Source organism: Burkholderia sp. Ax-1724, from assembly GCF_011752995.1.
Taxonomy (GTDB): domain Bacteria; phylum Pseudomonadota; class Gammaproteobacteria; order Burkholderiales; family Burkholderiaceae; genus Paraburkholderia.
The window spans coordinates 56,445-114,115 of the sequence record NZ_VWWL01000003.1 but is presented as its reverse complement, the minus strand read 5'-3'; the positions used below and the strand labels follow the sequence as shown (position 1 = coordinate 114,115).

General features: G+C 65.5%; 44 protein-coding genes and 2 pseudogenes (2 of these 46 cut by a window edge). 33 read left to right on the top strand and 13 right to left on the bottom strand.

What is annotated here, in order from left to right; genetic code table 11:
* Positions 1-20: the 5' end (the start) of a hypothetical protein gene (locus tag F3J19_RS04490; RefSeq protein ID WP_167038225.1), read on the bottom strand. The gene continues 286 nt to the left of window position 1, outside the view; the window shows 20 of its 306 coding nt (coding positions 1-20); its start codon is at positions 18-20; its stop codon lies beyond the left edge, outside the window.
* Between the two features lie 205 nt (positions 21-225).
* Here F3J19_RS04490 and mltG point away from each other — a divergent pair, with 205 nt between their 5' ends.
* The 10 genes and pseudogenes from mltG to F3J19_RS04440 all read left to right on the top strand — a co-directional run bounded on the left by mltG (position 226) and on the right by F3J19_RS04440 (position 10,392).
* A complete protein-coding gene (gene mltG / locus F3J19_RS04485; RefSeq protein WP_167038223.1) occupies positions 226-1,236 on the top strand; it encodes an endolytic transglycosylase MltG in 1,011 nt (336 codons plus the stop codon).
* Entirely contained in the window at positions 1,236-1,856 is a 621-nt protein-coding gene (tmk, locus tag F3J19_RS04480; protein ID WP_167038681.1) for a dTMP kinase, read from the top strand. Before mltG ends, tmk begins: the two co-directional genes overlap by 1 nt.
* A 107-nt stretch (positions 1,857-1,963) precedes the next feature.
* The gene (locus tag F3J19_RS04475; RefSeq protein WP_167038221.1) at positions 1,964-3,007 is read left to right on the top strand and encodes a DNA polymerase III subunit delta'; all 1,044 of its coding nucleotides are present in this window, start codon (positions 1,964-1,966) and stop codon (positions 3,005-3,007) included.
* Positions 3,008-3,071: 64 nt separating this feature from the next.
* On the top strand, positions 3,072-3,587 hold the full coding sequence (locus tag F3J19_RS04470) for a GNAT family N-acetyltransferase (RefSeq protein ID WP_167038219.1): 516 nt from the start codon (positions 3,072-3,074) through the stop codon (positions 3,585-3,587).
* Between the two features lie 142 nt (positions 3,588-3,729).
* Positions 3,730-4,521: a TatD family hydrolase gene (locus tag F3J19_RS04465; RefSeq protein WP_167038217.1), complete on the top strand. Its 792-nt coding sequence runs from the start codon at positions 3,730-3,732 to the stop codon at positions 4,519-4,521.
* Positions 4,522-4,572: 51 nt separating this feature from the next.
* Positions 4,573-5,328, top strand: coding sequence for an ankyrin repeat domain-containing protein (locus tag F3J19_RS04460; RefSeq protein WP_167038215.1), 756 nt, complete (start codon positions 4,573-4,575; stop codon positions 5,326-5,328).
* A 242-nt stretch (positions 5,329-5,570) separates the two neighbouring features.
* Positions 5,571-5,927 carry a Rap1a/Tai family immunity protein gene (locus F3J19_RS04455; protein ID WP_167038213.1) on the top strand — a complete coding sequence of 119 codons (357 nt, stop codon included), beginning with the start codon at positions 5,571-5,573 and terminating at the stop codon, positions 5,925-5,927.
* Between the two features lie 159 nt (positions 5,928-6,086).
* A pseudogene (locus F3J19_RS04450) lies at positions 6,087-7,328 on the top strand (mechanosensitive ion channel family protein).
* A 225-nt stretch (positions 7,329-7,553) separates the two neighbouring features.
* Positions 7,554-8,966 carry an alpha,alpha-trehalose-phosphate synthase (UDP-forming) gene (gene otsA, locus F3J19_RS04445; protein WP_167038211.1) on the top strand — a complete coding sequence of 471 codons (1,413 nt, stop codon included), beginning with the start codon at positions 7,554-7,556 and terminating at the stop codon, positions 8,964-8,966.
* 358 nt (positions 8,967-9,324) lie between these two features.
* Positions 9,325-10,392: a glycosyltransferase family 4 protein gene (locus F3J19_RS04440; RefSeq protein ID WP_167038209.1), complete on the top strand. Its 1,068-nt coding sequence runs from the start codon at positions 9,325-9,327 to the stop codon at positions 10,390-10,392.
* A 116-nt stretch (positions 10,393-10,508) separates the two neighbouring features.
* On the opposite strand, the gene F3J19_RS04435 is transcribed toward F3J19_RS04440, so the two are convergent.
* From F3J19_RS04435 to F3J19_RS04425, 3 genes are all read right to left on the bottom strand, one after another.
* Positions 10,509-11,096 carry a YSC84-related protein gene (locus F3J19_RS04435; RefSeq protein ID WP_167038207.1) on the bottom strand — a complete coding sequence of 196 codons (588 nt, stop codon included), beginning with the start codon at positions 11,094-11,096 and terminating at the stop codon, positions 10,509-10,511.
* A gap of 459 nt (positions 11,097-11,555) precedes the next feature.
* Positions 11,556-12,005 carry a hypothetical protein gene (locus tag F3J19_RS04430; RefSeq protein WP_167038205.1) on the bottom strand — a complete coding sequence of 150 codons (450 nt, stop codon included), beginning with the start codon at positions 12,003-12,005 and terminating at the stop codon, positions 11,556-11,558.
* A 295-nt stretch (positions 12,006-12,300) separates the two neighbouring features.
* Positions 12,301-12,606, bottom strand: a complete 306-nt coding sequence (locus tag F3J19_RS04425; protein ID WP_167038203.1) for a PsiF family protein — start codon at positions 12,604-12,606, stop codon at positions 12,301-12,303.
* Positions 12,607-13,173: 567 nt separating this feature from the next.
* On the opposite strand from F3J19_RS04425, the gene F3J19_RS04420 reads away from it, so the two are divergent.
* Genes F3J19_RS04420 through F3J19_RS04400 form a run of 5 tightly spaced genes read left to right on the top strand, consistent with a single transcriptional unit; the run spans position 13,174 to position 18,320 of the window.
* Entirely contained in the window at positions 13,174-15,579 is a 2,406-nt protein-coding gene (locus F3J19_RS04420) for an ATP-binding protein (protein WP_167038202.1), read from the top strand.
* Positions 15,580-15,611: 32 nt separating this feature from the next.
* Positions 15,612-16,343: a methyl-accepting chemotaxis protein gene (locus F3J19_RS04415; protein ID WP_167038200.1), complete on the top strand. Its 732-nt coding sequence runs from the start codon at positions 15,612-15,614 to the stop codon at positions 16,341-16,343.
* The gene (locus tag F3J19_RS04410) at positions 16,340-16,879 is read left to right on the top strand and encodes a hypothetical protein (protein WP_167038198.1); all 540 of its coding nucleotides are present in this window, start codon (positions 16,340-16,342) and stop codon (positions 16,877-16,879) included. Before F3J19_RS04415 ends, F3J19_RS04410 begins: the two co-directional genes overlap by 4 nt.
* 27 nt (positions 16,880-16,906) lie before the next feature.
* Complete coding sequence (locus tag F3J19_RS04405) at positions 16,907-17,923, top strand: chemotaxis protein CheX (RefSeq protein WP_167038196.1); 1,017 nt, start codon at positions 16,907-16,909, stop codon at positions 17,921-17,923.
* Positions 17,924-17,954: 31 nt separating this feature from the next.
* A complete protein-coding gene (locus tag F3J19_RS04400; protein WP_167038193.1) occupies positions 17,955-18,320 on the top strand; it encodes a response regulator in 366 nt (121 codons plus the stop codon).
* A gap of 155 nt (positions 18,321-18,475) precedes the next feature.
* On the opposite strand, the gene F3J19_RS04395 is transcribed toward F3J19_RS04400, so the two are convergent.
* The 5 genes from F3J19_RS04395 to F3J19_RS04375 form a co-directional block, all read right to left on the bottom strand.
* Positions 18,476-19,834, bottom strand: a complete 1,359-nt coding sequence (locus F3J19_RS04395) for an FAD-binding protein (protein ID WP_167038192.1) — start codon at positions 19,832-19,834, stop codon at positions 18,476-18,478.
* Positions 19,835-19,948: 114 nt separating this feature from the next.
* A complete protein-coding gene (locus F3J19_RS04390; protein WP_167038190.1) occupies positions 19,949-20,926 on the bottom strand; it encodes a cyclase family protein in 978 nt (325 codons plus the stop codon).
* A gap of 103 nt (positions 20,927-21,029) precedes the next feature.
* Complete coding sequence (locus F3J19_RS04385) at positions 21,030-21,914, bottom strand: AraC family transcriptional regulator (protein ID WP_167038188.1); 885 nt, start codon at positions 21,912-21,914, stop codon at positions 21,030-21,032.
* Positions 21,915-22,099: 185 nt separating this feature from the next.
* Positions 22,100-24,274 (bottom strand): malate synthase G, encoded by a 2,175-nt coding sequence (locus tag F3J19_RS04380; RefSeq protein ID WP_167038186.1) that lies wholly within the window; start codon positions 24,272-24,274, stop codon positions 22,100-22,102.
* A 91-nt stretch (positions 24,275-24,365) separates the two neighbouring features.
* Positions 24,366-24,770, bottom strand: a complete 405-nt coding sequence (locus F3J19_RS04375; protein WP_167038184.1) for a heme-binding protein — start codon at positions 24,768-24,770, stop codon at positions 24,366-24,368.
* A gap of 382 nt (positions 24,771-25,152) precedes the next feature.
* Here F3J19_RS04375 and F3J19_RS04370 point away from each other — a divergent pair, with 382 nt between their 5' ends.
* The 8 genes from F3J19_RS04370 (at position 25,153) to F3J19_RS04335 (ending at position 39,948) form a co-directional block, all read left to right on the top strand.
* The gene (locus F3J19_RS04370) at positions 25,153-26,034 is read left to right on the top strand and encodes an MOSC N-terminal beta barrel domain-containing protein (RefSeq protein ID WP_167038182.1); all 882 of its coding nucleotides are present in this window, start codon (positions 25,153-25,155) and stop codon (positions 26,032-26,034) included.
* Positions 26,035-26,516: 482 nt separating this feature from the next.
* Positions 26,517-29,066: a nitrite reductase large subunit NirB gene (gene nirB, locus F3J19_RS04365; RefSeq protein WP_167038180.1), complete on the top strand. Its 2,550-nt coding sequence runs from the start codon at positions 26,517-26,519 to the stop codon at positions 29,064-29,066.
* Positions 29,067-29,177: 111 nt separating this feature from the next.
* Positions 29,178-29,531 (top strand): nitrite reductase small subunit NirD, encoded by a 354-nt coding sequence (gene nirD, locus F3J19_RS04360; RefSeq protein WP_167038178.1) that lies wholly within the window; start codon positions 29,178-29,180, stop codon positions 29,529-29,531.
* A 14-nt stretch (positions 29,532-29,545) separates the two neighbouring features.
* Positions 29,546-33,778, top strand: a complete 4,233-nt coding sequence (locus tag F3J19_RS04355; protein WP_167038176.1) for a bifunctional nitrate reductase/sulfite reductase flavoprotein subunit alpha — start codon at positions 29,546-29,548, stop codon at positions 33,776-33,778.
* A gap of 161 nt (positions 33,779-33,939) precedes the next feature.
* Positions 33,940-35,307: an MFS transporter gene (locus tag F3J19_RS04350; protein WP_167038174.1), complete on the top strand. Its 1,368-nt coding sequence runs from the start codon at positions 33,940-33,942 to the stop codon at positions 35,305-35,307.
* 143 nt (positions 35,308-35,450) lie between these two features.
* Positions 35,451-35,912: an SRPBCC family protein gene (locus F3J19_RS04345; protein ID WP_167038172.1), complete on the top strand. Its 462-nt coding sequence runs from the start codon at positions 35,451-35,453 to the stop codon at positions 35,910-35,912.
* Complete coding sequence (locus F3J19_RS04340; protein WP_167038170.1) at positions 35,896-36,261, top strand: metalloregulator ArsR/SmtB family transcription factor; 366 nt, start codon at positions 35,896-35,898, stop codon at positions 36,259-36,261. The genes F3J19_RS04345 and F3J19_RS04340 overlap by 17 nt, the downstream gene beginning before the upstream one ends.
* Before the next feature lie 393 nt (positions 36,262-36,654).
* Entirely contained in the window at positions 36,655-39,948 is a 3,294-nt protein-coding gene (locus tag F3J19_RS04335; protein ID WP_167038168.1) for an autotransporter outer membrane beta-barrel domain-containing protein, read from the top strand.
* A 203-nt stretch (positions 39,949-40,151) separates the two neighbouring features.
* On the opposite strand, the gene F3J19_RS04330 is transcribed toward F3J19_RS04335, so the two are convergent.
* Positions 40,152-40,517, bottom strand: coding sequence for a hypothetical protein (locus tag F3J19_RS04330; protein ID WP_167038166.1), 366 nt, complete (start codon positions 40,515-40,517; stop codon positions 40,152-40,154).
* A gap of 305 nt (positions 40,518-40,822) precedes the next feature.
* On the bottom strand, positions 40,823-43,084 hold the full coding sequence (locus F3J19_RS04325) for a hypothetical protein (RefSeq protein ID WP_167038164.1): 2,262 nt from the start codon (positions 43,082-43,084) through the stop codon (positions 40,823-40,825).
* A gap of 254 nt (positions 43,085-43,338) precedes the next feature.
* Between F3J19_RS04325 and F3J19_RS04320 the strand changes: the two genes are divergently transcribed.
* A complete protein-coding gene (locus F3J19_RS04320; protein ID WP_167038162.1) occupies positions 43,339-43,962 on the top strand; it encodes a glutathione S-transferase in 624 nt (207 codons plus the stop codon).
* 213 nt (positions 43,963-44,175) lie between these two features.
* On the opposite strand, the gene fabV is transcribed toward F3J19_RS04320, so the two are convergent.
* A complete protein-coding gene (fabV, locus tag F3J19_RS04315) occupies positions 44,176-45,372 on the bottom strand; it encodes an enoyl-ACP reductase FabV (protein ID WP_167038161.1) in 1,197 nt (398 codons plus the stop codon).
* 1,026 nt (positions 45,373-46,398) lie between these two features.
* Between fabV and F3J19_RS04305 the strand changes: the two genes are divergently transcribed.
* The gene (locus tag F3J19_RS04305) at positions 46,399-48,945 is read left to right on the top strand and encodes a transglycosylase domain-containing protein (protein ID WP_167038159.1); all 2,547 of its coding nucleotides are present in this window, start codon (positions 46,399-46,401) and stop codon (positions 48,943-48,945) included.
* 139 nt (positions 48,946-49,084) lie between these two features.
* Positions 49,085-49,471, top strand: coding sequence for a hypothetical protein (locus F3J19_RS04300; protein WP_205192552.1), 387 nt, complete (start codon positions 49,085-49,087; stop codon positions 49,469-49,471).
* A 221-nt stretch (positions 49,472-49,692) separates the two neighbouring features.
* On the opposite strand, the gene F3J19_RS04295 is transcribed toward F3J19_RS04300, so the two are convergent.
* The gene (locus tag F3J19_RS04295; protein ID WP_240158739.1) at positions 49,693-50,901 is read right to left on the bottom strand and encodes a DNA-binding protein; all 1,209 of its coding nucleotides are present in this window, start codon (positions 50,899-50,901) and stop codon (positions 49,693-49,695) included.
* Between the two features lie 384 nt (positions 50,902-51,285).
* On the opposite strand from F3J19_RS04295, the gene F3J19_RS04290 reads away from it, so the two are divergent.
* The 7 genes and pseudogenes from F3J19_RS04290 to F3J19_RS04260 form a co-directional block, all read left to right on the top strand.
* The gene (locus tag F3J19_RS04290; protein ID WP_167038157.1) at positions 51,286-52,593 is read left to right on the top strand and encodes a hypothetical protein; all 1,308 of its coding nucleotides are present in this window, start codon (positions 51,286-51,288) and stop codon (positions 52,591-52,593) included.
* A gap of 69 nt (positions 52,594-52,662) precedes the next feature.
* Positions 52,663-52,803: pseudogene (locus F3J19_RS04285) on the top strand (DUF488 domain-containing protein); the annotation flags it as partial.
* A 57-nt stretch (positions 52,804-52,860) separates the two neighbouring features.
* Positions 52,861-53,463 carry a uracil-DNA glycosylase family protein gene (locus F3J19_RS04280; RefSeq protein ID WP_167038155.1) on the top strand — a complete coding sequence of 201 codons (603 nt, stop codon included), beginning with the start codon at positions 52,861-52,863 and terminating at the stop codon, positions 53,461-53,463.
* 50 nt (positions 53,464-53,513) lie between these two features.
* A complete protein-coding gene (locus tag F3J19_RS04275; protein ID WP_167038153.1) occupies positions 53,514-54,746 on the top strand; it encodes a tyrosine-type recombinase/integrase in 1,233 nt (410 codons plus the stop codon).
* 364 nt (positions 54,747-55,110) lie between these two features.
* A complete protein-coding gene (locus F3J19_RS04270) occupies positions 55,111-55,746 on the top strand; it encodes a DUF2760 domain-containing protein (RefSeq protein WP_167038151.1) in 636 nt (211 codons plus the stop codon).
* On the top strand, positions 55,743-57,614 hold the full coding sequence (locus tag F3J19_RS04265; protein WP_167038150.1) for an Hsp70 family protein: 1,872 nt from the start codon (positions 55,743-55,745) through the stop codon (positions 57,612-57,614). The genes F3J19_RS04270 and F3J19_RS04265 overlap by 4 nt, the downstream gene beginning before the upstream one ends.
* A gap of 25 nt (positions 57,615-57,639) precedes the next feature.
* Positions 57,640-57,671, top strand: the 5' end (the start) of a protein-coding gene (locus tag F3J19_RS04260; RefSeq protein ID WP_167038147.1) for an Hsp70 family protein. Its footprint extends 2,929 nt past the window's final position; 32 of the gene's 2,961 nt are visible here — the first part of the coding sequence; it begins with the start codon at positions 57,640-57,642; its stop codon lies beyond the right edge, outside the window.

The following is a 57,671-nucleotide window of genomic DNA, read 5'->3' as shown; positions in this document are numbered from 1 at the left end:
AGCTTGTCGATTCGGGTCACTTCGGGTCGCCCGGCGTCGAGGTGGTACAGTGACTCCGGGGCCGCGGCTGTGACTATCTCGTGTCCACCTCTATACAATACGGGCCAATACGGACCGAAAAAACCCGCAAGGGCCGCAAGACGGCGCAGTCTCCATGCCGATCGGCGCGAGGCTTTCCCGTTGAAAATCAGTTCGTTGCAATCTAAACGCTAATTCTGTCCTGACGTGTCCCTTCTGAAGAAATGCTTCATTGCCGGCGCAGTCGTCGTTGTGCTGGCCGCGGCGGCCGTCGCCGCTGGATATCACTGGGCCACGAGCCCGCTCGAACTGAACCCGGCGCAACTCGACGTCACCGTCAAACCGCATAGCAGCCTGCGCAGCGTCACGTTGCAACTCAAGCGCGGCGGCGTGCCGCTCGAACCCGAGCTGTTTATCGCGATGACGCGCGTGCTCGGCCTGCAAAGCGAACTGAAATCGGGCAACTACGAGTTCAAGAGCGGCGTCACGCCCTACGAGGTGCTGCAGAAAATCGCACGCGGCGACGTCAACGAATACGTGGCGACGATCATCGAGGGCTGGACCTTCAAGCGCATGCGCGCCGAGCTCGACGCGAATCCCGCGATCAGGCACGACACGGCCGGCATGAGCGACGCCGACCTGATGAGCGCGATCGGCGCGCCGGAGGCGTCGATCGGCAACGGCGAAGGGCTCTTTTTCCCCGACACCTATCTGTTCGACAAGAACACCAGCGACCTCGACATCTACCGCCGCGCGTACCGTCTGATGCACGTGCGTCTCGACGAGGCGTGGCTCGCGCGCGCGCCGAATCTGCCCTACAAGACGCCGTACGATGCGCTGACGATGGCCTCGATCATCGAAAAGGAAACCGGCAAGCCGGGCGACCGGCCGCTCGTCGCTGCGGTATTCGCGAACCGCCTGCGCGCGGGCATGCCGCTGCAGACCGACCCGAGCGTAATTTACGGAATGGGCGAGAGCTACACCGGCCACATCAGGAAAAAAGACCTGCAGACCGACACTCCCTACAATACCTACACCCGCATGGGCCTGCCGCCCACGCCGATTTCGCTGCCGGGCGTCGCGTCGCTGCAGGCGGCCCTGAATCCGGCGCAAAGCAACGCGCTGTACTTCGTATCGCGCGGCGACGGCAGCAGCATTTTTTCTGACACGCTCGGCGAGCACAACAAGGCCGTGGACAAATACATTCGAGGACAATGATGGCGCGCGGCAAATTCATTACGTTTGAAGGCATCGACGGTGCGGGCAAGACCACCCATCTGGGCTGGTTCCGCGAACGGCTCGAGGCCAGGATCGCGGCGACCGGCCGCTCGGTCGTCATGACGCGCGAGCCGGGCGGCACGCCGCTTGGCGAGCAGATTCGCGAGATCGTGCTGCATCAGAAGATGGACCTCGAAACCGAGGCGCTGCTGATGTTCGCGCTGCGCCGCCAGCATCTGGCCGAGGTGATCGAGCCGGCGCTCGCGCGCGGCGACTGGGTGCTGTCGGACCGTTTCACCGATGCGACCTTCGCCTACCAGGGCGGCGGCCGCGGCTTGCCGCGCGACAAGCTGGAAGCGCTCGAGCGCTGGGTGCAGGGCGGTTTTCAGCCCGACCTCACGGTGCTGTTCGACCTGCCGCCCGCCGTCGCGAACGAGCGGCGCAGCGCGGCGCGCAATCCGGATCGCTTCGAAAGCGAATCAGCGGCGTTTTTCGAGCGCACGCGCGCCGAATACATGCGCCGCGCGGAAGAGGCGCCGTACCGTTTCGCTATCATCGATTCGTCGCAAAGCATCGCGCGTATCCAGAAACAGCTTGAGGAATTGATTACAGTTCTTTGATTTTTAAAGAATATAATTTCAAGCTTATAACGTTGTGCGAGCGCGTACCGTATTTGAGGACAAATCTCGGGAAGCGCTGTCAACCCACTGATTCAAAAAGAGAAACGATGATCTATCCGTGGCAAGCCGATGACTGGAACCGCCTGCAGCAGCTGCGCGGCCACTGGCCGCACGCGTTGCTGCTGCATGGCCAGGCGGGCATCGGCAAGCTGCGTTTCGCGCAGCACCTCGCCCAGGGGCTGTTGTGCGAGGCGCAGCAGGCCAACGGCGAGCCGTGCGGCGCCTGTGTGGCCTGCAACTGGTTCGCGCAGGGCAATCATCCCGATTACCGCATCGTCGTGCCGGAAGCGCTTGCCGCCGAAGCCGGCCCGACCAACACCGCCAATGCCGCCGACGAGAAAGCCGACAAGGCCGACGCAGACGAAGGCAAGAAGACCCGCACGCCGAGCAAGGAAATCAAGATCGAGCAGATTCGCGGTCTGCTCGATTTCGTCGGGGTCGGTTCGCACCGCGGCGGCGCACGCGTCGTCGTGCTGTATCCGGCCGAAGCGCTCAACGTCGCGGCTGCCAATGCCTTGCTGAAGACGCTCGAGGAACCGCCCGCGGGGGTCGTATTCCTGATGGTGTCGGCGCGCATCGACCGGCTTTTGCCGACCATCATCAGCCGCTGCCGCCAATGGCCAATGAGCGTGCCCGCGCCCGAGGCGGCCACGCAGTGGCTCGCCGTGCAAGGCGTGGCCGATGCGCCGGCATTGCTCGCCGAAGCCGGCGGGGCGCCGCTCGCGGCGCTCGCGCTCGCCAGCGACGAAAACCGTCCGCTGCGCGACTGGACTTTGAAGCAACTGGCGGCCGGCGCCGGGTGCGACGCGTTCGCCTGCGGCGAGGCGCTGCAGAAGCTGCCGGTGCCGCTCGTGCTCGGCTGGCTGCAACGCTGGATGTACGATCTGCTCGCGCAGCGCACGGCCGGTGCGCCGCGTTATTTCCCGCAGGCGTCGGCGGCGCTTGCGCAGTGCGCGTCGCAGGCCGAGGCCAATGCGTTCGCGCGCTTTCTGCGCAGTGTGACGCGCCAGCGCGCGGTCGAAAACCATCCGCTGAATGCGCGCCTCGTGTTCGAGGAACTGTTTATCGGCTATCGCGCGCTGTTCGCATAACACCCTTTTTGCCTTTGTTGCCTCGTTTTCCCGTCTCCACGTCAACGTTTCAAGCCAACGCACCATGAGCCTTTCCTACCGCGACGCCACGCTCGACGATCTGCCCGCGATCGTCGCCATCTACAACTCGACCGTCGCGTCGCGGCAAGTCACCGCCGACCTCGAACCGGTCAGCGTCGAAAGCCGGCTCGCGTGGTTTCACGCGCATGGCCCGCAGAAACGTCCGCTGTGGGTCGTCGAAGATCCGCGCGCGCCGGGCCGCGTGATCGCGTGGCTGAGCTTTTCGGATTTCTACGGCCGCCCGGCCTACCAGCGCACCGCCGAGGTCAGCATCTATCTCGACGAAAGCGCGCGCGGCCAGGGGCTCGGCAAACAGTTGCTGGCCGCGTCGCTCGAAGCGGCGCCGGGCCTCGGCATCGACACGGTGCTCGGTTTCGTCTTCGGTCACAATGAGGCGAGCATGCGGCTTTTCCGCGGCTTTGGCTTCGACGTGTGGGGCTCGCTGCCGCGCGTCGCGGTGCTCGACGGCGTCGAGCGCGATCTGGTGATTCTCGGCAAGCGCCTCGCGCAGGCCGGCTAGGCAAAGCCAGCGGGACGGGCGAGCGAGGCGTGCAACCGGGCAAGGCTCCGCAGCCGGCCGCGGCCGCGCCATGTCCTGGCTACCTGATCGTCCGCCCGTCCGCCGGTCAGCTCACCAGCCCATTTTTTCGCAGGACCTCATCATGTTTGTCGACTCGCACTGCCACATCAACTTCGAAGGACTCGCGGACCGTCTGCCGCAAATCCTCGAAAACATGCGCAGCCATTCGGTCACGCACGCGCTGTGCGTGTCGGTGGACCTGGAAACGCTGCCGTCCGTGCTGGACATCGCCGCGCGCCACGACAACGTCTACGCGTCGGTCGGCGTGCATCCCGATCACGAGGACATGCGCGAGCCGAGCGTGGCCGAACTGGTCGAGCTGGCCGCGCATCCGAAAGTCGTGGCGATCGGCGAGACGGGGCTCGACTATTACCGCCTCGAAGGCCGCTCGATCGCCGACATGGAGTGGCAGCGCGAGCGCTTTCGCACGCACATCCGCGCCGCGCACGCGACGAAGAAGCCGCTGATTATCCACACGCGCTCGTCGTCGGAAGATACGCTGCGCATCATGGCCGAGGAGCGCGCGGGCGAGACGGGCGGCGTCATGCATTGCTTCACCGAGCCGTGGGCCATCGCCGAGCAGGCGCTCGCGCAGAATTTTTACATCTCGCTGTCGGGCATCGTCACGTTCAAGAACGCGACCGAGGTGCAGGACGTCGCGCGCCGCGTGCCGCTCGCGCGCCTGCTGATCGAAACCGACTCGCCGTATCTCGCGCCGGTGCCGTATCGCGGCAAACCCAATGAACCTGCGTACGTAAGTTATGTCGGACGCTTCATCGCGCAGCAACGCGAGATGTCGGACGAGGCGCTGGCCGCCGCGACCACGCAAAACTTCTTCAGGCTGTTCGGGATTCCGGCGCCGGTCGGCGCTTGAGTGTAAAGTCGAGTAACATCAAAGGGATAGGGAAGTCTCCTAAAGCAAAACATGAAAAATATTTCGATGTCGTCCGCTGCTTTCCAACCCGCTTCGGCACCGGCCGCGCGCCGTGGCGCGGGCCTTGCCGCGGCGTTCGCGCCGGTGCGGCGCGCGGCGTTTGCCGCGACGCTCGCCTGCGCGGCGCTGACCACGCTGGTCGCCGCGCCCGCGCAGGCCGCACCGATCGACTCGCTCATCAAGGCGGTCAAGTTCGACGACATCGATGGCGTCAACAAGCTGATCGCGAAGGGCATGGACCCGAACAGCGTCGACAACCAGGGCATCCCGCTGCTCGTGATCGCCGCGCGCGAAAAGTCGGACAAGGTGGGCGCGGCGCTCGTCGCGAATCCCAAAACCAATATCGAGATCGAGGACAAGTCGGGCGAAAACGCGCTGATGATGGCCTCGCTTGTCGGCGACATCAACTTCGTGAACCTGCTGCTCGCGAAAGACGCCGAGGTCAACAAGAAGGGCTGGGCGCCGCTGCACTACGCGGCCGCGAACGGTCATGACGACATCGTCAAACTGCTGCTCGATCACTCGGCCTACGTCGACGCGGGTTCGCCGAACGGCACCACGCCGCTGATGATGGCCGCGCGCGGCGGCCACATGTCGACGCTCAAGCTGCTGCTCGACAACGGCGCGGATATCGGCGTGAAGAACCAGATCGGCATGACCGCGCTCGATTTCGCGAAGCAGTACAAGGAGCCGGACGCCGTCGAAGGGCTGACGGCGCGCATGCAGCAGGCGCAGCAGCAGAAGTAACCGGCGGCGAGCCGGCACGGGCAGTGTGCGGCGCAAACTCGCCGTGGGTGAATCAGCCGATGAGTTCGCCAGTGAATTAGCCAGTGCGCCCGGTCGGTCGCCGCCATTTGCCGGTGCGTGATGGCGGCCTGCCTGCTGCCGTCGCGTAAAACAGTGCAGAATGACGATCTCGGCGCGCCACGCGGTGTGTCGTCTGGACGCGGCGAAAGACCGCGTGATAAACAAACCTGGAAAGGAACACCATGCTGCGGGCTTTGATTTTCGCCGGCGCGCTTGCTTTGCCGCTATCGGCAGCCGCGTTTACGGGAGGCGACCTCAACAAGCTGTGCACCAAGACCGACGTGGCTTCGCGCAGCGCATGCGCGGCCTATATCGAAGGCGCGGCTGACGGCATCTTCAACACGATCGATGCGATCGGCGGCACCACCGGTCCGCGCGTCGGCCAGTATTTCTGCCTGCCGGCGGACGCACGCTCGGCGCAATTGACCGACGCGGTGCGCCGGTACATCGCCGACAATCCGAACGCCGCCGGCTACAACGCGAGCACGGCGATTTCGCTCGGACTCGGCAAGGCGTTTCCCTGCCGAAGCGGCGGCTGATCCGCCGCGCCGGGCCTTCCGCCCGGCATCCCGGTAGCCCGGCAAACGCGCGCCGGGTGCCGCGGCGGTCGTTCTCCCTCATGCGGGAGCGGCCGCCCGGGAAGTGAGTAGTCCCGCAGGCGTGCCGCCGTCGCTCGAGCCCGGAGGAAGATGCCCGTTATGCCTACTTTCGACGACTTCAGCCGCGTGGCCGCCGCGCCGCTGCACTCATGGCTCGGCGCGCTGGTCGTCACGGCCATCGTGACGGTGGTGGCGATCGGCTTTCATCGCTTCGGCTCGCGCATCGTCATGCGCATCGCCGAGCCGCATACGCTCACGAGCGTGGTGCTGCGCTACATCGACAAGCCGACCCTGTTCGTCCTCGTGATCTTCGTCTTCGCGTGGGTCTGGTCCGAGGCGCCCGATTCCCTCCATTTCATCGAACCCGTACGCGACGTCACCTCGATCGCACTGATCGCCGCGCTCACGTGGCTGTCGGTGCGATCGGCGGCGGCGATCGGCGAGGCAATCATTCGCGCCCATCCGCTCGATACCGCCGATAACCTGCAGGCGCGCCGCATTCACACACAGGCGCGCGTGCTCGCGCGCTCGGTAATGATCGTGATCGTTATCGTCGGCATGGGCGGTGCGCTGATGACCTTGCCGGGTGTCCGGCAGATCGGTGCGAGTCTGCTCGCATCGGCCGGGGTGGCCGGTCTCGTCGCCGGTATCGCGGCGCGGCCGGTGCTCGGCAATCTGATCGCGGGCTTGCAGATCGCGCTTTCGTAACCGATCCGCCTCGACGACGTCGTCGTGATCCAGGGCGAGTGGGGGCGTATCGAGGAAATCACCGGCACGTACGTGGCGGTGCGTCTGTGGGACCAGCGCCGTCTGATCGTGCCGCTGCAATGGTTCATCGAAAACCCGTTTGCCAACTGGACGCGCAGCAGCTCGCAGATCATCGGCACGGTGTTTCTGTTCGTCGATTACCGGATGCCGCTCGCGCCGCTGCGCGAAGAGCTGGCGCGCATCGTCGAGCACGCGCCCGAGTGGGATCGCCGCGTGCAGGTGCTGCAGGTCACCGAGGGCACCGAGCGCGCGATGCAGTTGCGCGCGCTCGTCAGCGCGTCCGATTCCGGCCTCGCGTGGGATCTGCGCTGCCGCGTGCGCGAAGGGCTGCTCGATTTCATTCAGCGGCACTATCCCGAGTACCTGCCGCGCGCGCGGGCCGAGGTGTCGGCGGAACCGGAAAGCGGCGACGGCGCCCGTCTCGACCGGCTGCCGCGCGGCAGGCAGGCGCCGGCCGGCAGCACGGCCGCGCATACCGAAGCCGATCCGGTGGCGAGCCGCGTCGGCCGGCCGGAGGGCACAGCCGATGCCGCTGCTCTCGCTGCGGCGAGGAAGGCGCAGGAGCGGGCTTAGCCGCGCGCTGGTTCGGGTGGTGGCGTACGTTTGGGCGAAGCTTCGGCTGAGGGGACGGTCGGCAATGTGGCCCGTAGCCCGTAGCCGCTCACGCGGACCGGCTAGCGCAATCGGCCGGCGCAATTCGACCAGGCACACGGTTTGCTGTCCATGCGTGCGCCGCGTCCACAGCCGTGAACGAGCCGGACCGGCGCGCATCCCGGCAACCCAAGGAGGACATGCAAGATGGGCCGACTGATCGTCGTGTCGAATCGCGTCGCGACGCCGACGGAGACCAAAGGATCGGCGGGCGGGCTCGCCGTCGGCGTATTCGGCGCGCTGAAGGACGCGGGCGGCGTCTGGTTCGGCTGGAGCGGCGACGTAGTCAGCGAAACCGTCGCCAATGCGGGGCCGACGCTCGACCAGGACGGCGCCGTGACCTTCGCGACCGTCGGCCTCACGCGCAAGGACTACGACCAGTACTACCGCGGCTTTTCCAACGCGACGCTATGGCCCGTGTTCCACTACCGCAACGACCTCGCGCGCTACGAGCGCGAGGAGTATGCGGGCTACCGGCGCGTGAACGCATGGCTCGCGCACAAGCTCGTCAAGCTGCTCGAACCCGACGACATCATCTGGATTCACGACTACCATCTGATCCCGTTTGCCGAGGCGCTGCGCAACGAGGGCGTCGCGAACCGCATCGGCTTCTTCCTGCATATTCCGTTTCCCGCGCCGCAGATCCTGCTCAACATTCCGCCGCACGAGGAGCTCGTGAAGTCGATGTCGTGCTACGACCTGCTCGGCTTCCAGACCGCCACCGACCAGCAGGCGTTCCACGACTACGTGGCGCGCCATGCGCGCGGCACCGTGAGCGCCGATGGCGTCGTCGAGGCGTTCGGGCGCAAGCTGCGCACCGGCGTCTACCGGATCGGCGTGTTCCCCGACGAAATCGCCGCGCAGGCGAAGCGCTACGAGAGCCGCCAGCATGTGCTCGACCTCAAGCAGAGCCTCGAAGGGCGCAAGCTCATCATGAGCGTCGACCGGCTCGATTATTCGAAGGGGCTCGTCGAGCGTTTCCGCTCGTTCGAGCTACTGCTCGAACGCTCGCCCGAATGGCGCGGCAACGTCACGCTCGTGCAGATCGCGCCGCCGACGCGCTCGGACGTCGCGACCTATCAGAAGATTCGCCAGGACCTCGAATACGAAGCAGGGCGCATCAACGGCCGCTACTCGGGCCTCGACTACACGCCGATCCGCTACCTGAACCAGCAGTACGACCGCTGGAAGCTGATGTCGCTGTTCCGCGAATCGCAGATCGGCTTCGTCACGCCGCTGCACGACGGCATGAATCTCGTCGCGAAGGAGTACGTCGCCGCGCAGAATCCCGACGACCCCGGCGTGCTCGTGCTGTCGATTTTCGCGGGCGCGGCTGCGGAGCTCTCCGGTGCGCTGCTCGTCAATCCGCACGACTCCGTCGGCATGTGCGAGGCTCTGCAACGCGCCTTGCAGATGCCGCTCGACGCACGCCAGCGGCGCCACGAGATCAACATGGCGGCGCTGCGCAAGAACGACCTCGGCGTGTGGCGCGACACCTTTCTCGACGATTTGCGCCGAGTGCCGCTGCGCAAGCCGGGCGAGGGCGGCGGACATGGCTAGGCGCGGGCCGCCTGGCTCGCCCGACCTGTCGTCTTCGGCCGCCCGCTTGCGCGCCGCGTGCCGGGCGGGTTGCAGCCCCGCTTTGTCGTCCTGCCTGGTCGTCCCGCTTTGCCCCCCTCGCTACACTTCGCCGCGCCCGTCACCGGATGTAAGCCGGGTGTAACAGCACCGAGCAAATGCAAGACCGGCGGCTTTTCCCTGGACACCAGGAAATAATGAGCCTTGTCCGACGATGTGCGAACGACGCCCGCCTGCCTGGGCGAAGCGCGCATTGATCGCGGGTAACGGCGCTGTCATACTCGGCGTCGCCGGCGCGCACCGCCACGAGGCGCAAGCCGCCGGCTCATGGAGACAGACTATGAAGATTGCGCAGATCGCCCCGTTGACCGAATCCGTGCCGCCGAAACTCTATGGCGGCACCGAGCGCGTCGTGTCGTACATCACCGAGGCGCTGGTCGAGCAGGGCCACGACGTGACGCTGTTCGCGAGCGGCGACTCCGTCACGAGCGCGAAGCTCGAAGCGGTTTGGCCGCGCGCGCTGCGTCTCGACCCCGGCATTCGCGACCGCATCGCGCCGCATATGCTGCTGATGGAACTCGTGCGCCGCCAGGCCGAAGAGTTCGACGTGCTGCACTTCCACCTCGACTATTACTCGTTTTCGGTCTTCAAGCGGCAGGACACGCCGTTCGTCACGACGATGCACGGCCGGCTCGATCTGCCCGAACAGCAGCCCGTGTTCGACACCTTCAACACCGCGCCGGTGATTTCGATCTCGAATGCGCAGCGTCATCCGCTGCCCCAGGCGCGGTGGCTTACCACCGTCTATCACGGCTTGCCGGAGCAGCTGTACACGCCGCAGCCGGTCGAGCAGAAGTACCTCGCGTTTCTCGGCCGGATTTCGCCGGAAAAGCGCGTCGATACCGCGATTCGTATCGCGGGGCGCTGCGGCATGCCGATCCGCATCGCCGCGAAAGTCGATGCGGCCGACCGCGAATACTTCGAGCGCGAGATCCGGCCGTTGCTCGATCTGCCGTATGTCGAATACATCGGCGAGATTGCCGACGGCCAGAAGGCCGAGTTTCTGTCCGGGGCGCACGCGCTGCTGTTTCCGATCGACTGGCCGGAGCCGTTCGGCCTCGTGATGATCGAGGCGATGGCGTGCGGCACGCCGGTCATTGCATTCAATCGCGGCTCGGTGCCCGAAGTGCTCGAAGACGGCGTGACGGGCTTTATCGTCGAGGACGAGATCGGCGCGGTCGCAGCGGTGGCCCGGCTGCACAAGATGCCGCGCGCGGGTGTGCGGCGCCGCTTCGAGGAGCGCTTCACTTCGCACCGGATGGCGCGGCAATACGTGGAGGCGTATCAGTCGGTGATTCGCGCGCAGAAGCGCTCGCGCTTCAAGGTGATCGATACGTCGGGAAGCTGATCTTCGCCGGCGGCGAGGCTGACTGCGGAGCGGTGAAGGGGGAAAAGAAAAAGCGGCGGTGCATCGACAGACGCACCGCCGTTTTTATGGCCGCACTAGCGCATTCGGACCCGCGCTCAGATCTTCAGGCGCGTGACCTTCGTACCTTGCAGCGACACGTCGCCCATCAGGCCCGCGTTGGTCATGACGAAGACCTCCACCGGGGCCGTGGCCGTGTTCGTGTCGATCGCGCCATTCGCACCGACCTTCACGAGCGCGACCGATGCATCGGCGCCGGCCGACCAGCCGTCCGCGTTGCGGAATTTGTCGAGCGAGTCCTGCGTCATGAACATGAAGATGAGCGCCTTCGACTGCGCGCCGGCCTGCAGGCCGAACGAGCCCGACACCGTGCTGTAGTAGCCGACCGTGGCACCGCCCACGCGCAACGCGCCTTCGCCATACTGGCCGCCGACGATGAAGCCCGCCTGCAGCACCGAAGGGAACACGAGTACGCCGCGCGCCTTCGAGACCAGCTCACGCGAGCCCGGTACGGTGGTGAACAGCTTGGACATCGTGCCGTCGACGCTGGCGTCGATCGATTGACGCTTCGAGGCGTTCGTGGCGGCGGTGGGATTGCTGTTGCCCGTCGTCGTGCAGCCAGCGAGTGCAAGGCCTCCGACAGCGAGTGCGGCGGTCGTCTTCAACATGAAGTGTCGTCTTTGCATCGTTTTTCTCCATTTTCTTCATCATGGATCCGTGGCGCAACCGCGAATGGCTTCGCCCGGTCGCTTTTAAGTTATAACACAGGCGACGCATAAAGGCGTGTGGCATGCGCATGCGAAAGCCTTATGGGATGGGGCTTTGAGGCCGATGAAGACAGACCGGCGAGTAATTTTGACTGGCTTCGAAGGGCGCCTTGGAGGGCATGGAAAAACCTCCAAAGGTGCTGCGCGAGCGGGGCGTAGACGTATTGACGGCGAGATGCGCGCTGCGTGCCGCGATCCTGGCGATGCGCCGGCGAGGCATGGACGAAGCGACACGAAGGCCCGTTTTTACCGATTTTCTGTGCAAGGCACTACGCGATTGGCATCGCATTGAAATGGCCGCGCTCGTGCCGCCATTTCGCGAGGCAAGCCGCCCATGCCGCCCATGCCGCCCATGCCGCGCATGGCAAAGCGTGCCGCTTACCCGTGATTCGCCGGACTCTTGACCGGCGGCGGACGCCGCAGCGCGCGGCGCACCATGCCGATAATCACGCCGATCAGGAACAGGATCGCCGCCGGCACCACCCAGTAGCCGACGAACGCGTGCCACAGATAAGCCATTAGCGTCGAGCGTCGCACGCTGTATTCGTTGATCGCGTCCTGCTGGCGCGCCGCGTTGGCGGCCAGCACGTCGGCCGGGCAGCCGGCGGCTTTCGCTTCGTCGGGCTTGCCGTGGCAATGCGCGGGCGCACCGGCCGCGCGTTGCACGTCGGTGAAATTCCAGGTGGTCAGCGCGCGGTCGAGATCGACGGCGTTATACGACATTTCCTCGCGGATCTCGTTGACCGCAACGATCGCCACGGGCACGGCCCAGAATACGATGACCAGCAACCACCGCCTCAGCCAGCGGTTTTTATACTTCGATACCATCCTTGCCTCCGGTCGATGCTCAGCAGCACGAACGACAAGATGGCGGCCCGTTTGATCCGGTTGTGTCGGGTAGGTGAGGGTGGGCCGTCTCCGCAGCCATCATAGAAGAAAAACGGCGGGTTCGTGCGGGCGGACAGCGAAGGAAGACAAAGCGCGAGCCGTGCCGGCAAGCGCGCGGCCGGGCCGCGATGGGCGAGGCAGGCCCGATGCGCCGGCGCCCGCGTGCTCGACACAGGCGCCGGCGGGCGCCGGCAGATGCCGACGCCGTGGGAGACGGCGATTGCGTGCGGGCGTTCTAGTTGGCAGCCGCCGGCGCCGACGACGACAGGCAGGTCTTCATGAACGCCTTGCGGTCGTCGCCTTTCTTGCCGGTGGCCTGGGCGTTGCACGCCTTCATCTTGTCCTGCTGGCTCATCGGCGCGGCGGCGGCCGGCTTCGCGGACAGGCAGGTCTTCATGAACGCCTTGCGGTCGTCGCCCTTCTTGTCGCCGGCCTGCTTGTTGCAATCGGCCATTTTGGTCTGCTGGCTGTTCTGCGCGAACGCCGGTGACACGAGTACCGCGCCGAGCACCAGCGCAGCGATAGCGGATTGAATCTTCATGGGACACTCCATCGGTGGTGAAAACGTTTTTGGTCGTTCATGCGCGCGGGCGTCGATAACGGAGAGGCCCCGGCGCATCCATTATGGCGAATGCCGTCTGCGAGAACGTAGAAAAATGCCATCCGGTTGACAAGGGGTGCCGCTCGTTTTCCCTTAGGGGCCCGGTTCACGCGGCATGGTCATGTGCTGTCCATGCACTCTGCGGTGCTGTACGGCCCCGTACCCGAGTGCAAAAAGAGCGGCATGAGAAAGCCGTGAGTCCGCTCTTCCCAGGCTGTTATCGAAGCTCGAACCCGCGCTTTGACGATCAGCAGGCTTCATCCCGCCACAGGCCCAGGAGAAAACCATCGGGCATGAATAACGGCAGTTCTTTCCCGAACTTGAGCCCATATCGGCCTCTGAAAATTTTTTTTCGGCAAATCCTTAAATCGCACTCTTTCACGGGGATTTCGTCACGTCCTCGTCACACGCCCGCGACGATAATCCCCGCGCCCGCAAGTACAAAATCACACGGGCGACCCGCAAAAAGCGGGGGATTTTGCATTTCCAGATCTCGGGGATCTTCAGATGACCATCCGTCACCGCATCACGCTTCTCGTCGTTCTGATGCTCGTCGCGCTATCCGCCATTGGCGGCTACGCCGTGCTTCAGACCCGCAGCAGTGCCGTCAATGTGCGGCAGGTTACTCAAGGTGTCGTGCCGAGCGCGCTCGCGTCGGCGGACCTCGTCTCGCAGGTCAAAGACGTGCAGCTCGCGATGATGACGCTCGTCTATGCGCCCGACGCGAATATGGTTGCGCAGGCCCAGGCGCTTCTGAAGAGCAAGGAAGCCTCGTTGCAGGCCGCACTCGACGTGCAGGCCAGGGCCGCGCAAGGTCAGGCGCAAACGGGACTCGTGAGCCAGGCGCGCGAGAGCCTCGCGAATTATTTCAACGCGGTCAACGACACCGCGAAGATGAAGGCCGAAGGCAAGAACGAACTTGCGCAGGCCTATCTGTTCGCGAACGTCGCGGAGTATCGCGACGAACTCGAAGGTATCGTCGAGACGCTGCGCATCGAGAAGAATCGCCAGAAGGACGCCGCGATCGGGACGCTGAACGACGCGCTCGCCACCACCACGACCGCGATCGCCGCCGCGACCGGCGCGGCCATCGCCGTGCTGGTGCTGATCAGCGCGCTGCTGTATCGCCAGATCACGCGTCCGCTGAGCCGCATGCAGGTCGAGATGAGCGAGATCGCGGCGAGCCAGGACTTCACGCGGCGCGTGCCGGTCGGCCGCATGGACGAGATCGGTCATTCGATCGTCGCGTTCAACGGCATGATCGAAAAGATCCAGCAAAGCTCGCTGCAACTGAAGCAGAAGACCGCCGACATCCAGGCGATGCTGCAGAACATGCAGCAGGGCATTCTGACCGTGGTCGAAGGCGTGGTCGTGCATCCGGAGTACTCGGCCTATCTCGAAGCGATCTTCGAAACGCGCGAGATCGCGGGGCGTCCGCTGCTCGATCTCGTGTTCGGCGGCACCGGCATCGGCAGCGACAGGCTCGCGCAAATCGAGGCCGCGCTCGCAGCATGCATTGGCGAAGACAGCATGAACTTCGAGTTCAACCAGCATCTGCTCGTCAACGAAATCACCAAGCCGATGGCCGATGGTCGCGTGAAGACGCTCGATCTGAGCTGGTCGGCCATCACCGACGAAAACGACGTCGTATTGCGCCTGATGCTGTGCGTGCGCGACGTGACCGAGTTGCGCGCGCTCGCTGCCGAAGCCGGCGAACAGAAACGCCGCCTCGAAATGATCGGCGAAATTCTCGCGGTGAGTCAGGAGAAATTCCATCACTTCGTCGAAAGCGCAACGGGCTTTATCCACGAGAACGAGCGCATCATTCGTCAGCATCACGAACCGAGCCACGAGGCGGTGGCCGAACTGTTCCGCAACATGCATACGGTCAAGGGCAATGCGCGCACCTACAGCTTTGCGCATCTGACCGGCGTCGTGCATGAAACCGAGCAGCGCTATGACGCGTTGCGCCGAGAGAACAGCAGCGAAACGTGGGACCAGCAGTTGCTGATCGAAGACCTGCAACGCGTGAAGGTGGCGCTCGAAACCTATGCGACGATCAACGAGGTGAGCCTCGGCCGCAAGGGACCGGGCCAGCGCGGCGCGATGGAGCGCTATCTGATGGTCGATCGCGAATTGATCCAGAAGCAGTTGAACGTGCTCGACATGCTCGGCAGCGCCGACCCCGCCGATCAGCGCGAACTCGCGGCGTTGCGCGAATCGTTGCAGCGCGAGTTGCGTCTGCTCGGCACCGAATCGATCTACGAGGCACTCGCGGGCGTGATCGAATCGCTGCCGTCGCTGGCAGCCGAACTCGGTAAAGAAGCGCCCACGGTGCGTATCGACAGTAACGGCTATCGTGTGCGCAGCGAGGCGAGCAACACGCTGCGCAACGTGTTTACGCATCTGCTGCGCAATTCGGTCGATCACGGGATCGAGGCCGCCGTCGAGCGTCTTGCGAACGGCAAGCCGACGGCCGGCGTTATCGATCTGGAAGTCGGTGTCGATCATCACGCGCTGCAGATCACGATCAGCGACGACGGGCGCGGCCTCGCGCTCGCGAAGATTCGCGCGGCCGCCGTCGCACGCGGCTGGATCGAGGCCGATGCCGCGCTCAGCGACGAAGCGATTGCGGAGATGATTTTCCGTCCCGGCTTCTCGACCGCGCAAAGCGTGAGCGAGATTTCGGGGCGCGGGGTCGGCATGGATGCGGTGCGCGATTTCGTGCGGCGCGAGCAGGGCCGCATCGAATTGCGTTTTACCGACGAGCGGCGCGGCGCGGACTATCGCCGCTTCCAGACCGTCGTGTATTTCCCCGAAAACTGGGCCGTGGACAGTCTCGACAAATCCGCCGATGCAGCGCAATCGCACGAGCGTGACGCGGATGCTGCCGCGGGCCGGGTCGTGTGTTGAGCGTATGTTGAGTGTAGCGAGGGGAGCCGGTCGTGCTTGAACATTATCTTCTGGCCGCATGCGTGGGCGGCATCGTCGCGGCATTGGCCACGGGAATTTTTTATCGCCGCAAGCTCAAGGCAGGCGAACAGGTGCAGCGCCTCGCGCGCGAGCGCGTCGCGGCGCTCGAAGCGCAACTGGAAGCCGCGCACGGCCTCGCTGAAGAGGCCAGCCGCGAGCATGCCGCGCTCGAAGCGAGGCTTGCCGATCTGCGCGCCGAGGCACAGCAGGGCGCGCACGAGCGCGATGCCTTGCAGACCTCGCTCGACGCCGCGCGTGCCCACGGTGACGAATGGTTGCAGCATGCTACGCGAATCGCGCAGGAAGCGGCTCGTCTGAAGACGCTGTGCATCACGTTCGAGCGCTGGCACGAGCAGATGATTTCGCTGATGTCGCAGAACCGCGACATGCACAAGAAGAACCAGGAGCTGTCCTCGATCGTGCAGCACGTGCTGATCGTCTCGCTCAATGCGTCGATCGAAGCGGCGCGCGCCGGCACGGCCGGCCGCGGCTTCTCGATCGTCGCGGGCGAAGTGCGTTCGCTCGCGTCGCGTTCGCAGGACCTGTCGAAAAGCTATCGCGAGAGCCTGCATCGCAACGATCTGACGACGGCCGCGACGTTTCAGGATATTCAGGCGGGCGGCAAGATGATTACGGCCTCGCTCGGCGGCGTCGAGGCGCTGGCGACGCAGTTTCAATCCCGCCTCGAACAGGCCGCGGCGTGATTACCGATCAGGCGAAGCAAAGCATCGCGGACATCTTCTGCCACGCCGCGCGCGCGCGTTTGCCCGCGACGCCGGGCGATGCGTGCGAGATCGCCGCCGTGCCGAGGTGGAATCGCGATCGTCCGGCCGCGCCGTGCGCGACGGTCCTGACGATCTCGTCGATCGGCTTCCGGCTGCTGTTCGTGCTGCATTTCAGCAATGACGAAGCGACGCGCGCGTATTACGTCGGCGACGACACGACGCGCTCGCTGCCGGAAACGCTGATGGAACTCGGCAACCTCTGTTGCGGCTATATGAACCAGCAACTGGTGAACGTCTTCCCCGATCTCGGCATGTCGACGCCGTATGAACTGCATAGCGCATGCGTCGAGTATCTCGACGAATTGCGGCCCGATCAGGTGTGGACGTATGAGTTGACGATCGGCGGGGCGGTCCGGCTCGGCGTCACCTTATGTCTGTGCGCCCAGGCGCCGCTCGATTTCAGGGCCGAACTCGCCACGGCGGACGAGAGCGAAGGCGCACTCGAACTTTTCTAGCGACACTGCATTCGCACACTGAATACGATGAATCTCAGCAAGCCCGTCAGTAAGGTGCTCGTGCTCGACGACAGTCCTGCACACGCGGAAGCCCTGAAGCTCTTTTTCGATGAGCACAATCTCATTGCGCTGAAGGTGCGCGACAGCCGCCGCCTGAGCGCGGTATTGAGCACCAGCATCGACCTCGGCGGCGTGCTGCTCGCGGACGATTACGGCGGCTCGCTCGACGAGGCCGCTGCGGCTGCGGCGCGCATTCATACTTTGCGTCCCGAACTGCCGGTCATTCTGCGCTTGAGCGGCAACACGCCGCCCGAACAGTTGCCGCACGCATTGAAGAACGCGGCCTGCGCGAGCTTCGATGCCGCGAACATGAGCGCATTGTGCGCGGCTGTCGATCAATACATCTTCAGCCTCGACTTTCCGAATGCGCTCGTGCGCGGTATCGCGGAGATCACGGAAGCGCGGCTCGCGACGCTATTCGACGGCGTCACGGTGCGCCGCGACGCACCCAGCGTCGTGCGCGATCGCATTATCTTCGGCGAGGTGTTCAGCCTGATTCCGCTCGAAGGCACATGGTGCCGCGGCTACATGCTGATGCAGGCGCAGGAGGACCCGCTGCTCGCGATGATCGAACGCGACCGCGCGGCGCGCCGGAGCGGTGCAAATGGTGCAAGCGGTACAAGTGGTGTGAGCGGCCCGGGCGCGGCGGAAGCGGGCTTTCGCGATCTGAACAACCTGCTCGGCGAGTTGACCAATCTGATCTGGGGCGCCTTCAAGGACCGCTTCCTCGGTCCGCAGAGTGCGCGCGAAGCGAGTCAGGTGCAGGTGCCGCTGCTGGTCAATCACAAGCATCGCTACATCTCGTTCGGCTCGGACAATCCGCAACTGCGTTTCCAGTATCTGCTGCACGACGAGACGAGCGGCCAATCGGTCGCGATCGACCAGCGCTTCGTGTTCAACCTGAGCTGGTCACCCGAAGATTTCTCTGAAAACACGCTGGATATCGACGATCTCGTCGAATCGGGCGAGCTCGATCTGTTTTGATACAACGCGTCGGCGACGCAAGGACATTGGCATGGCAAAGATTCTGGTGGTAGACGATTCGAGCACCGTTCGCGATGAAGTCGCGGGCTTTCTGACCAAAAACGGTCTGGACGTCGCGACGGCCATCGACGGCAAGGATGGTCTCGCGAAGCTCAGGACGGATTCAAATATCCGGCTGATCGTGAGCGACGTGAACATGCCGAATATGGACGGCCTGACGATGGTCGAGAAAATTCGCGGCGAACTCGCGAACAAGACCGTCAACGTCATCATGCTCACGACCGAAAGCAGCCCGGCGATGAAGGAGCGCGGCAAGGCGGCCGGTGTGAAGGGCTGGATCGTCAAGCCGTTCAAGGGCGATGCGGTGCTCGAAACGTTCAGGAAGCTGGCGGGCTGAGCGGCGGCGGACCGCCGATCGCCGGCCTGTGGGACGTCAGGGCGGTGCGCGGCGGCCGCTCACCGATGCGACATCGGAACGTCTCGTGGTGCTCGTTGCGCACGAGGTTCGCCTGCCTCATCTCTTGCGGTCATTGATCGCGCTCATTGAGTCAGTCAGGCATGACGCGAAGGCTGATCGCCTGCGATCGTCGGCAACGGCAAGGCCGACCTGAACGCGTTGTCCGGATCGAACCGGCGCTTCAGCTCGACGATACGCGCGGCATTCGCGCCGAAGCTTGCCGCCGCACGTGCCGGATCCCCATTCGCCAGCAGATTGGCATAACACCCCGGCAACGCATGCGTGGCTAGTGCGCTCGACAGACGGGCAACCCAGTCGGCGTGGCGTGCCTCATCGTCGTCACTGCCGGCGTTCCAGCCGGCGACGATCTCGATCAACAGGTGGGGCTCGCGCATCGCGAACGCGGTCGCGTCGGTGGCGATGCGCGTGGCTTCACCGCGGAACTCGTGCGTAACGATCGCGCAGCCGCTGGATGGACGTCGCGCGAACGCATCGAGCAGGATCTCGATCACGGCAGGAGACAGGGCAGGCAGCGAACGGGTGTCCATCAGCACGCGCTGGCCGTTCACGATGTGTGCGTCGAAGAGGGTATTCGATGCACCGTAAGGCTGATGCGCGATCATCGACATGAGTGGATCGCCGGCCGCGAGGAGTGGCGCGACCTGCGCCTCGGCGTCGCCGGGCTTACCACTCCACGTCGGCGCGACGAGCAGCACCGGCGAACCGTCGGGCCCACTGAGCAGACCGAACTGGACTGTCAGCGCATCCGGCTGGTCCGAGGCGATGCTCGCGTAATTCGCCAGCACGGCAGGTGCGGCTTGAATCGGGTAGAAGAGCGGACCGCTGTAGACCGTTTCGAGTCGATGCAGCCGGTGCTCCATCGAAACGACGACACCAAAATTGCCGCCCCCGCCGCGCAACGCCCAGAATAGATCCGCGTGTTGCGTGTCGCTTGTGTGGACGACGGAACCATCGGCCAGCACAACCTCGGCAGACACCAGATTGTCGAGTGCGAGCCCGAAACGGCCAACCAGCGACCCGTAGCCGCCGCCGAGCGTCAGTCCGGCCATCCCGACGGCACCCGATGCGCCGGTTACGACAGCCATCCCTCGCGGATCAGTCGCCGCGAACACGTCGGACGCCAGCGCACCGCCGCCGATCTGGATCGTTCGACCATGGTCGTGGGGCTGCACGTTGCGCATCGAGGTCAGATCGATTACCAGCCCGTCGCACAGCGCGCGACGCGCCCAGTCGTGGCCTCCGCCTCGCACCGACACGGCAAGCCCGCAGTCGCGCGCGATACGCAATGCGGTCTGGACGTCGGCGGCCTGACGGCATACATAGACGCCGGCGGGCCGGCGGTCGCGGCCTCCCGCCCAGATATCGACGGCGTTCTCATAGGACGGATCGCCGGGTATGGCGATCGGCGCATCGGGAAAGGTTTGCCGAAACATACGGCTCGGGAACGGAGAAGCAGGGGGCATGGCTTGATCTCGCAAGGACAACGAACACGGGGAATGTGCGCAAGCGGCGCGAGCCGCTGGCCGCGCCGCTTTGCGTGGGATACGTCAACGGGAACGGGCCGCTGGCCGGGGCGTGCCGATCGCGACAGGACGCACGATCGAACCCGACGCGCCGCGCAACGCGAGCGGGACGACGATGGCCGCGAAGAGCCAGACGCGATCTCGCGCGAGGTCGTCGAGCTTCAGGTTCTGGATTTGCAGTACCCCGGCTTCGACGAGATTGAAGTGATGCGTACCGAACGGCGCATCGGTCCGCATGCCGGCAGGCGGCGCGCTCGCACCCTGGAGCTGCCCGTCGTTCACCGGGTCGGTGAACGGGTTGTCGAGCCCAACCACCACGGGTTCGGACGCAGCGAGGAATGCCGCGCCCGCGGCAGACAACCCCGGGCCGCTGGTGTAGTAGGCGCCGTATCGGGCGTCGCTCCAGCGTCGCCCCCAGCCGGTGTGGATGAACACGATATCGCCGGGAAGAATGCCGCGCTCGAGCAGGTCCTGACGCGCCAGCATCGCGGTGAGATCCTGCTCGGTGATTTCGAAACCTGGCGGCAGTTCGTCGACGCCGTGGTAGCCCGCTGCATCGAGCAGAATTCCCGTGCTCAGGAGCGGTGGCACCTCATCGATTCCCAATCTCGCGAGACGTCCGTGCGGATCGGGTTTGACGACCCGTTGCGGCAGGCCGCCGAAATAGCTCACCTCGTCGGCCGGGAGCGGGCCATGCCCGTCCCAGACGTCTTTCAACACGCCGAAATGACCGAGCGCGTCGATATGCGTGCCCTGCTGGCCGAGCGAGCCGGTGACTGTTTCGAGATTCCCCGCGTGAAGGGTTCCGGGTATCCCCTGTGTCGAGCCGAATTCGAACGACAGCGGTTGCGCGAACGGCGACGACGGTGCGGTGTCGTCGATCGGGTGCGCGAGGTCGTAGCAGCGGGCGCCGCCGGAAAGGAATGGCGCGCAACGTGTCCATGTATCGGGGCCGATGTAGCGCCAGTTGCCGCGGATATCGTCAGGATAAGAAGGGGGCATGTCATCTCCATAGAGACGACCGATATTGGATGTAACGCCAGATTCTGTATTGGACGGATGTGCTCAGGCCGCGACGGGGGCCTGCTTTTCAGTTCCCGCTTTTTCAATTCCCCCTTCTCAGTTCCCCCGGCGCCATGCCGTGGACCTGGCGCATCCATCGCGACAGATGGCTCTGATCGGTAAAGCCGGTCGCGGCGGCAACCTCGGAGAGAGGCTGCGCGCTGCCGCGCAGCAAGTCCACGGCATGCGTTACGCGCAGGCGCATCACGTAGCGATGCGGTGTCATGCCGGTCGCGTGCCGGAACAGCCGGGAAAAATGGAAGCGACTACAGCCCGCCACCGCGGCGAGTTCGGCCACTCCGATCGGTTCGCCGATATGCGCATGAACATAGTCGGACAACATGTTCAATGCCCGCCGACTCAACGCGCCGTGCACGGGGACGAGCGGCGCGGCGACGTGATGCGTGGCGACATGCCGGAAGATCTGGTCCGACACGCTGCTCCAGAACAGTGAGCCGTTCGGAAGCCCCGCTGCTGTTTCCGCGAGCAGCAGGCGCGCGAGGCGCAACAGAGGGTCGTCACGGCCGTGCAGGCGCTCGACCAGGCGCGGTTCGGCGATGTCCGCCCGTAGTGCCTCCATCGCGAAGCACTCGGACGACAGGACCAGCGATACGGCATCGATATCGTCCGGTGCTTCGACGCCACAATCCGCGTTGGCGGGGCAGATGGACAGCGAACCCGCTACCGCCCGATGTTCAAGGCGGCGCCCAGCGATTGCACACCGCAGCATCGACGGTGCCGACATATGGAAGCTGATCAGATGTTCGCCGCAGTGGCCGGCAAGATGCGCGCCGCCGGCAAAACGCAGTGCCGCGACTGCCACCCCGAGGTCGCCCGGCGAGCGCCCGTCGACGAGTACCGCAGGTGCCGCGCCGTCCGCCTGGATAGCGTGCAGGCCTTGTCCGTTCAGCGTTCGTTGTGCATCCAATCACCGCCTCCTGAATGAGCGAATCCGCCCGTGTCGATACACGAGCGCCGTGCATTCACATCCAAGAGCAGATTCGCAAACGCGTCGAATGTAACCTGGAAATGAAAAACGGGCGCTGCATCATGCAGCGCCCGTCGACGTTTCAGCCCTGCTTCTGCCGGAACCTCGTCCCGGCAGAAACGGCATCAACCCTGTTGCTTCACCTCGAGCCGGAACTTGTGCAGCAGCGGCTCCGTGTAGCCGCTCGGCTGCTGGCGTCCCTCGAACACGAGCGCCTGCGCGGCCTTGAACGCGATCGTGCCGTAGCCCGGCGCCATCGGCTGGTAAAGCGGGTCGCCCGCGTTCTGGCCGTCGACGACCTTCGCCATGCGCCGGAACGTCTCCTCGACGAGCTCGCGCTGGATCACGCCGTGATGCAGCCAGTTGGCGATGTGCTGGCTCGAAATACGCAGCGTCGCGCGGTCTTCCATGAGGCCGACGTCGTGAATGTCCGGCACCTTCGAGCAGCCGACGCCCTGGTCGATCCAGCGCACCACGTAGCCGAGAATGCCCTGGGCGTTGTTGTCGACCTCGGCGCGGATTTCCGCGTCGCTCCACTGCGCCTTTTCGACGACCGGAATCGTCAGCAGGCCGTCGAGCAGTTCGTCGCGCACGCTCGCATAGTCGGTGCGTTCGAGTTCCTGCTGAACCGCCTGCACGTCGACCTGGTGATAGTGCAGCGCATGCAGCGCGGCGGCGGTCGGCGAGGGCACCCATGCGGTGTTCGCGCCGGCCTTCGGATGCGCGATCTTCTGTTCGAGCATCGCGTGCATGAGGTCCGGCATCGCCCACATGCCCTTGCCGATCTGCGAGCGGCCGCGCAGGCCCGCGCTCAAACCGACCAGCACGTTGCTGCGCTCGTACGCGGCGATCCACTGGCTCGACTTCATGTCGCCCTTGCGCATCATCGGGCCCGCTTCCATCGCCGTGTGCATCTCGTCGCCGGTGCGATCGAGGAAGCCCGTATTGATGAACGCGACGCGCTCCGACGCTTCGGCGATACAGGCGAGCAGGTTCACGCTGGTGCGGCGCTCCTCGTCCATGATGCCCATCTTGATCGTGTTGCGCGGCAGCTTCAGCAGGTCTTCGACGCGCGCGAACAGCTCGCTCGCGAACGCGACTTCGGCCGGGCCGTGCATCTTCGGCTTGACGATATAGATCGAGCCGGTGCGCGAATTGAGCTTGTTGTTACGGTCGTGCAGCGCGCACAGCGTCGTGATGACCGCGTCGAGAATGCCTTCCGGAATTTCGCGGCCGTCTTTCGTGAGCACGGCCGGGTTGGTCATCAAATGGCCGACGTTGCGAATGAACAGCAGCGAGCGGCCATGCAGCACGACCGGCGCGGCGCCGTTCGCGGCGACGTACACGCGGTCTTCGTTCAGGCGGCGCGTGAAGGTCTTGCCGTTCTTCGTGACCTCTTCGGTCAGGTCGCCGTTCATGAGGCCGAGCCAGTTGCGATAGAGCTGGACCTTGTCGTCGGCATCGACGGCCGCGACCGAATCTTCGCAATCGATGATCGTGCTGACCGCGGCCTCGACCACGACGTCCTTCACGTGCGCGGCATCGGTCTTGCCGATCGCGTCGTTGGCGTCGATCTGGATGTCGAAGTGCAGGCCGTTGTGCTTGAGCAGCACCGACGACGGCGCGCTTGCCTCGCCCTGATAGCCGATGAACTGCCCGGGCGTCTTCAGCGCGCTCGTGCCGTTCTTCAGCGTGACGACAAGCTGGCCGCTCTCGACGCCATAACGCGTTGCATCGGCGTGCGAGCCGTTCGCGAGCGGCGCGGCTTCGTCGAGGAACTTGCGCGCATAGGCGATCACGGCCGCGCCGCGCACCGGGTTGAAGTCCTTGCGTTTTTCGGCGCCGTTCGTCTCGGGAATCGCGTCGGTGCCGTACAGCGCGTCGTAGAGGCTGCCCCAGCGCGCGTTCGCCGCGTTCAGCGCATAGCGCTGGTTCGACAGCGGCACGACGAGCTGCGGGCCGGCCTGTTCGGCGATTTCGCTATCGACGTGGTCGGTCGTCGCTTTGACCTGGGCGGGCACCGGCACGATATAGCCGATGCTTTCGAGAAACGCGCGATACGCGCGCAGATCGCGCACCGGGCCGGGATTGGCGCGATGCCAGTTGTCGAGTTCGGTTTGCAGGCGGTCGCGCTCGGCCAGCAGAGCGCGGTTTTTGGGCGCCAGCTCGTGCACGAGGGCGTCGAAACCCGACCAGAAAGCGGCGCTGTCGAGTCCGGTGCCGGGCAGGGCTTCGGTTTCGACGAACTGGTCGAGATTGGCGGCGACCTGCATTGCGCCGCGCGGGTTCATCTGGGTCATCGACTGCTCCATCAGTTTGAATGGGACCGGCGAGGGGGCACCGGTCCGGGCTTGACAAAATTGCACTACGGGATTGCTCTACGCACTCGCGTCAGACCGCGAGCGCCTGAATGCCGGCCTTCGCGATCTGCACGTCCTGCTCCGACTTGACGCCCGACACGCCGACCGAGCCGATCACCTGGCCGTCGACGACGATCGGCACGCCGCCTTCGAGCGTGCCGAGCAGCGGTGCGCTCAGAAACGCGGTGCGGCCGTTGTTGATCATGTCCTCATACACCTTGGTCTCGCGACGGCCGAGCGCCGCGGTGCGCGCTTTCTCGGTCGCGATGTAGGAGCTCGCCGGCGCGCAGCCGTCGAGACGCAGCAGCGCGAGCGGATGGCCGCCGTCGTCGGCGACCACGATGGCGACGGCCCAGCTGTTTTTCTCGGCTTCCGCGCGGGCGGCGTCGAGAATGCGGGTCGTGTCGGCCACGCTCAATACGGCTTTGCTCAGCATGATGATTGTCCTGTCTCGGTGAGGGTAGGGAAGCGTCTAACGGTTTCTTGTCCGGTGAGCGGCGCGGCGGCGGCGTTGCCGAGGCGCGCGATGAGGGCCGGGCGTGGGCCCTCGGGGGCCTCTCGGCGGCGTCGGGTCTCGATCCGGGCGCCTTCCGGCGGCCTTCCCGCGCGCGTGATGCCCGGGGATTTTACGTCCAAGCGCGCCGGGGCGATACGGCGGCTTCCCTGGGCGCGAGGCAAGCCGCCGGCGCCGCGCCCGACAACCCCGGCCTCCCGCACACGACGCACACCGGCTTCGGCGCTACTGGAAGCCCGCATGCGCGGCGTCTTACAATCGCCTCTCGACCTTAAAAACGCGCTTTTCACGCGCCGTACCGATCATGCCGACCATCCGCGAACTGTTTGTTTATCCGATCAAATCCTGCGCGGGCATTGCGCTCGACGCGGCGCGGCTGTTCGCGACGGGCCTCGAATACGACCGCGGCTGGATGGTCACCGACCCGCACGGCGCGATGCTCACGCAGCGCGCGTATCCGCGCATGGCGCTGATTCGCGTCGAGATCGGCGCGCAGGAACTGATTATTCGCACGCCCGGCATGAGCGAGTTGCGCACGCCGCTCGATGCCGCGCGGCTTGGCGCCGCGCCGAAGGTCGAGACCGTGGTGTGGCGCGATGCGGTCTACGGCCTCGACACCGGCGCGCAAACCGCCGCGTGGTTTACGGACTTTCTGGGGCAGCCCGCGCGGCTCCTGCGCTTCGATCCGGCGCGCGAGCGCAGCGTCGATGGCGGTTACACCGCGAGCGTCGGCGGCGCCACGACCTTGTTCGCCGATGGCTTTCCGCTGCTGGTGGTCGGCCAGGCCTCGCTCGACGACCTCAATGCGCGCCTGAACGGCAAGGGCGCGCCGTCGATCGGGATCGATCGTTTTCGGCCCAACATCGTGCTCGACGGACTCGACGCCTACGAGGAGGACTATGTGGAGACGCTAAGCGCCGAGGCGCAGGCGCACGGCGAAGCGGGCGTCGAGTTGCGGCTCGTCAAGCTATGCACGCGCTGCCCGATGCCGACCATCGATCAGGCGCGCGGCGCGCCCGATCCCGACTGGCCGAACGAGCCGACCGATACGATGCTCGGCTATCGCGGCAGCACGCGCTTCGACGGCGCGGTCACGTTCGGCAACAACGCGCTCGTCGCGAGCGGCAGCGGCGCATGGCTGCGGGTCGGGCAGCGGATCGAGGCGGAGTTGGGGTTTGGCGATTGAGCGGTGCGATCAGCGTTGCCCGGTTGAACCCGTGCGGGATGGCTGGGTGTTTCTAACTGCATGTGCATGTGCGGTCGCTGCCGCTGCCGCTGACTGCTGTTGACTGCATGAGCGTGGCGTCAATGCATGCCCCATCGAGCAGCCGGTAGGTCGCCCGCTACTTTTCCCCACTGCGTTACCGATCCGCATCACGACGAGATTGCCGGGCTGCCGAAGCCCATGCTCGCTCCCGGAACTCGCTCTTATTCTCCCTGCATGCAGGCTCGCAGCGCGCACGCGCACAGTGCTGCGTCGCACCATCGCTGTGCTTTGCCGCCTCGGAACGCGTCGCCTCAGCCCATTCTTCCGGACAGGTACGATCCGGCGCAAAGTCCCACCGCACGGTGCTCAAGCGCACCTTGAGCTCAACCCGAGCGCACCTTTCGCGCGATTGGCACAGCCCTTGCGTTAAGCCTCGCCAGCTACCCAAGGACATCGCGCTCATGAAAATCATCGTTATCGGTCACGGGATGGTCGGCCACAAGCTGGTCGAATGCCTCGCGCAGAACGGCGCGCACGGCCTCGACATCACGGTGCTCGGCGAGGAATCGCGGGCGGCCTACGATCGCGTGCATCTGTCCGAATTTTTCGCGGGCAAGACCGCCGACGATCTCTCGCTCGTCGAGCCCGGTTTCTTCGAGCGCCACGGCATCCGCCTGAAGCTCGACGCGCAAGTCGTCGCGGTCGATCGCACCGCGCGCACGGTGACGATCGCCGGTGGCGAAACGCTGCCCTACGACCGGCTCGTGTTCGCCACGGGCTCGTATCCGTTCGTGCCGCCGGTGCCGGGCCGCGAGCGCGCCGATTGCTTCGTCTACCGAACCATCGACGATCTCGAAGCGATGCGCGAATGCGGTGCGCGCGCAAAGACGGGCACCGTGATCGGCGGCGGCCTGCTCGGTCTCGAATGCGCGAAGGCGCTGCGCGACATGGGCCTGCAAACGCACGTGGTCGAATTCGCGCCGCGTCTGATGGCGGTGCAGGTGGACGACGGCGGCGGGCGCGTATTGCGCAGCCGGATCGAAGACCTCGGCGTGACCGTGCACACGCAGAAGAACACCACGGCGATCGTCGACGGCGAAGCGGGCACGCATCGCATGCAGTTCGCGGACGGCAGCCATCTCGACACCGACATGATCGTGTTTTCCGCGGGCATCCGTCCGCGCGACGATCTCGCGCGTGCCTGCGGGCTCGAACTCGGCGCGCGTGGCGGCATCGCGATCGACGATACCTGCCGCACGAGCGATCCGCACGTCTATGCGATCGGCGAATGCGCGCTGTGGAACGGCCAGGTGTTCGGGCTCGTCGCGCCCGGCTACGAGATGGCGCGCGTGGTCGCGAAGCAATTGCTCGGCACGGCCGCCGCTTTCGCGGGCGCCGATATGAGCACCAAACTGAAGCTGATGGGCGTCGACGTCGCGAGCATCGGCGACGCGCACGGCAATACGCCGGACAGCCGCACCTGGCAGTTCAGCGACGAACGCAAACAGATCTACAAGAAGCTCGTCGTGTCCGGTTGCGGCAAGCATCTGCTCGGCGCGGTGATGGTCGGCGACGCGAGCGAATACGGCACGCTCCTGCAGATGATGCTGAACCGTATCGAACTACCCGAAGCCCCCGAATTCCTGATCCTGCCGCAAGCGGACGGCAACGCGAAACCGGCGCTCGGTGTCGAGGCCTTGCCGGCTGCCGCGCAAATCTGCTCGTGCAACAACGTCTCGAAGGGCGCGTTGTGCGCGGCCGTTTGCGCGGGCGCGGCCGATATCGGCGCGTTGAAAAGCGCGACCGGCGCGGGCACGTCGTGCGGCGGCTGCGTGCCGCTCGTCACGCAGGTGATGAAAGCCGAGATGAAGAAGCAGGGGCTCGCGGTCAACAACCACCTCTGCGAACACTTTCCGTATTCGCGCCAGGAGCTCTATCACCTCGTGCGCGTCGAGGGTCTGCGCAGTTTCGGCGCGCTGCTTGCGAAGCACGGTCACGGGCTCGGCTGCGATATCTGCAAGCCGGTCGTCGCGAGCATTCTCGCGTCGTGCTGGAACGAATTCGTGCTGAAGAAGGAGCACGCGTCGCTACAGGACACCAACGACTACTACCTCGCCAACATCCAGCGCGACGGCACCTATTCGGTCGTGCCGCGCATGGCGGGCGGCGAAGTAACGCCTGACGGCCTGATCGCGGTCGCCCAGGTCGCGAAGAAATACGGCCTCTATACGAAGATCACCGGCGGCCAGCGCGTCGATCTGTTCGGCGCGCGCGTCGAGCAGTTGCCGTCGATCTGGGAAGAGCTGATCGCAGCCGGCTTCGAATCGGGCCATGCGTACGGCAAGTCGCTGCGCACCGTGAAGTCGTGCGTCGGTTCGACGTGGTGCCGCTATGGCGTCGGCGATTCGGTCGGCCTCGCGGTCGAACTCGAGAATCGCTACAAGGGACTGCGCGCGCCGCACAAGATCAAGTTCGGCGTCTCGGGCTGCACGCGCGAATGCGCGGAAGCGCAGGGCAAGGACGTCGGCGTGATCGCGACCGAGAAGGGCTGGAATCTCTACGTGTGCGGCAACGGCGGCATGAAACCGCGCCACGCGGAACTGCTCGCGGCGGACCTCGATCACGCGACGCTCGTGCGCTATATCGACCGCTTCCTGATGTTCTACGTGCGCACCGCCGACCGTCTGCAACGCACGAGCGTGTGGCGCGACAACCTCGAAGGCGGGCTCGACTATCTGATCGACGTAATCGTCAACGATCGCCTCGGTGTCGCCGCCGAACTCGAAGCGGAGATGCAGCACGTGATCGACACCTACGAGTGCGAATGGAAGAAGGCTGTCACCGATCCCGAGACGCGCAAGCGCTTTCGCCATTTCGTCAACAGCAGCGAAGCCGACGGCCATGTCGCGTTCGTCGAGCAACGCGGCCAGATCCGGCCGGCGACGCAAGCCGAGCGGCAGACGCGGCTCGGCGAGAGGCCGGTTATTCCGGTGGTTGCCGAGACGGTTTGACGGCGCCGCTGCTGCTGTTCCGTTGTTATTCCGCCGTTTGTCTACTGTTTGCCCGCTGTTCGCCCGTAGCTTTCCCGCTTGTTCGACGATCTTTCAACGAGGACCCGAGCCATGAAAAACGACTGCCTGCCGCGCCCCTGGACCGCGATCTGCCCACTCGACGACATCGTGCCGAACACCGGCGTCTGCGCCCTGGTGAACGGCGCCCAGGTCGCGGTTTTTCACGTGGACGACGGCGCGGACGACAGCACCGTCTACGCGATCGATAACTTCGATCCGGGTTCGCATGCGGCGGTGCTGTCGCGCGGGCTGGTCGGCAGTGTCGGCGAGCGCATCGTCGTGGCGTCGCCGATCTACAAGCACCACTTCGATCTGCGCACGGGCGAGTGCATCGAGACGCCGTCGTATTCGGTCAGCGCCTTCGCCGCGCGCGTCGAAAACGGCCAGGTGTGGGTCGCGGTTTGACGCGGAATTCGCGCATGTCCGCCACCAACGTAAAAACCGTGTGTCCGTATTGCGGCGTCGGCTGCGGCATGGTGCTGCACGTCGAGGACGGCCAGGTCGTGAAGATCTCCGGCGACCGCGAGCATCCGGCCAACTTCGGCCGCCTCTGTACGAAAGGGCAGTCGGCGCACATCGCGCTGCGTCAATCGGGCCGCCTCGAAGGCGCGTTCGTGCGCCGCGCGCGCGGCGAAGACCCGGTGCCGCTGCCGATGGCGCAGGCGCTTGGCAGCACCGCGGCGCGCTTGCGTCGCCTGCTCGACGAACACGGTCCCGATGCGTTGTCGTTTTACGTGTCGGGGCAGATGTCGCTCGAAGCGCAGTACCTCGTCAACAAGCTCGCGAAGGGCTTTGTCGGCACCAACAACATCGAGTCGAACTCGCGTTTGTGCATGGCGAGCGCGAGCAGCGGCTACAAGCTGTCGCTCGGCGCGGACGGGCCGCCCGGTTCGTACGACGATATCGACCACGCGGACCTGTTCTTCGTGAGCGGCGCGAATATGGCCGACTGTCACCCGATTCTGTTTCTGCGCATGATGGATCGCGTGAAGGCGGGCGCGAAGCTGATCGTCGTCGATCCGCGCCGCAATGCGACCGCCGAGAAAGCCGATCTGTTTCTGCGGATCAAGCCCGGCACCGATCTCGCGCTGCTCAACGGCCTGCTGCATCTGCTGCACGAAAACGGCGCGACCGATGCCGCGTTTATCGACGCCTTCACCGAAGGCTGGGACGCGATGCCCGCGTTTCTCGCCGACTACACGCCGGAGAACGTCGCGCGCATCACGGGCCTCGCGGCCGACGACATCCGCCGTGCGGCGCAGATGATCGGCGCGGCGCAAGAGTGGATGAGCTGCTGGACCATGGGCCTCAATCAGAGCACGCACGGCACCTGGCACACGAACGCGATCTGCAATCTGCATCTGGCGACCGGGCGCATCTGCCGGCGCGGCAGCGGACCGTTCTCGCTGACGGGGCAGCCGAATGCGATGGGCGGCCGCGAAATGGGCTACATGGGGCCCGGCTTGCCGGGGCAGCGCTCGGCGCTCGTCGCGCAGGACCGCGCGTTTGTCGAAGACCTCTGGGACATTGCGCCGGGCACGCTGAAACCCGACGCGGGCACGGGCACGATCGACCTGTTCGCGCGGATGGCGGCGGGAGAGATCAAGGCGTGCTGGATCATCTGCACGAATCCGGTGGCGAGTCTCGCGAACCGGCAGAACGCAATCGCCGGTCTGCGTGCGGCCGAACTCGTGATCGCGCAGGACGCGTTCCTCGACACCGAGACCAACCGTTACGCGGACGTGCTGCTGCCCGGCGCGCTGTGGGCCGAGGCCGAAGGCGTGATGATCAATTCCGAGCGCAATCTGACGCTGATGCAGAAGGCGCTCGAACCGCCGGGCGCGGCCTTGCCCGACTGGCAGATCATCGCGCGCGTCGCCTGCGAAATGGGCTTTGCCGATGCGTTCACCTATGCGAGCGCCGACGCAGTATTCGACGAGATCGCGCGCGCGTCGAATCCGGCAACCGGCTACGACCTGCGCGGCGCGAGCCATCGCCGCCTGAAGGACACGCCGCTGCAGTGGCCGCTGGCTTCCGCAGATTCGGACTCGCGCAATCCGGTTCGTTATCTGAACGACGGTGTGAGCCAAACGTTGCGGCTCGCCGCCGATGGCACCCGTCCACGTCTCGCGTTTCCGACCGCGAGCGGCAAGGCGAAGTTTTTCGCGCGGACCTATGCGCCCCCGGCCGAATTGCCGGACCACGCATTCCCGATCGTCCTCAACACGGGCCGCGTGCAGCATCAATGGCACACGCTGACGAAGACCGGCAAGGTGGCGATGCTCAACAAGCTGAACCCGGGTCCGTTCGTCGAGATTCATCCCGACGACGCGGCCGCGCTCGGCATTCGCGCGAAAGACCCGGTCGAGATCCGTTCGCGCCGGGGCCGCGCGGTCCTGCCGGCCGTCGTGACCGAGCGCGTCAGCGCGGGCCAGTGCTTTGCGCCGATGCACTGGAACGACGTATTCGGCGACGACCTCTGCATCAACGCGGTTACGAACGATGCGACCGACCCGATTTCTCAGCAACCCGAACTGAAATGCTGCGCGGTGGCGTTGAGTCCGGTGACGGTTCCGGTCAGCGCCGATGACGTTGCGGACGCATTCGAGCGCCGCGCCGAGGCCTTTGCTAAGACTTCTGCCGAAGCCTGTGCGGATGCACACACAGCAACGCCGACCGCCAGCGCCAAGGACCTACCCATGCCCCGTATCGAAGCCCTCACGAGCCTGCTGCAACTGCGGCCCGAGCCGGCGCCGTCGCTCAGCGAGGCCGAGCATGCGTATCTGGCCGGCTTCGTGAGCGGCTTGCGTTCGGCCGAAGCGCAGGGCATCGAGAGCGTGCCGGTGCTGCCGGGCAGCGCGCCGTTCGACAGCGCGAAGCGATGTTACGTCGACGGTTTGCTCGCCGGTCTTTATAGCCGCAGCATGACGAACACCGCTTCGTCCGCGGCATTGACCGGTAGCGCACCGGCGACGCAGGGCGCGGAACTGCGCGAAGCCGGCGCGTCCAATATACGGATCGTCCGCGCGCGTCCGAAGGTCACCTTGCTGTGGGCCTCGCAAACCGGCAACACCGAATCGCTGACCGAGCGCTACGCGACGCATCTGATGGAATCAGGCTTTGAAATCCGCACCGCGTGCATGGCGGACTATCCGTTCGCGACGCTCGCGAAGGCGCAATACGTGCTGCTGATGACAAGCACATTCGGCGACGGCGACGCGCCCGACAACGCCCAGGACTTCTGGACGCAGTTGCAGGCCGACACGGCTCCCAGGCTCGACGGCGTGCGCTTCGCGGTGCTCGCGCTTGGAGACCGCAACTACGACCCGTTCTGCGGCCACGGCCGCCGGCTCGACGAAAGGCTCGCCGCGCAGGGCGCGCTGCGTCTCGCCGCGCGCGTCGATTGCGATACCGACTACCAGGAGGTGGCCGATGCGTGGCTCGAACGCGTGATCGCGCGCATCAAGGAAGAAGACGCGGCGCTGCATGCGGTGCCGCCGGGCGGCATGATCAACGCGGTGGTGCCGGGCATCGTGCCGACGAAAGCGCGGCCGGCCGCCTCGCGCCTCGTCGGCAATCTGCGCCTGAACCGGCAGGGCGCCGCGAAGGACACGCGCTACGTGTCGTTGCATACCGCCGAGGCGAACCTCGAATACGAAGCCGGCGATGCGCTCGGCGTGTGGCCGAGCAACTGCCCCGAGCTCGTCGACGAACTGCTGACGCTGAGCGGCCTGCCGCGGGAAGCGCCGGTACAGGTCGCGGGGCTCGGCGAGATGCGGCTCGCCGATGCGCTCGCGAGGCACTACGAGATCGCGCGGCCGAGCCCGGAAGCGCTTGCGTTTGTCGCCGCACGCAGCCGCGACGGCGCGCTGCGCGATCTGCTCACGCCCGCGCGCAAGGCCGATCTCAAGCAATGGCTATGGGGACAGCAGCTTGCCGACGTGCTGCACGAGTTTCCGGTGAGCCTCACGGCAACCGAACTCACGAGCGTGCTCAAACGCCTGCAGCCGCGGCTCTATTCGATCGCGTCGAGTCCGAAAGCGCATCCGGGCGAAGTGCATCTGACCGTTTCGGCGGTGCGCTACAGCAATGGGCGGCGGCATCGCAAAGGCGTGTCGTCGACGTTTCTCGCGGACCGCGCCGACGAGACCGACGTGCCTGTTTTCGTGCAGACATCCGCGCATTTCCGGCCGCCTCGCGAGGCCGGCACGCCGGCGATCATGGTCGGCCCCGGCACCGGCATCGCACCGTTTCGCGGCTTTCTGCACGAGCGGCGCGCACGCGGCGACCGGGGGCGCAACTGGCTGTTTTTCGGCGAGCAGCATGCCGCAAGCGATTTCTACTATCGCGACGAACTCGAAGCGATGCGCGCGAGCGGTCTGCTGACGCAACTCGACGTCGCCTTCTCGCGCGATCAGGCCGACAAGGTCTATGTGCAGGACCGCATGCGCGAGCACGGTGCGCAACTGTGGGCATGGCTCGAAGACGGTGCGCATTTCTACGTGTGCGGCGACGCGAACCGGATGGCGCGCGACGTCGACGCGGCGCTCAAGGACGTGATCGCGACGCACGGCGGCATGAGCGAGGAGAGGGCGCTCGAATACGTGAGCCGCCTCACGCGTGAAAAGCGTTACGCCCGCGACGTGTATTGATCGAGCTGCGCCATGAAGCGTGACGCAAGCGCGCCGGCACACATGGCATGAGGCTTGCGTATCCATGCGCGACGGCGGAATGAGCAGCTCGCGCATATCGACGCGCGCTGCAACGAATCCGATCGTTCGACGACAGGCAATCAGTTTGATAAGGATCTCTGATGAACAACGTGATGAACTCTCTTAAAAGCGGAGACTGGCGCGCACTCGTTGCCTGCTTCCTGTATTTCGACACCGGCTTTACCGTCTGGGTACTCTATGGACCGCTCGCGCCGTTCATCAGCAAAAGCATCGCGATGACGCCCGCGCAACAGGGCCTGCTCGTCGCGGTGCCGGTGCTCTCGGCGGCGATTCTGCGCGTGACGCTCGGCAATCTCTATCAGTCCGCGCATGGCAAGCGCATTGCGCTGATGGGCGTGCTGCTCTCGGCCGTGCCGACGCTCGTGCTGCCGTCGTTGCAAACGGTGCCGTCGTACGAGATGCTGCTCGTGCTCGGCGTGTTCCTCGGCATCGGCGGGGCCAGCTTCGCGGTGGCGTTGCCGATGGCCGGCAGCAACTATCCGCCGAAAGTGCAGGGGCTCGTCCTGGGACTCGCGGCGGCCGGCAATATCGGCGCGGTGCTCGACGGCTTCCTGTTTCCGCAACTCGCGACACGCTATGGCTGGCAGATGGCCGCCGGCGGTGCCTTGCCGCTGCTCGCGATCGCCGCGATCACGCTGTATTTCTGGGCCAACGACGCGGGCGTCAAGAGCGGCAGCGTGCTGCGCGCGTTCGGCAGCTTCGCGGCAACGCTCGTCGGCCTGATCGTGCTCGTGCTGTTCGTCGAAGCGGGGCTGTTCGGCGCCGGCAAGAGCGGCGTGCTGCTGTTGCCGGTGATCGGCGCCTTGCTCGCGATCGCGGTGCTGCCGAAGCGCTATCGCTCGGTGCTCGGCGAGCGCGATACGTGGGTCATCATGCTTGTCTACAGCATCACGTTCGGCGGCTTCGTCGGCATGTCTTCGTATGTGTCGCTGCTGCTGACGAGCCTCTATCAGCTGAGCAAGATCGACGCGGGTCTGTTCATGGCGCTGCTCGCCGCGACCGGCGCGATGGTGCGTCCGCTTGGCGGACTGATCGCCGATCGCGTGTCCGGCGTGCGCGCGCTGACCGTGCTGCTCGCGATCATCGCCGTGTGCGACTTCGTGTTCGCCGCCGCGATGCCGTCGCTCGCGGGTGGCATCGCGCTGCTGCTGTGCCTGTACGTCGCTTTCGGGCTCGGCAACGGCGCGACGTTCCAGCTCGTGCCGCATCGCTGGGCGGGCCGCACGGGCCTGATGTCGGGCATCGTCGGCGCGGCGGGCGGTATCGGCGGCTTCTATCTGCCGGTCGTGATGGGTATCGCCAAGGAAAGCACGGGCAGCTATCAGATGGGCTTCGCGACGTTCGGCGCGCTGGCCGCCTGCGCGTTCCTCGCGATCGTCGCGCTGCGCCGGCCGTGGATGGCCTGGTCGATGCACACGGGCGTCATGCACGCGCACGTCGCCGAATAACGCGCCGAGAAATGTGCCGAGAAACGTGCGCCGGGAGAGGGCCTGCTCCGATGCAGGCTCTCATGGCGATGCCTCAAAAAAAGCGCAGCCAAACACTTGCATATCGCGGGTCGTGTTTCTAATATGCAGTCAGGAGGCTGCATATGAACTCATCGACCGATCGCATCGAAAAACAGATTCTGCTGAATGCGCCGCGCTCGCGCGTTTGGCGCGCGCTCTCGAACGCCGAGGAATTCGGCCAATGGTTCGGCGTGAATCTGACCGGCAAGCAGTTCGTCGCCGGACAATCCGTGCAAGGGCACATCACCTATCCGGGCTACGAGTATCTCGTCATGGACGTGTTCGTCGAACGCGTCGAGCCCGAGCATCATCTGTCGTGGCGCTGGCATCCGGCCGCGGTCGATATGGCCGTCGACTATACCCCCGAGCCGACCACGCTGGTCGAATTCGATCTGAGCGAGGTCGGCTCCGGCACGCTGCTGCGCGTCGTCGAATCGGGCTTCGATCGATTGCCGCTCGCGCGTCGCGAGGCAGCGTTCCGTCTGAACGACGGCGGTTGGACGCAGCAGATGGGCAATATCGAACGACATGTCGCCCAAGGCTAAGGCCACGCCGGCGCGATCGGGCCTCAAGGCCGCGACGCTGCGCAACTGCGCGCCGGTGTTCGCGGCGCTCGGCGACGAAACGCGTCTGCGTTTGCTCGCCGCCCTGTGCGCGGGCAGCGCGATGTCGATTGCGCAACTGACGGCCGGCACCGAGATCACACGGCAGTCGGTCACGCAGCATCTGCAGGTGCTGGCTGACGCGGGCCTCGTGCGCGACGTGAAGGTAGGGCGCGAGCGCCTGTGGGCGTTCGAGTCCGCGCATCTCGATGCGGCGCGGCGCGCGCTCGACGCGATTTCGCAGCAATGGGATCAGGCGCTGCTGAAGCTGAAGGCCGCCGTGGAACCGTGAATGGCGCGGCGGATTAAAGGGCGACGAATGTTGAATTCGCCTTTTAGATCCGGGTTCTAAAACGGGATTTTCAATCGAAATACAACAGCCCGTGAACGACGCCACATGCGCCCCGGATTTTTTAAGGGGTCAAGACGCAACGACAACCCGGACACGGCCCGCTCACGCCCCAACCACCGAGCCCCGCCGGATCGGCCGCGCCAGCGGTTTTCAAACAGTCCCACCGAACGCCACCGGCTCCGAGGCATCGAGCTAGCAGATTGGCGAGCCAAAAAAAAGAGACAAATTTGCAACGGTGAAATATTTTACGAATAATCCGTTACGCATCCTGCGATCTTGTAAGTGGATGCTATAAACCGGAAGCCAAAATATTCAACTTCAGGGACAAGAAGAATGAAACGCAACGTGTGGAGTGCGGGACTGTGGGGTGGCGCGTTCCTGGCCGGCGGCATGCCGGTCTACGCGTGGGCGGCGTGCTCGCCGCCCAACACGTCGCCGTCGAGCAATGCGACCATCGCCTGTAGCGGCGCGAGCGTGCCGTCCGTCGTGGCGATGACGGGCAGCACCAATGTCACGATCAATCTCGATAGCACCGCGAGCGGCAGCTATGTGCTCTCCAGCACGGCCACGCCGTTTTCCGTCGATACATCGAGTTCGATTACCAATAACGGCAATCTTTCGCTGTCGGGTAACGGCACGGGCGTCGCGAATCGCGGCGCGATGCTGATCGGCATGAGCAGCGGCAATACCATTACCAACGGCGCGAGCGGCGTCATTTCGACCACGGGCGCGTACAACGACGGCATCGCCGCGAACGGCGACAACAACACGCTCGTCAACAACGGCACGATTACCACGAGCGGCGCGAACTCGTACGGCATGACGGCCGCGTGGGGGCAAAGCAATACCGGCGCGTCGGGCAATACGCTCATCAACACCGGCTCGGTGACGACCTCGGGCAGCAACGCGCGCGCGGCGTCATTGCTCGGCGGCAGCGGCACCATCAACAACAGCGGCACGCTGACGGCCTCGGGCAGGGACAGCACTTCGGTCTACATGCAGGGCAACAACGATACGCTCGTCAACAGCGGCACGATTCGGACCACCGGCACGGCATCGAGCAGCGGCAACGTCGACGCGGTGGTGTCGAACACGATCGGCAGCTCGTTTACGGCCACCATCACGAACGAGGCGGGCGGCCAGATCATCAGCGACAACGGTATCGGCGTGCGCTCGACCAACGGCAATACGACGATCACCAACGCGGGCCTGATTCAGGGCGGCGGCGGCACGGCCATCAAGAACGGCAACGGCAACGACTCGCTGATCCTGCAAACGGGCTCGCAGATCATCGGCACGGCCGATGGCGGCGGCGGCGCCAATACCGTGCAGCTGCAAGGCAGCGGTACCGCGTCGAACGCGTTCGTGAACTACCAGAGCCTGACGATGGCGGGCACCGACTGGACGTGGGCCGGCACCGGCACGTTCGCGACCGCGCTCGTGCAGAGCGGCACGCTGAACCTGACCGGCACGCTCGGCACGACGACCGCCACGGTCGTCGCGACCGTCGATAGCGGCGCGACCTTGCAGGCGAATGCGGCGAACCTGCCGCTCTCGGTGACCGACAACGGGCTCGTGCGCTTCCAGCAGGACAGCGGCGGCACCTACACCGGGCTCATCTCCGGGACGGGGGCGGTCGAGAAAACCGGCGCGGGCACGCTGACGCTCGCACCCGCCGCGGCGGGCGGCAACACCTACTCGGGCGGCACGACGATCACTCAGGGCACGCTCTCCGTCGCGGCCGACAATGCACTGGGCGCAGCAACGGGCGCGCTGACGCTCAACGGCGGCACGCTGCAACTCGGCGCCAGCTTCGATCCGGCGGCCAGCCGCGCGCTGTCCATCACCGCGAACAACGGCACGATCGACACCCAGGGGTTCCAGTCCACGATCGCGCAGAACATCACGGGCGCGGGCTCGCTCACGAAGCTCGGCACCGGTACGCTCACGCTCAATGGCGCCGCCAACGGCTACGCAGGCGGCACCCAGGTCGACGCGGGCACGCTGGTCGTGGGAGACGCGGGCAATGCGGCCGCGCTGCTGTCGGGCGGCGGGCCGGTCGCAGTCGCGGCGGGCGCGACGCTCGGCGGCTATGGCGGCGTGAACGGCAACGTCACGAACAACGGCACGATCGCGGTGGCGAATGCAATCACCAGTCTCGCGAGCGGCCCCGTCGGCAATTTCCAGATCAACGGCAATCTCACCAATGCGGGGCTCGTGCGGCTCGGCGGCAGCGGCGTGGGCAATACGCTGACCGTGGCGGGCAACTATGTCGGCCAGAACGGGGCGATCACACTGAACACCTATCTGGCGGGCGACGGCGCGCCCTCGGACCGGCTCGTCATCAGCGGCGGCACGGCAAGCGGCGCGAGCACGCTGAACGTGACGAACGTCGGCGGCCCGGGTGGCGAGACGCTCGCCAACGGCATCGAGGTCGTGCAGGCCGCGAACGGCTCGACCACCGGCGCGAACGTGTTCTCGCTCGCGGGCGGGACCGTCAAGGCGGGGGCCTACGAGTACTACCTCGCGAGAGGCGGGGTCAGCGCCGGCACGGGCGACAACTGGTATCTGCGCAATACGATTCCGGAAGCCACCCAGCCGCCGATCACCACGGCGCCGGGCACGCCGGAGTCGATCGTCGACGAGGTCGACAAGGCCGAAGAGGGCACGCCGGTCTACCGCACCGAGGTGCCGCTTTATACGGAAGCGCCGAGCGTGGCGCGTCAATTGGGTCTCCTGCAGATCGACACCTTCCACGACCGTCAGGGCGAGCAGGGCCTGCTGACCGAAAACGGCCGCGTTCCCGCTGCATGGGCGCGCGCGTGGGGGGCGTACAGCAATATCGCGCAGGGCGGCACTGTGAAGCCCTCGTTCGACGGCTCGGTGTGGGGCATGCAGGTCGGCCAGGACCTCTACGCGGACACCCGCGCGGACGGCTCGCGCAATCACTATGGCTTCTTCCTCGGCTTCGCGCGCGCGGTGGGCAGCGTGAACGGCCTCGCGCTGGAGCAGTACGACTACGATGCCGGCTCGCTGCAGGTCAATTCGTACAACCTCGGCGCCTACTGGACGCACATCGGCGCGGGCGGCTGGTACACCGATGCGGTCGCGATGGGCAGCGCGCTCACGGTACGCACCCATTCGACCGACGGCATCGGCGGCTCGACCGACGGCAACGCGTTTACGGGTTCGCTCGAAGCGGGCTTGCCGATCGCGCTGGCGCAAGGCGTGACGCTGGAGCCGCAGGCGCAGCTGGTGTGGCAATGGCTCGCGCTGAGCCGGTTCAACGACGGCGTCTCGGACGTGAACTGGAATAACGGCAACACCTTCCTCGGCCGCCTCGGCGCGCGCCTGCAATGGGCATTCGACGCGAACGGCGTCAACTGGAAGCCGTATCTGCGCATGAACGTGCTGCGCTCGTTCGGCGCCGACGACAAGACCACCTTCGGCGGCGTGACGACGCTGGGTACGCCGGTGGGGCAGACCATGGGGCAGGTCGGCGTGGGCGTCGTCGCGCAACTGACGAAGCGCGGCAGCGTATTCGTGACCGCGAGCTATCTGACCAACCTCGGTGGCGAGCATCAGCGCGTGATCGGCGGCGACGCTGGCGTGCGCTGGGCGTGGTGAGTGTGCGTGAACATGCGTGAGCGTGCATGAAGGGGCCTCTTGAGGGAACTTCGACCCAAGAGGCCCTGATAAGCGGGGATTGAGGCCAGGGACTGGATTGCGGGGCTGAAACCGCAGGACTGAAACCCGTAACCGGGAAGAGGGAGCAGGACGCGGGAACGATGCCGGGAGCCCCGCCGCGAGGGCTCCGCTTCCAGGGGAGGCTAGTCTGCGAGCCGCTTGTCCGCGAGCGCGTTCTGGCAGTCGGCCAGCACCTGCTTGAGCAGCCGGGCTTGCGGGTCGATTTCGTCGGTATCGAGAATTTCTTCGACCGCATCGCGCGCCCAGTCGGCCTCGACGAAGCGCGCGTGGCGCCGCGCGATTTCGACCGCGGTGGCCGACAGCTTCGCGATAGAAAGCCAGTCGGCTTCGCGTGCGCGGCGATCGAGCCACTTGTGCGCGGACTGCACGTGAAACGCCGCGTCGGGCCAGTCTTCGTTCAGATAATAAGCGCCGAGGCTTCCGCACGTGAGCCAGCACAACAGCTCGAGGCGGTCACGGGGACTCAGATGTTGGCGTACATCACTCATGGCGACGCTCGCTGCGGTAAATGGCTTCCCGGTGAGGACGGCGCTGCGCCATCCCCGGCTTTCATCAAACGCTTTAATCAAACATTAGCACGCGCTCTTCCCGGGCGGCAATTCCTGACCTACCCTGGCGCGCAGCATGGCCGCGGGCCAAGGTAGGAGCGGGGAATGCGCGGCTCGCAAGGCCGATGAGCCCCGCGTTTGCCGCTCGAAATAGCCTGCCCGGAATGGCCTCGTGTGCCTCGTGTGCCTTGTTTGCCGTTTTCCGAAGTCCTTTTTCCGAAACCCCGCGGCCCAACGAGGCCGGACTACCCGCGCAACTCGGTCCCCAAGGCCGTTGCCGCGCCGGCGAACGTGGAGGCCATCGCGGCGTAGTGGTGCCACTCCAGCTTGTGGCCGAGCCGGAAGACCATAAAGGCGTTGCTGAGCGCCATTCTCAGGGCTTCCATCATGAGCCGGTCGGTGGTGACTGACGGGGTGGCCCGCAGCGGCGCCTCGGGAATCTGGCCCTTCAGCTTGCTGCCCATTTCGGCGAGTGTCGTCGAGATCGTCAGCGGCACGAACTCGATGGGCAGGAACCGGGTGTTGCGTCCCCAGTCCTTGGCGAACTGGAGGACCGGGTTGTCGTTCTCGCTGTCGAGGCCGATTTTCAGAACACGCATCAAACGCCCGTCCTCGGGTTTCGCGCCGCCGAGGAACTGGCCGAGGTTGGCGAGGTTCTGCCCGATAGAGGACGTCAGGCCCGCGATCGCGGCGCGGTTGTTGACGTTCGACAGCCACTGGTTGCCGGTGGGCGGCCCGATGAAGCTCAGCAGCAGGCCGGTCGCGCCCAGGCTGGTCATGCCGCGCAGGAACGCAGTCTCGTGCGTCGTGAGGTTCTTCGACGCCTTGGTCACCGCCTCTGCCATCTTTGTCGCATCCTGGAACACCGTCTCGATCTGGGCCCGCAGTCCGTCGTTCTTGGGCAGGCTGTTGCTCACGTCAGTCGCCGCCTTCCGGATCGAATCGAGGTCCTGCTTGAATTTCTCCATCTGCGCCTCGTGATCGTGGGGCGAGACGGACTGCAACATGGCCCGGCTGGTTTCCATTGCCGCCGCCTCGGCGATGTCCTGCGCCGATCCGGCCGGGGCGGTGAGGGCCCGATGCACGCCGGACATGGAGTCGAAGGCCCGGACGATGTGCGCCTGCATGGCCGGGACCTGACTCGTCCACAAGTCATTAATCAGGGTATTCACATCGGTATTGCCGCGCCCGCCTTGCGTCACGAGCCCGCGGCCGTCTTCCAGGTCGATGTCGGATGCTTCGATCGGAAGAGCCCCGGCGGGTGCCTGCTGGCTTTGGGCCGCTCTCAGCTCGTCGGTATTGACGAATTCGATGGGCTGTCCGGCCTTATCGTTGCCGCCGCGCAGATGGCCGATGGCGCCGAGGACCGGCTTGTTCAGCGCGCCCGTCTGCAGCACGCCGCCCAGCCCAACCAGCCCGAAGCCGGCGATCTGCCCGAACGAGGGGGCGGCCTGTCCGCTCGCCGCATTGGTTCCGAATTGCCCGGCGAGTGTAATGAGCTGATCGATGGCCTGGCCGAATCCCTGGATCGTTTTGATATCTCCGCCGGCTTTGGCCCAGCGCCTCGGCCCATCGGTACCGGGGATGTACTCGCCGACCCCGGCGAGGGTCAGGGATAGCAGGATGCGCTGCGTGACCAGCAAGGCGGTTTTGGCGGTGGTTTCGAACGCGCTGGCCTTGCCCGGGAGGATGGCCTCCACGCCGTACCAGGCACCGAACTTGAACCCCATCGCGATGGCAACTTCCGCGGCGGCGATCGCTTTCTGCACCGGAGTGGACTTCAGCCATTCGGTCCAGCTGCGACTCTTCGCCGTGTCGGCCTTGCCGGACCCCAGGGACTGGGTCAGGTGGTCGCGCAAGTGGTCCAGCCCCTGTTTTTGCAACTGCATCATGGATATCCAATGCTGGACCTCTTCAAGATGCCGGATCTGGGTGTCGTGCGGGACGGGGCGATCCGCCTTGTTCAACGCCGCCTTCACACGGCCGTGCATCTTGCCGATGTCGCGCAGCGAATCCGTCAATGTCCTGGACAGATCCTCGAGGTTGCTCAGCATCGTTTGCGCTTCTTCATGGCCGAGGCGCGCGAGCTGACCGGTCGACATATTCCGCAGTTCGATCTCGGGCGCCGTGCCGGCGCTCGCACCGGTGGCGGCCGGCGTCGCGGCCTCCGTCGAGGAGCGTTCCCGGCCGGACAGAGGCAACGACCCGCGCGGCCTGTTGGCGGTGGCCAGGCTCGGGTTCGAGCTCGGGCCCGAGTTCGTCGCGTCGCCCGAGTCCTGTGCCTTGTCCTGCGCCGGGTCTTGCGACCTCGCACTGTTCTTCCTGCTGGTGCTGCGCGCAGGCAGGTGCGAGAAACGATCGTCCTGCGATCCTCGGGACTGGACGGATGGAGTCGGGGTCGTCGTTCGTCGCGCGTCCTGAACGTCGTTGTCGTGCCCGGATGAGAGCACGCTGGCGGCTGCGCTGGAATCGCTGAAACGGGAGGAGGAGGTGCGGATTTCGGGCATGATCGGATGTCGGGTTGGGGAGTGGGACAAACGGCCTGTCCATCACCACTCCGGCCTGACGATCGGAAAAGATCGCGGACCCTGCACGCAGACTCATGCAGTGCTCGATGTGAACATACGGCTCGTCGACTATCGTTGCGAAAAAGACTGGCAGCGATAGTCGGCCTCCTGACGATTTCGTTCTTCCCTGGTCGCGAAATTACGGACGATAATCCGAATCCATCGGCTCAACCTCACTCCACCCATAACAACCCATGCTGCGAATACTCGGCAAGACCACCTCGATCAACGTGCGCAAGGTGCTGTGGACCTGCGCGGAACTCGGACTTGCGTTCGAACAGGAAGACTGGGGCTCGGGCTTTCGCTCGACCGAGGTCGACGCATTTCGCGCGCTGAATCCGAACGCGATGGTGCCGGTGCTGTGCGACGGCGACTTCGTGCTGTGGGAGTCGAATTCGATCATCCGCTACCTCGCCAACCGTTATCGCGGCGCGTGGCTTTATCCCGCCGATCCGTGCGAGCGCGCGCGTTGCGATCAATGGATCGACTGGCAGGCGAGCGAGCTCAATCGTTCGTGGAGCTACGCGTTTCTGGCGCTCGTGCGGCGCTCGCCCGAGCATCAGGACCCGCGGCAGATCGAGCTGTCGCGCGTGAACTGGGCGAAGCATATGGGGATCGTCGAGCAGCAGCTCGAACGCACGGGCGCGTATATCGCGGGGCCGGCGTTTTCGCTCGCGGATGTGCCGATCGCGTTGTCGGCCAATCGCTGGCTCGACACGCCGATACGGCATGACGATTTTCCGGCGCTGGCCGCGTATATGGCGCGGCTGGCCGGGCGGGACGGTTATCGCGCGTATTGCCGCAACGGCACGCCTTGATTGGCAAGCTTTTACGCTTGGGTTTTCGGCGTGCGATGTACTGCATGAGGTGTGCTGCGCGCGATGTACTGCATGAGGTGGCAGAGCGGGTCATGCAGCCACACCGCATGCAGCCACACCGCGAGCGCGGCGAAGAACCGCAGTAGGGACGAGACCAACCGGAACGCAACACCGGGAGCGGAATCGACAGATCGACTCCGCGCCCTCGCTCCATCAAACCTGCACGAGATTCGGAATCTGCACGTCCGGGTTGACGTCCGCGTCGTAATCGACGCCCTTCATCTCGAAGCCGAACAGACGCAGAAAATCGCTCTTGTAGCCGGCGAAATCGGTCAGTTCGTAGAGGTTGTCGTTGGTCACCTGGTTCCACAGTTCCTGCACGCGGCCTTGCACCTGCGGATCGAGTTCCTTGTAGTCGGCACGCAGACGGCCTTCGTCGTCGAGATGCGGCTGGCTGCCGTAGAGGCTGTCCTTGTAGAGGCCGTAGACCTGCTCGATGCAGCCCTCGTGCGTGCCTTTTTCCTTCATGACCTTGAACAGCAGCGACAGATAGAGCGGCATCATCGGGATCGCCGAGCTGGCCTGCGTGACGACCGCCTTCAGCACCGCGACGCGTGCATCGCCGCCCTTGGCCGCGAGCTTTTCGCGAATGCCGAGCACCTTCTGGTCGAGGTCCTTCTTGGCCGCGCCGATCGAGCCGTTCCAGTAGATGTCGTGCGTGATCTTCTCGCCGAGGTAGGTGAACGCGGTGGTTTTCGCGCCGTCGGCGAGCACGCCGGCTTCGGCCAATGCGTCCATCCACATCTGCCAGTCTTCGCCGCCCATCACCGCGACCGTATGCGCGATTTCTTCCGGCGTGGCCGGTTCGAGCACGGTTTCCTTGATGACTTCCTTGTCGGTGTCGATGCCGCGCAGGTTCACTGCCTTGCCGATCGGCTTGAGCACCGAGCTGAATACCTCGCCCGTCTTCGGATGCTGGCGCTTCGGCGCGGCGAGGCTATAGACGACGAGATCGACCTGGCCGAGATCGCGTTTGATGGCTTCGATCGTGCGCGCCTTCACTGCGTCGGAGAACGCATCGCCGTTGATGCTGGTCGCGTACAGGCCTTCGGCCGTGGCGAGCTTCTCGAACGCGGCGGTGTTGTACCAGCCGGCCGTACCCGCCTTGGTCTCGCTGCCGGCGCGCTCGAAGAACACGCCGAGCGTCGCCGCGCCCGAGCCGAACGCGGCGCTGATGCGGGCGGCGAGACCATAGCCCGTCGACGCGCCGATCACGAGCACCTTCTTCGGGCCGTTGGCGATGGGGCCGCGTGCCTTCACATACTCGATCTGCTCCTTGACGTTGGCTTCGCAGCCGGTCGGATGGGTCGATACACAGATGAAGCCACGCACACGCGGTTTGATGATCATGAAGCACCTCTTGTCGGAATTGCCGACATTATAGTGGCCCCGCCGCCGTGGCCGGGCATTCGCGCGGGGGCGGGTCGGCGCCGGTGCAGCGCGTGTTGCCACTCCGCGCAGCGCCGGGCAGCCTCAACCGAACCGTCCGTACGTGCGGACGTGCGAGCCATCGGGCGAAAGGCCTATGCCGTTTCGAAGCGTGATTCGCATTCCGCAACCAATCTTCGGTATCCGGATATGTCACGCATAGTCGAGCGCGACACTACAGACACCATCCTTTATGTTCGGTTTGCCGAATCCGTGCACCTTTTTCGGAGATTTCCATGCGCTCCCGCATTCCGCCGCAAATGCCGCAAATGCCGCGAGTTACCGATCATCCTCAATGGGCCCAGGATCCCGGTCACCCCGTCGTCCCACAACAACCGGTCTGGCGAGGTCCGGCTCCAAACGAGCTCTTCCAGAACATGCCGCAGACAAGACAACGGCGGCCGTCCCTGGCGCCGGCAGGTCCGTTTCCGGTGATTCCGGGGACGGCGCATCAGCCCGTTATCCCAGTCACGCTGCAGACCCATATACGGAGATGATTGCCCACCGCCGAAAGATTACCAGCGATAGCCTGGCTGTCGACGACCTGTCGGCGCGCAAGTAAGAATAGATAAAACGCGCCCGTGGCCGGTTCGGATCGCCTTGATCGCGGATGGCCTCGAACATGAACCGTGCGGTGCGCCGGTCTCGCTTCGGGCGATGACGGTCCGCACGCAGCCGGCTCGCCAGTTGCGCCGCCCACTCGTCGTCGACGCTCGGGCTGGCGTGCGTCGGACACGTCGGCTCGACGATATTTCTCGAAGTCCCGATACGGCGATCCCTGACATGGAAGACGGTGAGCACGCGCGAAACGCATGGATGGAAGAATTGCCGCCGTGCGCGGCCCACATAACAGCCGATTGAAGCGGCACGGAGCATTCGAGCATCAAAAATCGGCGCCCACCCCACATCTTGGTACGATTGCGCCTTTCCCCGCGGACGACAGCAAGCGTGAAGCGCCTCATCTCCTCATTTCTGGCCGCCCTCGACCGAGGGTTGACCCTCGCGAACCCGCTGATCGCGCGGGGCTGCTGGCATCTGCGCCATCCGACCCGCCGTACCGTCGCCTGGGGTTTCGCCGCGCTGCCGGTGCTGTTCGTGCTGTACGTGCTGCTGCTGATTCCGTTCACGCCGAGCATCGGCGACATCCGCAAGGCGAAGATCGAGCAGCCCGCGCAGATTCTTTCGGCGGACGGCAAGCTGCTCGCCGAATTCAAGCCGTCGAACCGCGAGTGGGTCAGCCTGAAGGACATCTCGCCGACCGTCGTGAACGCGCTGATCGCGACCGAGGACCACCGCTTCTACGAGCATTTCGGCCTCGACTGGCGGCGCACCGCGTCGGCCGCGCTGCACACGTTTTCGGGCGAGCGCCAGGGCGGCTCGACGATCACGCAGCAGCTCGCGCGCAATCTCTATCCCGACGAAATCGGCCGCGCGCCGACGCTCACGCGCAAGCTCAAGGAAGCGATCACGGCGGTCAAGATCGAGATGCTCTATACGAAGCCCGAGATTCTCGAGACCTATCTGAACACGGTGCCGTTTCTCTACAACGCGTACGGCATCGAGATGGCCGCGCGCACCTATTTCGACAAGTCGGCGGCCGATCTGAACGTGCTCGAAAGCGCGACGCTCACGGGCATGCTGAAGGGCAACAGCTACTACAACCCGGTGCTCAATCCCGAGCGCGCGCTGCAACGGCGCAACACGGTGCTCGGGCAGATGGTCAAGTACGGCAAGCTGACGCCCGCGCAGTACGACATCCTGAGCCGCAAGCCGCTGCGCCTCGATTTCGAGCGCCAGATCGAGCCGCCTGGACCCGCGCCGCATTTCACGCAGCAGTTGCGCAAGTGGCTCGTCGCATGGGCCGATCGCAACGACTACAACATCTATTCCGATGGACTCGTCGTGCGCACGACGCTCGATTCGCGTTTGCAGACGATGGCGACACAGGCCGTCAAACTGCAAGGCAACCAGTTGCAGGGCATCGCGAACTCGGCATGGGGCACGCGCACGGGCTGCTCGGCGGACAAGGATCTGCTGCGCACGTTTCTGCGCGAAACGCCCGACTTTCGCGCCGCCAGAGACACGGGCCTGTCCGACGACGATGCCCTGAAGCATCTGCTCGCCGACCGCCCGCTCGTGCAGAACGTCTGCGAGACGAAGACGCGCGTGCAGGCCGACTTCCTCGCGATGGATCCGCGCACCGGCGAAATCAAGGCGTGGGTCGGTAGCCGCGACTTCAGCGAGGACCCGTTCGATCACGTGCAGCAGGCACGCCGTCAGCCGGGCTCGACCTTCAAGCCGTTCGTCTACGCGGCGGCGTTCGAGGCGGGTGCGAAGCCCGACGACAAGCTGCCCGACAACCCCGTCGAAATCCAGTTGGCAGGCGGCGAAGTCTGGAAGCCGAACGACGAGGACGAACCGAGCGGCCGCATGATCAGCCTGCGCGACGCGCTCGCGTATTCGCGCAACCGCATCACCGCGCAGGTGATGGAATCGGTCGGACCGCACAAGGTCGCGAGGCTTGCGCGCGCGATGGGCGTGCGCGACAGCGAGCTCGATCCGGTGCCGTCGCTCGCGCTCGGCACGAGCCCCGTCACGCTGAAGGAGATGGTCTCGGCGTACGGCACGATCGCGAACCTCGGCAATTACGTCGAGCCGCTGATGGTCACCCGCATCGAAGACCGCAACGGCAACGTGCTGGCCGAATTCGCACCGGCCGCGCCGAAACGCGAGCTGCCCGCCGATACCGCGCGTACGCTCGTCGACGTAATGCGCGACGTGGTCAGCCGCGGCACCGGCGCGAGCATCCGCACGCGCTTCGGCGTGCGCGGCGACGTCGCGGGCAAGACCGGCACGACCCAGGGCAACGCGGACGGCTGGTTCATCCTGATCCAGCCGCAACTGGTGGCGGGCGCGTGGGTCGGCTTCAACGACAGCCGCGTGACGCTGCGCAGCGATTACTGGGGGCAAGGGGCGCATAGCGCGCTGCCGATCGTCGGCGATTTCTTCCAGCGCGCGCAGCGCTCGCGGCTCGTCGATCCGCGCGTGAAGTTCGATACCGAGCAACCGCCCGGCTGGTTCGCCGAGCGCGCGGAGCGGTTGCGCGACTGGATCGAGCATCTGTTCGCGCGCACGCCACAGAAGCAGGTGGTTGTGCATGCGCCGGCGCGCAGGGCGCCGGTGGCGTCGGCGGGGACGTCCGGGGAGGCGTCCGTTAGTTCGCCTACTCCGCTTACTCAGGTTATTCCGGTTGTTCCGGCTCAACCGGGGTCTGCGGCGGCCGGCGCTTCGGCGGCGCTGGCCGAACCGCGCGAATTGCCGCCGTTGTTGCCGACGCCGGGAACCGCTCCCGCGCCGGCCACCGGCAATGCCGTCGACGGCGAAACGCATGGCGGCGGCGCAGCGGCCATCGCGCCGACGCCCACGCCCGACGACGTCGTGCCGCCCGATGCGGCAGGTCAGGGCGGACAAGGACAAGGGGCCGCCAACTTCTGAGTGGCACGGCACCTGCATTGTTAAAAGACACGCAACAGTGTTTTCGGCGCGAGCGGCTGATCTCGCGCGATCGATTGCCGATAATCGAGGCTTGCTAAATCAGGCCGGGCAATCGGTCAAAAAATGCAGGTGCTGCACAATGTGTGATCTGAATTCGAACGGTATTCCCGGCTCGTGCGCGCGAAAGCCTGAGCCGGCATACGAGCCGGCAGAGAAGAGGGTGCCGCTCGCGGCCCGCGTGCGTGGTTTCGCCGCGGCGGTGCTCGCATGCGCGAGTCTCGCTGGATGTGCATCGAGTACCGACGTCGTCGCGACCGATAAACCCGGCACTTACACGGTCGCGGCAAGCGCAACCGGTGGACGCATGGCATGGGCCCGCGCGCATGAACTCGCGTTGAACGAAGCGCGCGACTATTGCGAGCGCCGCGGTATGCAAAGCAGCGTAATGGCGGAAACCGTGAGCGGCGTGAGCGTGATGACCGAGCATGGATCGTCGGTCAATTTCGAGTGCCATCCGAAGTTCTGACGACAATGCCTGCGCTGAGGCGCAAGCGCACGCCGGTGCAGGTGTATCGACGAGGCTGGCGATATAGTCAGCGCCCCTACAGGTTCGATTCCTGTGTCGTTTGAATCCCCGACGAAAATCGCGAGCCGTTTTGCGGATGCGCTCGCATTCTCTTTAATCATATGAGTCATGTGAGGCGCGCCGGGATTTCAGGTCCACGATTCGCCTTGCTGCCACTGTGCTCACTTCCTGGTACTCGTTCCCCGTTTGACGAATGACGCGCCTGCAAAGTCTGTCGTCGTTCGCCCCTGCGAGGCGTTTTTTTCACGCGAACGACGGGTAGGGCGTGTGGACGTTTTCGGCGTCCGCGCTGCGTCCAGCTTCCGCGACATCGTCTCGATGCGCTGCCGCAAGAGATCGGCCGTGGCAGCGCGTTCGGCCAGCAGTGCGTCCTTTTCCGCGAGTTGCGCGCCGCTCAGCGCATGCCGTGCGTTCGATGTGGCCAGCTCGGCCTTTGTCGCCGCGAGTTCGTCACGTAAGCCGTCACGCTGCGCGCGCGATTCGGACTCTAGCGTCGCCGCCCGCTCATGGCTGGCCTGAAGCTCCTTGCGCAGCCGCTGCGCCACGGCCCGTTCGCTCTCGATTTCGAGCAACGCGCGCTTTTCGGCGGCCGCAAGCCGTTGTTCGTTCTGTTCGTGCGCGCGGCGCAGCTTGGCCAGTTCGTCGGCGAAATCGCGGCGGGCGTCGGCCAGCGCGGCGATGCCCGCCGCAGTTTCCTGCTTCGACGCGGCAAGTTGCGCCGTCAGCATCGCGTTGGCGGTTTGCAGCTCGACGATGCGCGCGTCGAGCCCGCCGATCTGCGCACGCAGCGCGGCGGCGTCGTGCGCCGCCTGTTCCGCCTGCTGGCGCGCGTCGAGCCGCTGCGTTTCCCGTTCCCGTGCCTCGTCGCGTGCCGTGGCGATTTCGTTCTGCGCGTCCTGTCTGAACACGTCCAGCGCGGCGCTCGCGGCGTCGTTAGAGAGCCGCCAAAGCTGGGCCGCCAGATCGCCTGCCGCTGCGGCGACCTCGGGCGGCAGGTCCGGGCGTCCAACGTCGACGCGAGTCTTGTCGCGAACCTCGCCCCAGAAATCGCGCAAGGCCTTGGCCGGCGCGCTCATGCTGCCTTTGCGCACCAGTTGATAAAGCCGGTTCGCGGTCGGCGTTTCACCGTAGCGGAAAAACAGCAGCGCGCAGACCTCGCGGTATAGCACCTGAGTGTCGGATGCGCGTTCGCGGGCGGCTTCGATGTCGGATTCGAGCGTCATGGCGTGTTTGAGGCTGCGGAATGAACGATAAATTGATAATACAACGTAATACGGTAAAAATACTACACTTTCACCTCTTAAACACGACATTAGTACTATAATGTCGTGTTTAGATTTATGGGAAAGCATCGACGGCGGTTCGCTCATCTCTGGGCGCGGCGACGTACAGAACGGGATTGCGATCCGTGTGACGTGGTAGCCGCCAACAGTAAAACGACCGCACTGGACTTTCCTGCTTCGCCGCATTGCACGGCTATTCGTCTTTGGAACACCAAAAGATATTCAACGCGAGAAACTGTCCAGCCGGTCATCCGAGATGTATTCGCATCTAAAGAAAGAGTCATGAGCCCAACAATCGACGGACTCCGCAACCGGTCCGTATCGGCGTCACACCTTGCTGACGAGGCGTCTTCCGAGACGGCCAAGCCTGAGTCAAGTGCGATAGGAAGCTCGGCAAGTCCCCGGAGTCATCCCGCACTCAATGGCTTGAGCCCCCGGCCAAAGAAACTGCTGACATCCGCCGAGGCGCCTTTGGCCGCCTATGCGGCAGCCAGAACCCTTGTCGGCGAGGCGCTCGATCCCGAGTCAACTACCCAGCTTCGCAAGGCGAATGACGCGATGGACAAGGCGCGTCGCGCATTGTCAGCCGGAGCGGGCAATATCGCGCGAACCGGGAGCCCTGGCAACATGGATGCGCTACGGCGTACGAACGCGACGCGTGCGTTAGCAAAGGCGTTGAGTCACTCGCTGTGCAATCCAGGCGAAGAAACGGCGGCGCTCGTCCGTTGCTGGCCGCGCCAGATGCTCAGCGAAGTCTTGCGGGACATGAGCGCAGAGGAAAGGAGCGACTTGCTGAATCATGTGGTGGCGGCAGCAACGGCGTTGTATGGAAAAAGTGGCAACTGCGACGAGTTTGCCGCAGTGACGGCCAGCTACAGCGAAGTACAAACGGCAAAGCGCACGCATGTCATCACGGCGGACGTGCCATTCGACCATGTCTGGGCGGAAAGCCGTCACGACGATGGCATTGCCCGCCCCCATGATCCCATTCTGGATAGCTGGCTGGACGGGCCACCCGTCTTGCGGGAGAACGCCCGCTTCGCAAACGCGGCCGAAGCCGATCAGCAGCATACCGCCGCAAATGATCCGCGCGTGTCTGCCGCAATCGATGAGATGGCGCATCGCCTTGGCAAAAGTCCAGAGGCGAAGGAGCTTTTCGATAAAGCCATGGATATGTCGGCTGAGGACATCGAACGTGAGAGTACCGACAATTTTGAGCCGATGTCGTCCATGAACGATCGATTCATTTCCAATGCTCGAAGGAACCTTGGAAAGCAACAGCAGGCAGCGAGGCCTGAGTTGCTGGGTGACATTCAGGCGGTCGGGGTCGGACGGCAGTTCGATCTGCCGATCGCGTCCGCGACCAACAAGGGCAATGTCGCTCTGATTCGCGACCAGTTAGAGACTTTGACTCGTGCGGGCGCGTCGTTCGCGTCATCATCGCAAGCAGACGGCTCGCGGTTGGCCTCGCGTCCGATTGGGCTGCCGACAGGTCCCCGGATGGGCCTGCCGTCAGGTCCCCGGATGGGCTTGCCGTCGGGTCCTCGGCCGGGATTGCCTTCGGGTCCCCGGATGGGCCTGCCGTCAGGTCCCCGGCCGGGGTTACCGTCGGGTCCGCGGATGGGCCTGCCGTCAAGTCCCCGGGCGGGGTTACCTTTGGGCCAACGGCCGGGGCTACCGTCTTCAAGGACCGTCGGTGCAGTTGCTGGCCCACGGTCTGATGGGTCGTCGCTTTCCGCACCTACAGAAACCGCAGCGAGGGACGCATCAAATATTTAACGATCTTTGTTCGCGGACAACCAGCGCTATCCTGAGCGCAACCCGTCTGGTCCCGTCCTGTGGCTCGGCCACCGGCGTATCATCACGGACTATCTGCTGGCTCGCCGCGAAACCGTGCTGCACATCATGGACGCGCATTACACGAGCGCCGCCACGATGACGCCGGGCGCGCAACCGCAAGCCGACGGCACGTTGATCTATCCGGCTTAGTCACCGGGCTGAGCCGTTCCAGGGCACCCCGGCCCATCCGTCACCTTGCCCCACAGAATGGCTGTCAAGAAACCCACAACGCTCGAAATCCTGCTCCGCGACATCCGCTCCTGCACCCTGTGCGCGCCGACGCTGCCGCATGCACCGCGACCGGTGCTGGCTGCCTCCGAGCAGGCGCGCATTCTGATCGTCGGCCAGGCGCCGGGCGCGCGTGTGCATGCGTCCGGCGTTCCGTGGAGCGATGCGAGCGGCAAGCGCCTGCGCACGTGGCTCGGCGTCGACGACAGCACCTTTTACGACGCGTCGAAATTCGCCATCGTGCCGATGAGTTTCTGTTTTCCGGGGCGTGGCCCGAGCGGCGATCTGCCGCCGCTGCCCGCGTGCGCCGAGCGCTGGCATCGCGAGCTGCTCGGCCACCTGAGCGCCGTGCGGCTCACGCTGCTGATCGGACAGTACGCCCAGCGCTTCAGTCTCGGCGCCGCCTATGGACCCAGCATGACCGATACGCTCGTCCGCTGGACCGAATTCGGACCGGCGATCATACCGCTGCCGCATCCCTCGCCGCGCAACATCGCCTGGTTCAAGCGCAATCCGTGGTTTGACGCCGATGTTTTGCCGACATTGCGCGAGCGGGTATCCGCGGCCCTGGCGGCTCACTAAAATAGGCGCAATTGCACAACCGGCGTTTGCCCTCAGGAATTCTTCGAATCGTGTCCAAAGCCTTGCCGACAGCCGCATCCAACGCCGACCTCGTCACCGTTCAGCCCGTCGAATCGCTCGTCGTGCCGGAACTGCTCGATGGCCGCGACGGCACCAATCGCGGTGCGAGCGAAAACTCGCAACTGTCGGCGCGCAACGATCTCGACGCCGTGCGCGCATGGCTCTCCAATTACGCGGACACCAAGACCACCTTCGACAACTACCGCAAGGAAGCCGAGCGTCTGCTGCTGTGGGCCGTCGTGCAGCTCGGCAAGCCGCTGTCGTCGCTGACGCACGAAGATCTGCTGCTATTCAAGGCGTTCATCGCCGATCCGCAGCCCGCCGCGCGCTGGGTGTCGGCGAGCGGCGGCAAGTTCGCCCGCAGCGACGAACGCTGGCGGCCGTTCAACGGCCCGCTGTCGCCGGCCAGCCAGCGCCAGGCGCTGATCATCCTCAACGCGATGTTCACGTGGCTCGTCAACGCCGGCTATCTGCGCGGCAATCCGATGGCGCTGCTGCGGCAACGCGCGAAGCGCTCGGCGCCGCGCGTCACGCGCTATCTGTCGACGTCGCTATGGGACGAGGTGAAGCTGTTCGTCGAGCAACTGCCGCAGGACACCGACGCGCAACGCGCCTACTACGCGCGCTGCCGCTGGTTGACCACGCTGTTCTATCTGCAAGGCATGCGGATTTCGGAAGTCGCGGGCGGCCAGATGGGCCAGTTCTTCAGACGGCTCGGCGCCGACGGTCAGGACCAGTGGTGGCTCGAAACGCTCGGCAAGGGCGACAAGGAGCGGATCGTGCCGGTATCGGTGGAGTTGATCCAGGAGCTGCGCAATTACCGCACGCTCAACGGTCTCGCCGCCCTGCCCACGCGCGCCGAGCAAACGCCGCTCGTGCTGCCGTTCAAGGGCCGAAGCCGCTGCCTGTCGCGCTCGGCGGTGCACGATGCGATCAAGGGCATCTTTGCCGGCGCGGCGACGTGGCTGCGCGCGCGCGGTCCGGAATTCGCCGATCGCGCCGATGAGCTCGAACGCGCGTCGGCGCACTGGCTGCGCCACACAGCCGGTTCGCATCAGGCCGATGGCGGCGTCGATCTGCGCACGATCCGCGACAATCTCGGCCATGTCTCGCTGAATACGACCAGCCTTTATCTGCATACCGAGGACGATGCACGGCATACGGAAACCGTCAAACGTCATCGCATGAACTGGGATGCGGCGAAATCGAAAGACGGCAATTGATCAACCCGCCGCTTGAGCCGCTCCCGCTTTCCCCGCATTTGCCCGTTCTTCCCCCGGCTTCGCGCCAATCCCGCCCCATTGCCCGCTAGAATTGCCGGCTTTGCCCGCGTCGGGCGCGCCGCAAGGCAAAATACGGGTTTTGCGCGCGCCGTATGCGCCGCGTCGGCGTATTGCGAATTGCCCCGCGGGGTGCCGCGAACTGCCTTGCGGCGCTGGCCTGCCCGGCGGCCGGACGGCGTTTTTCCTGCGGCGCGCGAATCCGCATCATCACGGCCCTGCCCGGCCCGTCAAGGCTTCGCGGCCTCTGACGCCCGTGGCGCGGCGAGGACGGCTCGTCCTTTGACAGAGCCCATCAGGAGCATTTATGAGCAATTCGAACCCATCCTTCCTCGGCCGGATTTCACTGGCCGTCGGCACGTTTTTCAGCATCCTCGGCAATGGCGGCTTCGCGGCCGACGTGCTGCGCCTGCGCAACGGCGAACCGGTCGGCGCGGCGCCCGCGCCCACGCCGGCCCCTGCTGCAACGCCGACACCGACGTCGACGCCGGCGCCTGCTCCGCAGCCGAAGCCGGCGCCTGCTCTGCAGCCGAAGCCGCAACCGGCCCCGGTGCTGAAAGAAGCGACGCCCGACGCCGCCCTGCAACTGCTTGGTCTGCTGCAACGCGATGCGCGTTTCATCGACTTCGTCGAGGAAGACATCAAGGGCTATAGCGACGCCGACATTGGCGCGGCCGCGCGCCTCGTCCACGAAGGCTGCCGCGCGACGCTGCGCGAGCACTTCACGATCCGCCCGGTGCGCGACGAAGCCGAGGGCAGCCGCGTCACGCTGCCCGCGGGCTTCGATGCGAGTTCGGTGCGGCTGACCGGCAACGTCGTCGGCAGCGCGCCGTTTAACGGCAGCATCAGCCATCGCGGCTGGCGCGTCGACGAGGTGCGTCTGCCGAAGCTCGCGGACGGCCATAACGCGAAGGTCATCGCCCCGGCCGAGGTGGAGCTATGAGCGACGCTCGCTATTCGATCGGCATCGACCTCGGCACCACGCACTGCGCGCTGTCCTACGTGGACACGCACGCGAGCGACGGCGAGAAAACCACCCAGGACGTACTGCCGATCGCGCAGCTCACGGGCCCCGGCGCGATCGACAATCTGCCGCTGCTGCCCTCGTTCCTTTATCTGCCGCACCCCGACGAACTGGCCTCGGGCGACCTCTACCTGCCGTGGACCGGCCAGCGCGAATTCGCGGTCGGCGAGTTCGCGCGCAGCCGCGGCGCCGGCACGCCGATCCGGCTCGTGTCGAGCGCGAAAAGCTGGCTGTGCCATCCGGGCGTCGACCGTCGCGCGGGGATTCTGCCGAACGATGCGCCGCCCGAAGTCGCGCGCGTCTCGCCGCTCGAAAGCTCGGTGCGCTATCTGACGCACCTGCGCGAGGCGTGGGACCACACGCACCCGGACGCGCCGTTCGCCGACCAGGACGTCACGGTGACGATTCCCGCCTCGTTCGACCCGGCCGCGCGCGAGCTGACCGCCGAAGCGGCCCAGGCCGCCGGCTTCACGCGCATGACGCTGCTCGAGGAACCGCAGGCGGCGCTCTATAGCTGGATCGAGAAAAGCGGCGGCCAGTGGCGCAAGCAGGTGCGGGTCGGCGACATCATCCTCGTCGTCGACGTCGGCGGCGGCACGACCGACCTCTCGCTGATCGCGGTGATCGAGCGCGACGGCAATCTCGAACTGCATCGCGTCGCGGTCGGCGATCACATCCTGCTCGGCGGCGACAACATGGACCTCGCGCTCGCGCACGTGGTCGCACGCAAGCTCGCCGCGCAAGGCACCCAGGCCGACGCGTGGCAGTTGCGCGCCCTCACCTACGCGTGCCGTTCGGCGAAGGAAACGCTGCTCAGCGACCCCGCCACCGACACCGTGCCGCTCGTCGTGCCGAGCCGCGGCTCGAAGCTGATCGGCGGCTCGATCCGCACCGAACTGACGCGCACCGAACTGACGCAGACGATCCTCGAAGGCTTCTTCCCGCAAGTCGATAGCGCGGCGCGTCCGGTGAACCGCGCGCGCGTCGGTCTGACGCAGCTTGGTTTGCCGTATGCGCAGGACGCCGGCATCACGCGGCATCTGGCGGCGTTCCTCGGCAGGCAGGTCGGCGCGCTGGCCGAACTCGCAGGGTTCGGCGGTGGGGCCGCCAATGAGGGGGCCAACGCGGCCGCGCAAAACGCGAGCTTCCTGCATCCGACCGCGGTGCTGTTCAACGGCGGCGTGTTCAAGTCGGCGCTGCTGGTCGAGCGCCTGATGGGCACGCTGAACGGCTGGCTCGCGGCCGAAGGCGCGGCAAGCGCGCGTCTGCTCGAAGGCGCGGACCTCGACCTCGCGGTCGCGCGCGGCGCGGCCTACTACGGCTACGTGCGGCGCGGCCGCGGCGTGCGGATTCGCGGCGGCACCGCGCGCGCCTACTACATCGCGATCGAATCGGCGATGCCGGCCGTTCCCGGCCTCGAACCGCCGGTGCAGGCGCTGTGCGTCGCGCCGTTCGGCATGGAAGAAGGCACCGAGGCGGAACTGCTCGCGCAGGAGTTCGGCCTCGTGGTCGGCGAATCCGTGCATTTCCGCTTCTTCGGTTCGTCGGTGCGTCGTCAGGATCAGGTCGGCACCTTGCTCGATTACTGGAGCCCCGAGGAATTGCAGGAGCTCGAGGAAATCCAGGCGACCCTGCCGGCAGCCGGCCGCGCGACGGGCGAGGTCGTACCGGTGAAGCTGCATGCGCGCGTGACCGAGGCCGGCACGCTCGAACTCGAAGCGATCCCGCGCGGCTCCGAGGAGCGCTGGAAGGTCGAGTTCGACGTGCGCGGCGGCGCGCAGGCGTGAGCGAGCGGGTAAGAAGGCTGCGCAGATGAAGCGATACAGCGTCGGCATCGATCTCGG

What these genes read in the sequence shown, in the direction of transcription:
- tmk (WP_167038681.1), top strand. Translation starts at nt 1,236, where the DNA reads ATGGCGCGCGGCAAATTCATTACGTTTGAAGGCATCGACGGTGCGGGC.
- F3J19_RS04475 (WP_167038221.1), top strand. Translation starts at nt 1,964, where the DNA reads ATGATCTATCCGTGGCAAGCCGATGACTGGAACCGCCTGCAGCAGCTG.
- F3J19_RS04470 (WP_167038219.1), top strand. Translation starts at nt 3,072, where the DNA reads ATGAGCCTTTCCTACCGCGACGCCACGCTCGACGATCTGCCCGCGATC.
- F3J19_RS04465 (WP_167038217.1), top strand. Translation starts at nt 3,730, where the DNA reads ATGTTTGTCGACTCGCACTGCCACATCAACTTCGAAGGACTCGCGGAC.
- F3J19_RS04460 (WP_167038215.1), top strand. Translation starts at nt 4,573, where the DNA reads ATGAAAAATATTTCGATGTCGTCCGCTGCTTTCCAACCCGCTTCGGCA.
- F3J19_RS04455 (WP_167038213.1), top strand. Translation starts at nt 5,571, where the DNA reads ATGCTGCGGGCTTTGATTTTCGCCGGCGCGCTTGCTTTGCCGCTATCG.
- otsA (WP_167038211.1), top strand. Translation starts at nt 7,554, where the DNA reads ATGGGCCGACTGATCGTCGTGTCGAATCGCGTCGCGACGCCGACGGAG.
- F3J19_RS04440 (WP_167038209.1), top strand. Translation starts at nt 9,325, where the DNA reads ATGAAGATTGCGCAGATCGCCCCGTTGACCGAATCCGTGCCGCCGAAA.
- F3J19_RS04435 (WP_167038207.1), bottom strand. Translation starts at nt 11,096, where the DNA reads ATGCAAAGACGACACTTCATGTTGAAGACGACCGCCGCACTCGCTGTC.
- F3J19_RS04430 (WP_167038205.1), bottom strand. Translation starts at nt 12,005, where the DNA reads ATGGTATCGAAGTATAAAAACCGCTGGCTGAGGCGGTGGTTGCTGGTC.
- F3J19_RS04425 (WP_167038203.1), bottom strand. Translation starts at nt 12,606, where the DNA reads ATGAAGATTCAATCCGCTATCGCTGCGCTGGTGCTCGGCGCGGTACTC.
- F3J19_RS04420 (WP_167038202.1), top strand. Translation starts at nt 13,174, where the DNA reads ATGACCATCCGTCACCGCATCACGCTTCTCGTCGTTCTGATGCTCGTC.
- F3J19_RS04405 (WP_167038196.1), top strand. Translation starts at nt 16,907, where the DNA reads ATGAATCTCAGCAAGCCCGTCAGTAAGGTGCTCGTGCTCGACGACAGT.
- F3J19_RS04400 (WP_167038193.1), top strand. Translation starts at nt 17,955, where the DNA reads ATGGCAAAGATTCTGGTGGTAGACGATTCGAGCACCGTTCGCGATGAA.
- F3J19_RS04395 (WP_167038192.1), bottom strand. Translation starts at nt 19,834, where the DNA reads ATGTTTCGGCAAACCTTTCCCGATGCGCCGATCGCCATACCCGGCGAT.
- F3J19_RS04390 (WP_167038190.1), bottom strand. Translation starts at nt 20,926, where the DNA reads ATGCCCCCTTCTTATCCTGACGATATCCGCGGCAACTGGCGCTACATC.
- F3J19_RS04380 (WP_167038186.1), bottom strand. Translation starts at nt 24,274, where the DNA reads ATGACCCAGATGAACCCGCGCGGCGCAATGCAGGTCGCCGCCAATCTC.
- F3J19_RS04375 (WP_167038184.1), bottom strand. Translation starts at nt 24,770, where the DNA reads ATGCTGAGCAAAGCCGTATTGAGCGTGGCCGACACGACCCGCATTCTC.
- F3J19_RS04370 (WP_167038182.1), top strand. Translation starts at nt 25,153, where the DNA reads ATGCCGACCATCCGCGAACTGTTTGTTTATCCGATCAAATCCTGCGCG.
- nirB (WP_167038180.1), top strand. Translation starts at nt 26,517, where the DNA reads ATGAAAATCATCGTTATCGGTCACGGGATGGTCGGCCACAAGCTGGTC.
- nirD (WP_167038178.1), top strand. Translation starts at nt 29,178, where the DNA reads ATGAAAAACGACTGCCTGCCGCGCCCCTGGACCGCGATCTGCCCACTC.
- F3J19_RS04355 (WP_167038176.1), top strand. Translation starts at nt 29,546, where the DNA reads ATGTCCGCCACCAACGTAAAAACCGTGTGTCCGTATTGCGGCGTCGGC.
- F3J19_RS04350 (WP_167038174.1), top strand. Translation starts at nt 33,940, where the DNA reads ATGAACAACGTGATGAACTCTCTTAAAAGCGGAGACTGGCGCGCACTC.
- F3J19_RS04345 (WP_167038172.1), top strand. Translation starts at nt 35,451, where the DNA reads ATGAACTCATCGACCGATCGCATCGAAAAACAGATTCTGCTGAATGCG.
- F3J19_RS04340 (WP_167038170.1), top strand. Translation starts at nt 35,896, where the DNA reads ATGTCGCCCAAGGCTAAGGCCACGCCGGCGCGATCGGGCCTCAAGGCC.
- F3J19_RS04335 (WP_167038168.1), top strand. Translation starts at nt 36,655, where the DNA reads ATGAAACGCAACGTGTGGAGTGCGGGACTGTGGGGTGGCGCGTTCCTG.
- F3J19_RS04330 (WP_167038166.1), bottom strand. Translation starts at nt 40,517, where the DNA reads ATGAGTGATGTACGCCAACATCTGAGTCCCCGTGACCGCCTCGAGCTG.
- F3J19_RS04325 (WP_167038164.1), bottom strand. Translation starts at nt 43,084, where the DNA reads ATGCCCGAAATCCGCACCTCCTCCTCCCGTTTCAGCGATTCCAGCGCA.
- F3J19_RS04320 (WP_167038162.1), top strand. Translation starts at nt 43,339, where the DNA reads ATGCTGCGAATACTCGGCAAGACCACCTCGATCAACGTGCGCAAGGTG.
- fabV (WP_167038161.1), bottom strand. Translation starts at nt 45,372, where the DNA reads ATGATCATCAAACCGCGTGTGCGTGGCTTCATCTGTGTATCGACCCAT.
- F3J19_RS04300 (WP_205192552.1), top strand. Translation starts at nt 49,085, where the DNA reads ATGTGTGATCTGAATTCGAACGGTATTCCCGGCTCGTGCGCGCGAAAG.
- F3J19_RS04295 (WP_240158739.1), bottom strand. Translation starts at nt 50,901, where the DNA reads ATGAGCGAACCGCCGTCGATGCTTTCCCATAAATCTAAACACGACATT.
- F3J19_RS04280 (WP_167038155.1), top strand. Translation starts at nt 52,861, where the DNA reads ATGGCTGTCAAGAAACCCACAACGCTCGAAATCCTGCTCCGCGACATC.
- F3J19_RS04270 (WP_167038151.1), top strand. Translation starts at nt 55,111, where the DNA reads ATGAGCAATTCGAACCCATCCTTCCTCGGCCGGATTTCACTGGCCGTC.
- F3J19_RS04265 (WP_167038150.1), top strand. Translation starts at nt 55,743, where the DNA reads ATGAGCGACGCTCGCTATTCGATCGGCATCGACCTCGGCACCACGCAC.